Below are 57,243 nucleotides of genomic sequence, written 5' to 3'. Positions count from 1 at the left end.
CTAAAGAATTAGGAACTAGACATCGTGCTGCAATGGGAGTTAGTGAAGTTACTGATAGTATTACAGTAGTTGTGTCTGAAGAAACTGGTCAAATTTCTTTAACGAAAAATGGTAAGTTGCATCGTGATTTGAAGACAGAACAGCTGAAAGATATGTTATTAGCTGAATTTAGTGGAAACGAAAAAACGACTTCTTCGTCTTTATGGAATTGGAGGAGAAAGCGTCATGGATAAGTTAATGGAGAATCATTGGTTTTTAAAAGGGATCTCATTACTATTGGCGTGTATGCTTTTTATGTCAGCGACGTTAACTGAAAAAAATACGACATCAGGTATATTACCTTTTGCAAATGATACGAAAGAAACATTAACTAATTATGCTATTAATCTTAAGTATGATGAGGAGAAATATATTGTAAGTGGTATTCCGGCAGAGGGCGTTAAAGTAAAATTAGAAGGCCCAAAAGCATCAGTTGCTACAGCAAAAGCAAAAAAACAATTTGACATACCGGTTGATTTGCGAGATAGTCCAAAAGGAACTTATGAGATTTCTTTAAAAACGAACGGGCTTCCAGATGATGTGAAAGGAACAGTTCAGCCATCAACAATTAAAGTTACTCTTCATGAAAAGGCGAGAAAATATGTTCATGTAGATCTGAAATTATCAAATGAGGATCAGATGCCAGCGGGGGCTACTCTAGAAAAATCAAGCCTTAAACCGGATACTGTTGAGGTAGTTGGGACGAAAGAAGAAATTGAAAGCATTTCCTCTGCCAAAGCGTATGTTGATTTAAAAGGTGTTAATAAAACTGTTACAAAAACGCCCGAAGTTACATTATACAATAAAGAAGGAAAACGTTTAAATGTAAGAACAAGTCCATCTAAGATTAGTGTAACGTTGAATGTGGCAACGCAAACTACAGCCAATAATACTGAAAAAACTGTTCCTGTAACGTATACGAAGAAGGGGAGTTTAGCAGAAGGATTGGCGGTTACAAATATCAGTGTTGAACCGAGAGAAGTAACGATAGCTGGTCCAAAAGATATTTTGGATAATATACAATCGCTAGAGGGGGTCGAAGTAGATCTTAGTCAATTGACAGAGTCTACAACATTCGATGCCTCTGTTTTATTACCCAAGGGTGTAACAAGTGCCAAACCGAATCAAGTGAAGGTTTCGGTGGGAGTGCAAAAAACAAAACAAACGAAAACAAAAACGATTGATGGTATCCCAATCCAGAAAAATGGACTGTCTAAAGATGTTACTGCTCAGCTACTTTCGCCGCAAGATGGAAAGATAAGTGTTGATATTTCAGGAGAAGCAAGTATAGTAGATAAAATAACAGCTGATAAAATAACAGCGGTAATTAATCTGCAAAATGTATCCTCAGGGACGAAAGATATTTCCATTCAAGTGAGCGGTCCTGGTAATATTTCAATAGAGCCAAAACAAAAAAGTGCTAAAGTTACTATTGTGAAGAAAGAAAAACCAGATAAAGAAGTACAGGGTAACGGTCAACAACCGGATTCAAATACGGATCAAGAAAATCAAAATGAGAAACCAAAAAATCCTGAACCTGATTCAGAAAAAGAACAGGAAAAGAATCAAAACCAAAATGAAAATCAAGATAAAGATAAAGAAACGAGTCAAGAACCAACAGTAGATAATCAAAAAGAGCAAGAAAAAGGAGCGAATCATAATGGGTAAATATTTTGGTACAGATGGAGTACGCGGAGTTGCAAATAAGGAGTTAACACCTGAATTAGCTTTCAAAATTGGACGTTTTGGTGGTTATGTATTAACAAAAGATACAGATCGTCCAAAAGTAATTATCGGTCGTGATACACGTGTATCTGGTCATATGTTAGAAGGAGCTTTAGTAGCAGGTCTATTATCAACTGGAGCAGAAGTAATGCGCCTTGGCGTTATTTCTACACCGGGCGTTGCTTATTTAACAAAAGCACTAGATGCACAAGCGGGTGTTATGATTTCTGCATCTCATAATCCAGTACAAGATAACGGTATTAAATTCTTTGGTTCAGACGGCTTTAAATTAACAGATGAGCAAGAAGCTGAGATTGAAGCTTTATTAGACAAAGAAGTTGATGAACTACCACGTCCGACAGGTACTAATCTTGGACAAGTGAGCGATTACTTTGAAGGTGGACAAAAATATTTACAGTACATTAAACAAACTGTTGAAGAAGATTTCTCTGGCCTACATATCGCTTTAGATTGTGCACATGGTGCAACTTCTTCTCTAGCTCCATACTTATTTGCAGACCTAGAAGCTGATATTTCAACAATGGGAACTTCTCCAAACGGTATGAATATTAATGAGGGTGTAGGATCTACACATCCAGAAGGCTTAGCTGAATTGGTAAAAGAAAAAGGTGCGGATATCGGACTTGCTTTTGATGGCGATGGCGACCGTTTAATTGCTGTAGACGAAAAAGGAAACATCGTTGACGGTGATCAAATTATGTTCATTTGTGCGAAATATATGAAAGAAACTGGTCAATTAAAACATAATACAGTTGTTTCAACTGTTATGAGTAACTTAGGTTTCTACAAGGCACTTGAAGCAAATAATATTACAAGTGATAAAACAGCAGTTGGTGACCGCTACGTAATGGAAGAAATGAAGCGTGGAGGTTACAACCTAGGTGGAGAACAATCAGGCCATATTATCTTACTTGATTACATTACAACTGGTGATGGAATGTTAAGTGCACTTCAACTTGTAAACATCATGAAAATGACGAAAAAGCCATTATCTGAGCTTGCAGGAGAAATGACGAAATTCCCACAATTGTTAGTAAACGTTCGTGTAACAGATAAAAAATTAGCATTAGAAAATGAAAAAATTAAAGAAATTATTCGTGTTGTAGAGGAAGAAATGAACGGTGATGGCCGTATTCTTGTTCGTCCATCTGGAACAGAGCCACTTATTCGTGTAATGGCAGAAGCACCAACACAAGAAGTTTGTGATGCATATGTACATCGCATTGTAGAAGTTGTGAAAGCCGAAGTTGGCGCTGAATAATTAGCTGAATTTATATGAAAAAGGAGCACAAAAAGTGCTCCTTTTTCATATGTTTTATAGACGATGAAAAAAATTTCATTGACGGTTTATCCATGTTTGTTATAAGATGGTCTTGTTCTTTTTCTCAAAGGAAATATTGTAAATTATAAAAGCGCCAGAACTACAAATAGTGTAGTTGACGAGGTGGGGTTTATCGAGATTTCGGCGGATGACTCCCGGTTGTTCATCACAACCGCAAGCTTTTACTTAAATCATTAAGGTGACTTAGTGGACAAAGGTGAAAGTGTGATGAGAGAAGAGGAACGGATGAAAACTAGCTGTATAAGTATATACGGACTTAAACCCAATCGAGAGGAAGGTGAAAGCCGTTACAAGCTTACAGGGCTAGCAATATGTAATCCGTTTTTTAGTATAAATAAAAATGGTATCGGACTATGTCGTTACATGTTCGCAGAGCAGTGTAAGCATTTGTAACGGCGACTAAACATGTGTGGAATCGTAGGATTTATTGGAGAGCAAGATGCAAAGGAAATTTTATTAAAAGGTTTAGAAAAGTTAGAATATCGTGGATATGATTCAGCAGGTATTGCAGTACAAGCAGAGAACGGTGTTGTTGTATACAAAGAAAAAGGCCGTATCGCAAAACTTCGTGAAATCGTAGATGAGAACGTAGCAGCAAGCGTGGGTATCGGACACACACGCTGGGCTACACACGGTGTTCCAAGTAAAGTAAACGCGCATCCGCATCAAAGTACATCAAAACGCTTTACATTAGTTCATAACGGTGTAATTGAAAACTATGAATTAGTGAAAAAGGAATATTTACAAGATGTAACGTTCGTAAGTGAAACAGATACAGAGGTTATCGTACAGCTTATGGAACAACAAGTGAGCACAGGATTAAGTGTAGAAGAAGCGTTCCGTAATACGCTATCTCTTTTACATGGCTCTTATGCAATCGGATTACTTGATGCTGAAAATCCAAACATGATTTATGTTGCTAAAAACAAAAGCCCGCTATTAGTAGGTGTTGGTGACAACTTTAATGTTGTGGCAAGCGACGCTATGGCGATGTTACAAGTTACAGATCAATTTATTGAGTTAATGGATAAAGAAATCGTAATCGTAACGAAAGAAAGTATTACAATTAAAAACTTACAAGGTGAAACGATTGAACGTGCACCGTTTACAGCGGAATTAGACGCAAGTGATATTGAAAAGGGAACATATCCTCATTTCATGCTTAAAGAAATCGATGAGCAACCACTTGTAATCCGTAATATAATTCAAAAGTATCAAGATGAAAATGGCGAAATTGAATTAAATCAAGACATCCGCAATGCGATCTTAGATAGCGATCGTATTTACATCATTGCATGTGGAACGAGTTATCATGCAGGTCTTGTTGGAAAACAATTTATCGAGAAGTTTGCAAAAATGCCAGTTGAAGTACACGTGGCAAGTGAATTCTCTTACAACATGCCATTATTAACAGAAAGACCATTCTTCATTTACATTTCACAAAGTGGTGAAACAGCTGATAGCCGTGCAGTACTTGTGCAAACAAATGAAATGGGCCATAAAGCATTAACAATTACAAACGTGCCTGGTTCTACGCTTTCTCGTGAAGCTGATTATACACTTCCGTTATACGCTGGACCAGAAATTGCAGTTGCATCAACGAAAGCTTACACAGCACAGCTTGCAGTACTTTCAATTTTAGCGGCTGATATTGCTAAAGCAAAAGGTGAAGTTCTTGATTTCGATTTAACACACGAACTAGGACTTGTAGCAAATGCAATGATAGAACTTTGTGATCAAAAAGAAGAAATGGACGCATTAGCAAAACAATTTTTAGCGACAACGCGTAACTGTTTCTTCATCGGACGTAGCGTAGACTTCTACGTAGGATTAGAAGGTGCGTTAAAACTAAAAGAAATCTCTTACATCCAAGCAGAAGGATTCGCTGGAGGAGAGTTAAAACACGGTACAATCGCTTTAATCGAAAATGGTACACCAGTTATCGCACTTGCTACACAAGAGCACGTAAACCTTGGAATTCGCGGCAACGTGAAAGAGGTAGTAGCACGCGGAGCTAACCCATGTATCATCTCAATGAAAGGCTTAGAAATGGAAGGAGACAGCTTCGTATTACCAGCTGTACACGAAGCGCTAGCACCGCTAGTAGCAGTTATTCCATTACAACTTATCTCATACTACGCAGCACTTCACCGCGAGTGTGACGTTGATAAGCCACGTAACTTAGCTAAGTCTGTTACTGTTGAGTAGGAGATTGGTAGGTTAATAAGTATAGTTATACGTTTGAAATAAATTAAAACTAAGAAAAAACTCTGTAAAAATCATTTTACAGAGTTTTTTTAGTTATTTATTGTTTTACATAACAAATTGTTACTTGTTCGTCTATGTGGAAAATCTGTAACGCTTTACCATCTAAATTTTTAACCTCATATGATGAATAAATAGGTCTTTCCAATTTCACTTCTTGACCATTTTGAGTTCCTTTTTCCACCATTAGCGTTAACTGATGGGAAGAAACGTCTGCTTGGTATGTTCCTGTTAAGTAATTATCTTTATTTGGATAAGAACCATTTGCATATGTTTCAAATGTCTTATCTGCTTTTAGGACTAACGTAGTTTTGACTCCGTCTCCGTAATCAATACCCCAATTACCTACAAGCTCTGTACCGTCTTTATAATTGTTCTGTACATTCTTAAACTTAGCGGAATCCTCGTCTGGTGTATCAATTTTTCCTTTGAATATACCAGTTTTATCTTGGGTACTGTATGTTTTAACTGTATTACCACTAGATAAACTCGGTGAGTTAGAAGAACTAGTACCACTTGTTGTAGAAGTAGTTGTTGAACCACCCTTAGCTTCCGCTTTTAACTTATTAAATACAGGTTTCCAAATGCGTTTTGCTTCATCTAATTTATTGTTTGCTTTATCTATGATTGCATCATCCGTATCTTTAAGTGTTTTAGAGTAATCAAATAACTTCGATACTTCTTTGAAAGATTCTTTTAACTTTTGAACAGCTTTTACAATTTCCTTATGATCTTCCTTGTATTTTCCTGGTGCATCTATACGCTCTATTTTATTAAATACTTTATCTAAGTCTTTAATACTATCTCGTACCTCTTCATTTGACTTACTTCCCTTTTTATTATCCCTCACAGAAGCATCATAGTAATCTAGACGTCTTAATAAGTCTTCTTCAATGTCTACCATAAGTTGTGGGTAATCCTCAGGCAAAACCATAATCATCTTAACATCTTTACTTTCTTCTTTTGAGTTAGTTGATTTTTCCTTTGTTTCAGATGATTTACCTTCTGTCTTAGTTTCTTTACTTTCTTGTTTACCAGATTCAGCATTTGTTTTTTCTTTTTCTCCAAATAAATTTGTTACACTACAAGCTGACATAGAAACTACTAATCCAGATGCTAGTAAAATTTTACCTGTACTCTTTTTGAAATTCTTCATATGATTTTTCAATTCTCCCTTTAAAAACATAAAATAGATGTGCTTTAGCCCCTTTAAAACTAAAAAACATACCCCTTCTATATTTATTTTATAATACCTTTCTACGTATAATATTTTACAATTAATTACAGATACGGTCAAAATTTATCTTAGTTTAACGATGTTCACAAAAAAGATGCGAAGCTTTATTCCTTCAAGTAAAGATTCTAAGTGAGTTTTGATTAAAATTTTTTTATGAAAATCTCATACTTAGTTAAAAAGAGTGATTCTATTTTGATCAATCGTTTTTTCAAAATGAATTTTTTTGTTGTTAAATAAAGATTTGTGACTTCATTTTTATCAAATTTTATTCCAAACCAACATATAGTTATAGCTTTAAAATAAATTTACAAATTTGTATCTAAAAGGGGTGTTTTTGTGTCGAAAAAGAACATCTAGAATTGGTAAGTGGATAGAACTCCATAAATTAAAGTTTTACTTTATCGACTTCACTTTTATTTATCTGAATTTTCCGTTATCATTTTAAGTATTCGTGAACAATTTCCTTTATTACGGCAAAAAGAGACGAGAGATTTATGGACATTTCAAGGGGGTATATTGATGAAAGTGAATGAAAAAACATATTTAAGTATAGAAGAGATTATTTCATTACCAACCGTATCAAGTACAAACATAAGTGATGATGGTAAAAACGTAGCATTTGTTAAGAAGACGGCTGATTGGAAAGACAATATATATAGGAATCATGTATGGATATATGAAAAAGATAAGAAGCAGAGTTACCCATTATCAAATGGGGATATAGATAGTACACACCCATTATGGTCTCCAGATGCTAGGTGCCTCGCATATCTTAGTCCAGTTGGTGATGGGGAAAATCAGATATTTGTTAAGTCACTAGATGGTTATAGAGAGGTTCAAATTACTGATGAGAAAGAAGGAGTCAGTACATTCAAATGGGGGCCTACTGGCAAGGGTCTTTATTATGTTACGCAGTCAAAACAATGTGAGGAGATAAAGAAACGTAAGGACCTATATGGAGATTTTCAACATATAGGTAAGGAACACCAGAATAATTGTTTATATTACATTGAAATAGAAAAGGTGATACAAAGTGATACAGATGAACACGAGAACAGAGTTGTTTATCAATTAACGGATGGTAAGGATTTTCATATCCATGAATTTGATATTTCAAATGATGGTAAAAAGGTTGTATTTATGGTGACACCAAGCTCAAATATGGCAGATTATATAAATGGAGATCTATACATACTCCATATTAAAGCTGGAGAGCTACAAAAGCTGAATGTAGATAAGTTGTTGGGAGGGAGTGTTTGCTTTTCTCCTGACGGGAGTAAAATATGTTACACAGCAAGCATAAGAGAGAAGGATTACTATAGAAACCATATACAAGATAGTACGTTAGAGATATATGATATAAATACCGGAGAGGTAATTCAACCTTTAACAGATTTTGATAGTACGGTTATGCCATTACAGTGGACAGCTAAAGGGGTTTTAATTAGGTGGCAGAATAAAACGAATTATCTTATTGGATTGCTAGCCGAAGATGGCACTGTGGAAATATTAAGCGAAAAAGTAGATGGCTTTATAATGGATGCTTCTATAACAAAGGATGGCAAACATATATCCTACAATAAGGCAATAACAAATGAAACCTTTGAAATCTATTTAGACGATAAAAAAATAACGGATGAAAATAGCTTTTTCAAAGAGAAACTTAGAAGTAACAGGGAAATCATCTCATGGAAAAGTAGCGATGGTCTTGAAATAGAAGGGGTTTTATCAAAGCCAGTAGAGTTTGACACTAATAAAAAATATCCTTTATTAGTAGTAATTCACGGTGGTCCGGCTTGGGCATCTTTTCCGATATTTTCAGACTGCTTCAATGAGAAATATCCGATTGAACAGTTTGTTGAAAAAGGCTTTATCGTTTTAGAACCAAATTACAGAGGAAGTTCAGGTTATGGTAATGAATTTTTAAAAGCTAACTATAGAAAACAGGGGATTGCTGATTACGACGATGTTATATCAGGAGTTGATAAACTAGTTGATCAAGGGATAGTAGATAAAGATAGAGTAGGAGTTATGGGATGGAGCAACGGAGGATATATATCAGCTTTCTGTTCTACATTTAGTAGTAGGTTTAAAGCTATTTCAGTTGGAGGTGGAATAACTAACTGGAATACTCATTATGTAAATACAGATATACCTTACTTTATTAGAATGTATTTAGGAAATACTCCATGGAATGATCCGGAGATCTATACGAAGACATCACCAATGACGTATATTAAATCAGCTTGTACGCCTACCTTAATCCAACATGGCGAAAAGGATGCAAGAATTCCAATTACAAATGCATATGATCTATATCAAGGATTAATGGATATGGAAGTTGATACAGAATTAATTATATTTAAAGGAATGGCATATAGTTCTGACCAACCAGGAGTTCATGTGGCTATTATGAAGCAGAACTTGATGTGGTTTTCACACTATATTCTTGGAGAGAGTATGGAGGGTTTTAGGACTTTGTAATGGATGTTTGTACAAGACATAAGGTTGAAACTGTCTTTATATTGAGATGATTTATTATAAAATATATACTTAAACTACTATCAGTACATACATTAGGGAGGACTAATATGACAGGGAATAAAAATGACTTACTAGTAGAAAAACGTGAAGAGTTATTGAAAGTATTGCAAGTTCGTTTTGAGAAAAACATGAACCGCCATGAAGGTCTTGAATGGGCTAAAGTTGAAGCGAAGATAGAAGCTAATGCTGAAAAATTATGGTCACTTAACGAAATGGAAGTAACTGGCGGTGAGCCGGATGTTGTCGGTTATGATGAAGAAAAGGACGAATATACTTTCTATGATTGTTCAAAGGAGAGTCCTAAAGGCCGCAGAAGTCTTTGTTATGATCTTGAAGCGTTAGAATCAAGAAAAAAACATAAACCAGAAAATAACGTTATTGATGTTGCCAATGCTATGGGCATTGAACTATTAACGGAAGAACAATATCGGGAATTGCAACAACTTGGCGATTTTGACATGAAATCATCAAGTTGGGTACAAACACCTTCAGATATTAGAGAACTCGGTGGTGCTCTATTTTGCGATTATCGCTTTGGACATGTTTTCGTGTACCACAATGGAGCAGACTCTTACTATGCTGCCAGAGGTTTTCGTGGCTCGTTAAAAGTTTAAATTAGGATAAATAAGAAAAAGAGCCTATATTCAGGCTCTTTTTCTTATTTATATTTTAAAAGTAAACTGTTACTACGCAGTTTTACTTAATTTATATGTTCCGTGGTTGTTTTTACGGAAAAGTTTAGGGAAAACAGAGCCATCTAATCCAATACGTCCAGCGTTCTGCCCTGCAACTAAAATGAACATAGTCAAAATAAGCAGGTTTGGGTTTACACTAACAGTTCCACTTAATAAAAATGAAAGATTCATTATGATTCCGAAAAATGCAGCTGTTTTTGTTAATCCGCCTAAAATTAAGCCTAGACCTACTAAAATTTCTCCCCATTGAACTAAAAAGCTAAATAGGTCTGCGTTTGGAAGGACAAAATGTTGAAGAAAATCTGCCCACCAACTTTGTACTGCAGGGTGGTCACCTGATGCTTGAGCAATAGCACCCTTTAGAAAGCCACTTGCGTCAAAAGATTGTCCGAAGACTTTGCCTATCCCAGCAGCGAGCCATGTATATCCTATGTAAAGCCGTAAAAGTAATAATATGAAAGTAGCACGTTTATCAGTTCTAAAAAAATTGATAACCATTGAAATCCCTCCAATATTGTATTTACAAGTTTATTATATATCCATTGTGAAAAGATTCACAATGGATATAATGTGAACAAGGATAGGCTGTGAGTAATTGTTTTATTTTTTGTAACATTTTATCTGTTTTGGTAAACTAAGAATAGAGATATATGGAGAGGAGACAAAGACTCAATATGTGGATGAACTTGTAATGATTAGAAACTACTAGATAGATGAATTTTTCTCTCGTAAGCGAGGGTTTATTTAGTTATCTGTAAATCATTCAAGGAATGCATATTTGGCTTGTACATCCCTTTTATAAGGATAGGTGCCTATTTTATGTATCTGTCTTTTTTGTGGGAAAGTTTATATCTCTTATATAAAATATGCGTCCTTTAAACTTGGAGGAGTATATGATGAACCAATTAAAAAATAAAGTAGCAGTTATTACAGGGGTAAGTCGTCTAGACGGTATAGGCGCAGCAATTTGCAAAGAATTGGCTGAATCAGGATACGATATATTTTTTACGTATTGGACGGATTATGATAAAGAGATGCCATGGGGCGTTGAGAAAAATGAACAAATACAATTAGAAGAAGAGCTATTACAAAACGGTGTTAGAGTATCAAGCATGGAGTTAGATTTAACTCGGAATGATGCACCGAAAGAGCTTATAAATAAAGTTAATGAACAATTAGGGTACCCTCATATATTAATTAATAATGCAGCATATTCTACGAATAATGATTTCTCTATGTTGACTGCTGAAGAATTAGATAAGCATTATATGGTGAATATTCGTGCGACTACATTGCTCAGTAGTCAATTTGCCCGTGGATTTGATAAAAAATCTGGTGGTAGAATTGTGAATATGACTTCGGGGCAATTTCAAGGTCCTATGGTAGGAGAACTAGCGTATGCAACAACGAAGGGAGCTATTGATGCTCTTACTAGTACGTTGTCAGCAGAGGTAGCTCATTTAGGAATAACAGTGAATGCAATTAATCCAGGACCAACTGATACAGGATGGATGACTGAAGAGATAAAACAAGGGTTAAAGCCGATGTTTCCTTTTGGCAGAATTGGTGAGCCAAAGGATGCAGCTAGACTCATTAAATTTCTAGTAAGTGAAGAAGCTGAGTGGATTAATGGGCAAGTTATTCATTCAGAAGGTGGATTTAAAAGATAAAAAGAAGGTATCTCACCTTGGTGAGATACCTTCTTTTTTAATCTTTCTTCAATCTTCGTGCAACACCATTCCCTAAAGACTGTAATCCTTGAACGAGGATAATTAAAATAAAGACAGTTGCATACATTACTTCAGGCTCGTAGCGTAAATGTCCGAAGCGGTATGCTAAGTCCCCTAGCCCACCAGCGCCTACAAGACCAGCCATTGCTGTTGCGCCGATTAAGCCAATCGTTGCAATTGTTAATCCAAGTACAAGGGAGGGACGAGCTTCTTTCACCATAACGTGCCAAATAATTTTTATAGTAGAGACGCCCATCGCTTGATAGGCTTCAATAACGCCGCGATCGACTTCTAGTAAAGCTGTCTCCATTAAACGTGCGATATAAGGGGCTGTGAAGACGACAAGCGGTACGATAACACCTTGCACGCCAATGGATGTTCCCATTAGAAACTTTGTAAAAGGCAAGATAAAGAATAATAGAATGATAAATGGAAGAGAGCGAATAACATTAATAACCGTATTAAGAATAGGATAGATGATTTTATTTTCATGCTGTCCACCAGGTCTCGTTAAAACAAGTGTGACGCCAAGTGGCAGTGCAATAAGGATAGAGATGAGTAATGAAATAGATGTCATTTGAAAGGTTTGGATTGTGGCTTCCCATATGACTTTACCCCATTCATCCAAAAAGGACTTGTTTCCCATAATCTGTTCTACCTCCTTCTACGATGATTCCTTGCTCTTGTAAAAATGATAAAGCACGGTGGATTTCATTTTGTTCCCCTTGCATATGAACGACTAGTTTCCCATATGCTTCATGTTTTAACTGCGTAATATTACCGGATAAAATATTCGGATACACTTGGAAACGTTTTGTGGCAACGGCTAAGGCAGGTTCCCCTGAAGTAGTGCCAATAAATGAAAGTGTTACAATTTCTCCAGTACGTTGTAGTTCTTTCTGTACCTCTTCTGAAATTTTCGCTGCAAATGCGCTATTTACAAATTTTTTCGTGGTTACATGTTGTGGGTTTGTGAAAATATCTTTTACAGTCCCACTTTCGACTACAGATCCATGTTCCATAACAGCAACGCGGTCACATATACGCTGGATGACATTCATTTCATGTGTAATGAGTAAAATCGTAATTCCGATTTCTTCGTTAATCTTTAATAGCAAATCAAGGATAGAATCGGTTGTTTCTGGATCTAATGCGCTCGTTGCTTCATCACTTAATAACACTTCAGGTTCATGTGATAGCGCACGAGCAATTGCAACACGCTGTTTTTGACCACCAGAAAGTTCGCTTGGATACGCATCTTTTCTATTAAAAAGATCGACAATGCGTAAATACTTTTCTACTCTTTTTTCAATTTCTGCTTTTGGAATGCCAGCAAGCCGTAACGGTAATGCGATATTTTCATAAACGGTAACAGTTTTAAGTAAATTGAATCCTTGAAAGATCATTCCGATTTTTTGTCTCGCTTTTGCTAGTTCTTTTGTCGATAACGTTGTTAAGTCTTGTTCGTTTACAATGATATTTCCTGTCGTTGGTTTTTCTAATAAATTTACACATCGAATCAATGTACTTTTACCAGCGCCACTATACCCAATGATTCCAAATACTTCGCCTTTTTCTACTTTAAGGGAAGTAGACTTAAGAGCCTCAACATTCCCTTTTTTTGTTGTAAATACTTTGGATATGTTTTTTAATTCAATCATTATCGTCAGCTCCTACCAAGATGGTAAAACTGAACCATCAAATTTTTTCTCGATAAACTCTTTTACTTCTTTAGATTGATAAGCTTTCTTTAATTTGTTTACAACGGCATCATCTTTATTTTCAGTACGAACAACGACCCAGTTCACATATGGTGAATCTTTTCCTTCGCGGAAAATAGAATCTTTCGCCGGACTTAATTTCGCACCTAATGCAAAGTTTGTGTTAATTGCAGCTGCTTTCACTTCACTTAGTTGCGTTGGTAATTGAGATGCCTCTAATTCGACAATCTTTAATTTTTTTGGATTTTCAATTACATCTTTTGCAGTCGCTTTTTCTGTAGCCTTTGGATCAACTTTTAAAACCCCTGCTTTTTCAAATAATTTTAAAGCTCGGAGTTCATTCGTTGGGTCATTTGGTACAGCAATTGCGTCGCCCTCTTTTAAGTCTTTTACATCTTTTATGTCTTTAGAATAGACGCCCATAGGGAATGTTACTGTTGAAAATACTTCGGTTAATTTCATATTACGTTCAGCTTTAAATACGTCTAAATATGATTTCGTTTGATAGCTATTTACATCAAGGCTTTTTTCATCGAGGGATACGTTTGGTGCTACATAATCATTAAATACTTTTATATCAATTTCGAGGCCATCTTTCGTTGCCACTTCTTTTACCTTTTCAAAAATCTGCTCATGCGGCCCGCCTGTTACACCGACAGTAATCTTTTTCTCATCTAACGCTTTTACTTGTTTATCTGAACCTGCGCTACATGCGCCTAATAATAGTACCGCTCCGCTTACAATGCTTAATAATACTTTCTTCATCTATGATTCCCCCTTCATATACGTTCCAAAATAAAAAGCACCTCTCAAAATAAGAGAGGTGCCGAATAGACGAAATAGGTTCCTCTCTTATCTTCCAAAACGAAAACTCGTTTTGCAGGAATTAGCACCTTAGCTTATACGTCATAAGCTCGGTTGCCGGGCATCATCGGGCCAGTCCCTCCGCCACTCTTGATAAGAGTATGTGTATGTAGTTTTTTAGTATGGTACTAATAGTAAATCTTACAAAAAGAATTTTCAATTATATTTTCAGAATATATTTTATTTTAAGGTAATCGAAACGTTCCCCTTTTTATGTCCTTTTTCTACATATATATGAGCTTCAGCAATTTCTTCTAATCGGTAAGTTCTATCAATAACAGGTTTTAGCTTTTCTGTTTCAGCTAGTTGTTTTAGTAGGTTCATATCTTCTTTACTGACTTTTGCCATCATTCCGTTCACAGATACATAATTTCCATTAGGCATTAATGCATCTGTACAAAGAGACTTATTATATTTTCCAACTGCATCAAATATAATGTCATAGTGCTCGCCCCGCTTAGTAAAATCTTCTTTCATATAATCAATTACGTTGTCTGCCCCTAAAGCTGTTACTAAATCGAAATTCGAACTACTACAAATGGCTGTGACAGTCGCCCCGAAGTATTTCGCAAGTTGTACGGCAGCTGTCCCTACTGACCCAGAGGCGCCGTATATAAGTACTCGTTGCCCTTTTTTTATCTGTCCTTTTCTAAGGAAGTGCAATGCTGAAGTTCCGCCAAAAGGAATAACGGCAGCTTCTTCATATGTCACATTGGTAGGTTTTAATGCTATTAATCCACTTTCATGCACGCATGTGTATTCGGCATAACCACCAAGGTTTAGTTCTGTTAATGCAAAAACTTGATCTCCTTTTTTAAATTGTGTTACATCTGTTCCAATGTCTTCGATTTCACCGGATAACTCTACGCCAAGTATAGGTTTTCTCGGTTTTCTGAAACCTAATATGATCCGCATAGGAATCCAAAATAAGAGGGGGCTATTAAAGCCACGTATTCTACAATCTCCAGTCGATACACTTGTTGCGTGAATTTTAACTAATACTTCATTTTTTTTAGGTTTAGGCTTTTCTATATTTTGAAGTTGGAGAACATTAGGTGGTCCATACTTTGTGCAAATAATAGCTTTCATAATGACCTCCTGAAATGAGTTGTTATTATTTACATCATATTTAAACTTTTTCTCAAACATGTTGCTATATAGGAAATAAATTTAAAGAAGAATATTACGAATTATATAGATTTCATAGGAAAAGAGGTGATATTATTTTGGGAAAGGGGGCAACAGTATGAAAAAAATTATTTTTGTTTCAAGTTTAGTACTTGCAATCAGTCTAGGGGTAGGGTGTAGTAATGAGAAAACAGCAAAGACGGATGAGCCGAAAAAAGAATCCGTTCAAAAAGAAAAGGAATTAACGGCGAAAGATGTTTTCAAGAAAACGAATGAAGCTTTTAAAAATGAAGAACATGTAACGATGACATATGGTGTAGGGGTAAAAGCTGAGGGAACAGAGATGGATATATTAAAGGCTAAGATGCAATTAGAGCCAAAGACAAAGAATTCTCGTTCTGAAATGAATATTTCCGGTACAGATGTTGTAGTGTATACTGTGGATGGTAAAGTTGCTGGTGAGGTAAAAAACCCTAATACAGGAGAAGTTGTAACCGTACCAGAGGAGCAATTAAACGCTGGTGGAATGAAAGCGACTCAAGATATTATAGATAAATTAGAAGTACCGGAAGTAGTTTTAGATAAAATGAAGCTGGAGAAAAGCGGAGATAAATATAAACTGAAATTTACATTAAAAGGGCAAGAAACAGAAAGTATGTTAACTAGCATGGATGAAACGCAGAAGAAAATGTTACAAGCACAAAATGCGAAGATAGAAGAAGTGGATGCAGAATATATCATTACAAAAGATTTTAAATATGAATCAGCAAAGATAGACATGATTATGAGTAGCAATGGCAAGGATAAAGCACACATTATTACGAACGCAAAATATACGTCGTATGAAAAGTTTGACCCAATACAATTGCCAGCAGCAAAGTAACAGTTTTGATAAGGAGGAACCTAAAATAAGGTCCCTCTTTTTTGTATTCTTTCTTCATAGGAAAATAGGTACAATATAAAGAGGAAAAGATGTAGAAGAGGAGAGTGTCATTTGAAAAAAGGAAAGATAGCGGCGGTCATTGTAGCATATACAGTGTTGCTTGCAACGTCTGTACATACGTATAAAAAACAAATTGATCATCCTATTATGAGTGATGTAGGTAAATTGCTTCCGACAAAAATAAAACGTGTTGAAAGTGCTACGGAAGAGCGCTCGTTAATAAAATTAGTGCGAGATGCAAAAGTTTCAGGAGAGAAAATTTCCATTGCAGGCATGCAACATAGCCAAGGAGGACAGACATATTATCCAAATGGCACGATGCTCGATATGAAAGGATATAATAAAATATTAGAATTTGATCCAGAGAAGAAGCAGATTACAGTTCAAAGTGGTGTCACGTGGAATGATATTCAGAAGAAAATAAATCCATATGGCCTTGCGGTACAGGTCATGCAGTCTCAAAATATTTTTACTGTTGGTGGTTCATTAAGTGTAAATGTACACGGGCGTGATATTCGTCATGAGGCACTAATTGATACAGTAGATTCATTTAGATTGTTAATGGCAGATGGTACGGTACGTAATGTAAGTAGAGAAGAAAATGCAGAGTTATTTCCATATGTCATTGGGGGTTACGGTTTATTTGGAGTTATTTTAGATGTGACGCTGAAGTTAACAGATGATGAATTATATGAAATGCACACGAGAATGATAGATTATAAAGAATACGTATCTTATTTCAAAGAGAAAGTGAAAAGAGATGAAAATGTTCGTATGCACTTAGCGCGTATTTCTGTTGCTCCAAATTCATTTTTAAAAGAGATGTATGTGACAGATTATACTTTGGCACAAAATCAAAATATGAGAGAAGAGTACAGTGAATTAAAGGAAGAAAATATTATAGCGGTACCGAAATTTTTACTTGGGTTATCACGTTATAGTGATTGGGGAAAGAATACATTTTGGGATATACAAAGAGGTTATTTTGAACGTACAGATGGAAAGTATGAGACGCGTAATAATGTTATGAGATCAGATAGTGCTTTTATGGAATATGAAAATTCAAATAGGACCGAAGTGTTACAAGAATACTTTGTGCCTATAGATGCTTTCACGGAGTATATAGATGATTTACGTAACGTATTAAATGAAGAAGAGTTTAATTTACTCAACATTACGATTCGTTACGTGGAAAAGAATGAAAATGCAGTTTTGTCCTATGCGAAAGATGATATGTTTGCGCTGGTTCTTTTGATTAACCAGGGACGCTCAGAGAGTGAGATAAAGAAAACAGAGGATGTCATTCGGAAGATGATTGATGTTACTTTAAAGCATAACGGTAGTTACTATTTGCCGTACTATTCTTATCCAACGAAAGAGCAGTTAAAGAGGGCATATCCTCGTATTGAAGAATTTCTCAAGAAAAAGAAGGAAGTAGATTCAGAAGAGAGATTTGTGAATTTATTTTATAGGGAGTATACGAAATGACATATAGAAGATTTGTGGCTTCGCAAAGTATCATCATGATGGCAGGAAGTATGGTATTTCCTTTTTATATATTATTGCTTCGAAACGTTGGAAATAGCTTCTCGCAATTTGGCTGGGCGTATGGCTTATTTGCTTTAACATCAGCACTTGTATATCCACTAGTGGGAAAGATATCTGATCAAGTAGGTGATAAAAAATTATTAATCATATACGCTTGGTCCATGGCAATCTTAATGCTTTGCTTTCCGATTGCCACGGAAGTATGGCATGTATATATTCTTCAAATTGTAATGGGCATTTTAGGTGCTGTGCAGCGTAATACTGAGAAGACTTCGTTAGCACGAAAGGTTGCGCAGGAAAAGGCTGGTTATGAGATTGGAAAATACCATGTGTGGACATCCATTGGCGGAGCAGTAGCGGTTATTGCCACGGGATATTTAGTAGATTTCTTTACGATTGGTACAATTTTTTATATTGCATCTATTCTATATGTAGTGAGCGGGATTGTATTAAGTAGTAAAAAAATATAACTATTCCTATTTTCACCTTAATACCCTTTATTTGTTATACTAAAAGGGAATACAAAAGAAAAGGGGACAGTGCCTTTGATGAAATTTGTAGTTTTAGCTATTCTTACTTTGTTTTTGATTCCATGGACAAGAAGTAGTAGTAAGCTTCGAGCAGTGGATAAGAAGGGAGATAAGAAGGTTGTAAAGGGTAAGAAATCATCTATTTTAGTTATTCCTGTTTTATTTTGGATAGGTATTGCAATCTATGAATACTTTTGGCTAATTGATGATCGGGTAGACTCGATTCTTACTCATTATTCTGTTGCAGTAGCAATTTTAATTGGGCTTGTTTTATTTTCACAAGATCAAATAGGGAAATTAGAAGGTACATTAAAAGGACTTCTAATGTTTATTTTACTCGCAAGTTACGGCTACTTTGGTTATTTGCACGATATAGTAATCTCGCAAAAGAAATATGATTCTGTTGTTAAGATAGAGAAAGATATTTCAGAGCCATTTACTGAAAATGACCAGCCGTTTACAGTGCCGCCAAAGACAGCGGAGAATAAGATGAAAAAAGTATTTGGTGATATTCCGAAAGTAGCTTATTTTGAGCTAGGAGAATTAACGCCACAAATGGTAAACGGCGAAGCTTTATATGTAGCGCCGATTGAAGTTTCAGGATTTTTTAAAGCGCGTAAAGCTGAGACAATTCCAGGGTATGTAACGATGTCAGGTACGAATCCTGATGCGGAAGCGAAACTGCACCTCGGTTATAAAATGAAATATGTGCCAAGCATGTTTTTTGGTAATAATTTAGAGCGTGTGGTAAGGCAAGCAGAACCAAATTTAATCTTTAAAGGAAAACCTAAATTTGAGGTTGATGATAAAGGAAAACCATATTATACAATGACGTATGGTGAATTTATTTCAGGAAGATCTGGATTTGAGGTAGAAGGTGTTGTCGTAGTAGATGCACAAACAGGTGAAGTGAAAAGATATGATAAAGGAAAGGCACCTAAATTTGTTGATGGTGTATTAAATCATGAGACTGCATCTACGTTAAATACGTACTTTGGTAAATATATTCACGGATTTTGGAATACGAAATTCTCACAAACAGATATGAAAATTCCGACTGAGTGGGGAACGAAAGAAGGCGTGACCCCGATCTTTGGTAAAGATGGAACACTGTATTATTTTACAGACTTTACTTCTCCAAAGGAAGGAGTAGATTCAGCCCTAGGCTATTCATTAGTAGATGCACGCACAGGCAAGCTATATTACTATAATGGAAAAGAAGTAAAGGGGATTATGGATGGTTCAGCAGCTACAGAAGTAGTAGATAATTCCTTTAAGAGAGAGAAATGGCATGGGACAATGCCTGTCATTTATAACGTATACGGTAAACCAGCTTGGATTATTCCGGTTGTTGATGACGGAGGCCTAGTACGTGCACATACAGTTGTATATGCTGCTAATGCAAAAATATTTGCGACAGGTTCTTCGCAGAAAGAAGCGCTTGAGAATTATAAAAACGTAATGAGCGGTAATGGTGATACATTTAGACCAACCTCAACAGGAAAAGAAGCGCAAAAAGAAGGTATTGTACAACGGGTATATAAAGAAAAAACAGGTGAAAATACAATCGTGTACGTACTTTTAGAGAATGAACAAAAGGTATTTATGATACCGGTGAAGAAATTCCCATATGCTATGTTTACAGAAGTAGGAGACCCAATTCAAATTACATATTTAGATACGGGAGAGATGATGTCCTCAGTATCTAAATTTACGAATAGCAATGTGAAAAAGTAAAGCGATAGAATTTCTATCGCTTTTTTTACATTATGAAAGAGGAAAATGCGCTGTACTTGACGTATGTTTATGATGTAACTATAATTGTTACGATTCAGTTTGTATAGGAAAGGGTGAATTGAAAAAGTGAATGAAGTTAATCACGAAATATATAAACCTGTAAAGGCAAACAGGTTATGGATGATTCTTGTATTAGGAACACTTACGGCGATTGGACCATTATCTATTGATATGTATTTGCCTTCATTACCGAAGTTAACGGATGATTTGCAAACAGGTGCATCCCTCGCGCAGCTTACATTAACAGCTTGTTTGCTTGGGCTGTCAGTAGGACAATTATTTGTTGGCTCAATTAGTGATATTTACGGAAGACGCAAACCTCTTATTATTGCTCTTATTATTTATGTTGCTTCTTCTTTACTTTGTGCTGTTGCGCCATCTATTTGGACATTAGTGTTATTACGCTTCCTACAAGGAGCTTCAGGATCAGCCGGGATTGTTATATCACGTGCGATGGTACGTGATATGTATTCAGGTTCTGAAATGACGAAGTTTTTCTCACTGCTTATGTTAGTAAACGGAGCAGCACCTATTTTGGCACCGATTATTGGGGGGCAATTATTACAGTTTACAACGTGGCGCGGTGTTTTCATCGTTCTTGGAGCAATTAGCGTATTCATGTTAATATCAGCTACTTTTGTATTGCGTGAAACATTACCTCCTGAAGAAAGAGAAACGGGTGGTTTGTCAGGGACTTTGGCGACGTACGGAAAATTGTTAAAGGACCGTCTGTTTATGGGATATGCATTGTCACAAGGATTAGTAACAGCGGCAATGTTTGCATACATTTCGGGCTCACCATTTGTGTTGCAGAACATATACGGAGCATCACCACAGCAATTTAGTTTATTCTTTGCGATTAACGGCATCGGTATTATTATTGCTAGTCAGGTAACGGGTCGTTTAGCGGGGAAAGTGAATGAGAAGACATTATTTGTTGCTGGTATTATTATCGCAGCTGTTGGTGGCCTATCTTTACTACTGACAATCGTACTAGGAATAGGTTTAATCGGTGTTTTATGTTCGTTATTCCTTGTTGTATCAAGTGTCGGGGTTGTATCAACAACTGGGTTCTCATTAGCGATGAGAAATCAGAAGCAAGCTGCAGGAACAGCGTCAGCTTTATTAGGCTTATTACAGTTCATTTCAGGAGCGCTTGTCGCTCCGCTAGTAGGTATTGGTGGAAGTAATACAGCATTACCGATGGGTGTTGTTATTGCGCTTTGTGAAGTAGGAGCAGTGTTATGTTATCTATTTATGGCCAGAAGAAGTGAGAAGCAGTTTGAACTGCAGCAAAAACAAAATTTAGAGGCTTAACAAAAAAGAACTGATTCAAAGGGAATGTTTGAATCAGTTCTTTTTTCATTTCTTTGAAATACCTCATACAGTTTTTTAAGGTGATGTAGTAAAGCATTGCAAAAGTTATTTGTATAAAGTGACGATACTGTGACAAACATGTTGGTATATATATTACGATGTCGTCTTAAGTGTAAAAAGTAGGATGTTCTCGGTATAATAACAAGTGGAGATAAAAGAAACTATAATGAGTAGTAGCTGTAGATAAAAGGAGAAGAAGAGATGAAGAAGGTTTTGGGTATTGCTGTAATGGGAAGTATGATCCTTCTAGCAGGATGTAATGGAAATAAGGATACGAAAGAACCGAAAGAAAAGGTAGAGCAATCTACAGAACAAACAGAAGAAATGAAAGAATACCTTGCAGTACATGAAAAATACGATTTGAAAATGAATAAAGAAATTAATAACGCACTGCAGTTATTTGAAGTGGCAAAAGAAAAGGGCGGTAAGGAAATAACGACTGCTACATATAAAGAAGATGTGCAAAAGGTAACAACGAGCATGTTAGAAGATATTGATCATATACGAAAAGAAATTCGTGTTCCGAAGTCGAAAGAGCAAGAACATGAGGTATATGTCGGTTTCTTGAATGAATCGGAACAAGCAATGAAAAAATTACAGAAGTTAGCTAAAGAAGAAGATTCATCGTTGATTCGTGATATAGAAATTAATTTTGCAACAGCATCGACATACTATAAACGTTTTCAAGCAGAAACGAAAAAATAACCTTGCCTGTGCAAGGTTATTTTTTCTTCTTACTACGGCCTACTTCTTTATTTTATTTCTCTTTTATATTCTTTTTTCGTTCCATCAGAGAAGACAACTTCTAAATCGAATTTTTGATAGTCTTTATCAAGTTTGAACACGTTTACTACTTGATCAATTACTTCTTGGTCAGGAGTATCTTTATCAAATTTTAATTCTTGTAGAAGTGGGCTTAATTTTGTGATAGCTTCGTCTCCTGTTAAATTTACATCTGCTTTATGATCTTCAATTTTTGCTTCCATTTTCTTATCAGCCGCTACATTTTTATAATCTGCTTCGTAGTCTTTCTTTGTATCCTGATAGTCTGTATCTAAACTAAATTCATTAAAATTAAGTTTTAAATCTGCAGGGGCCTCATTTTTTGCTTCTTCAGTCGTCTTTTTATTAGAAGTTGTGTCTTCTTTGGCAGGAGCTTTACATCCTGTTAATGCAGGTACTAGCATAAGAGCTAATAAAACTGATAGTAGAATTCTCATTATAAATTCCTCCTTATGTAAATTCGTTCTATACAAGTTTTTCCAAAAAACATGTAATTATGTATGTGTTGAAAATAAATTATTATCCTGCAGTCACAAGGACTAATCCGCAATTTAAATCAAAAACGATTTGTATGTATATGGTAAATTGAAGTTGTGAGGGAGGGGCTAAAATGCATGAAGAATATAAAGAGATAATAAAAAAATCAATTGAATATATAGAGAATCACTTACATGAGGAGCTTACAACAGAAAGAGTGGCATCTCACAGTGCAGTATCGATGTACCATTTTCATCGCATCTTTCAAAGATATGTTGGGATGAGTGTAACAGATTATATTCGAAAGAGAAGGTTAACTCATGCTGCGCAAGTTTTAGTGTCAACGGAGAGAGCTGTTATTGATATTGCAGTGCAATACGGTTTTTCCTCACAAGAGGCATTTACGAGAGCTTTTAAAAGAATGTTTCAATTGCCACCAAAGAAATATCGAAAGTACTTTCAGTCATTTTATATAGAAAGAGAGGGTGTTTCAATGCAAAAAGGTATACCGAAAGGATGGATCTTAAGTGGAAGTCATCCTGCTGAATATGAGATGGGTTTAGATTATGAAGTTGTCCATCAAGGAAAAGTATCTGCATACATAAAAGCAAAAGAGAATGTTACGCATGGAGGATTTTCAACATTAATGCAAATGTTCCGAGCGGATAAATATGTAGGGAAGAGATTACGTTTTACAGCATTTATTAAGAGTGAAAATGTAAGAGATTGGGCAGGATTGTGGATGCGAGTAGATGGAAAAGATACAGAACCGCTCGCTATGGATAATATGCAAAATCGCCCCATTAAAAATACGAATAACTGGCAATCGTACTCGGTTGTATTAGATATAAAAGAAGAAGCACTTGGTATTGCATTTGGTGTTTTATTATCAGGAGAAGGTTGTGTGTGGCTAGATAGTATTCGATTTGATGAAGTAGATGAAAAAATCCCTTCAACAGATTTGGCAGAGAACTTTTATGAAACACTTTTAGAAGATCCGGTGAATCTACAGTTTGAAGAAGTAGAAAAATAAAAACAAGGAGAAAAGATATGCTCAAATATGTAAAACTAATAAGTATTAGTTTAGTAATATCGTCTTGTATTATGGGAATTAATTATTTAGTTAGCTATCTTTGGTCAGGGCATATACCTTCTTTGACGTGGAGAACATATTTGATGTTTGTGTTTATATTTATGATGAGTTTTGGTTCAATGCAAAAAGAAGGAAAAGAGGATTATTGACAATAGTCTTTTTCGCCTTTCTTTCATTAACACAAATGGTTGTAACTGTGCCACATGAAATGCTTGCTAAAACATATCAAACAATTAGTGAATTATTTCCTGCAACATATGCAGCGAATGGCTATTATACAATAATATTTGGAGGAGTTAGTTTAGAGAGAAATATTATTTCATTATTAGTTATTGTATTGGTTACACAATCAGTAGCAGTGATGACTTTAGCTATAAAAGGAATGGTAAAGGGAAGAAGAAGCTCTGTAGTTAAAGAAGTATAAAATAAAAAGGTATCCTCGGTGGGATACCTTTTTATTAGCACTTATTATTTTGTAACTTCTGTCCACTTGTAGTTAAACTCACCACCGAAGTCAGTTGTTACAAGTCCTTTAATGAAAGAGCGTTGTAAGTAAGAACGGCCTTGTTGGTATAAAGGAGCGACAGCGCCGTCTTGTAATAGAATTTTTTCAGCTTGCTTCATTGCTTCAAAGCGTGCTTTTTCATCGCCAGCTAAATCTGTTTTCACTTTATGAATTAGCTCATCGTACTCTTTGTTAGAGTATTTATCGAAGTTATAAGCACTATCTGTTGTAAATAAATCTAAGAATGTAATTGGATCAGCGAAGTCAGGGCCCCAGCCGTCAATACCAATTTCATAGTCACCACTTAATAGTAGTTTTAGCTGTTGTTTACGTGGTTGTGGTTTTAAATTCACTGTTAATCCATCTAGGTTCTTTTCTAATTCACCTTTTAAATATTCACCAGTCTTTTTAGCTAAAGCATTGTCACTTGTTAATAGTTCGATTGTTACTTTGTCAGTACCAAGTTCTTGTTTTGCTTTTTTCCAGTTTTCTTTCGCTGTTTTCACATCATCCTTGACTAGATTTCCATTTTCTTTACGGAAGTCATTGCCTTCTGGGCTCTTTGCAAATTTCGCAGGAACCATTCCTTCAGCTGGAACAGCGCCGTTATTTAAGATTGTTTCTACGTAAGCTTTTTTATTCATTGCGCCGTTAATAGCAAGGCGTGCATGTTGATTTTTTAATGTTTCATTTTTCTGATTTAATCGTAAGAATTGAATACCGACTTCAGCGCGTTCTTTGAAGTTTGGATCGCTCTTATATTTATCAACAAACTCTGCAGTTAAAGCAACACGATCAATTTGTCCTGAATCATATAAGTTTACTTCTGTAGACTTATCTTTAACGACATTGAAGTTGATTTCTTCTAATTTTACAGTTTTAGCATCCCAATAGTTAGGATTTTTCTTCAATTGGAAGCTTTGTTCATGTTTCCAGTTATCTAATGTGAAAGCACCGTTATAAATTAAATGATTTGTTTCTAAACCATATTTATCGCCTTGAGACTTTAAGTACTCTTCATTAATTGGTAAGAATGTTGAGAATGTAGTTAAGCTTAAGAAGTAGGGAACAGGACGGTCTAGTTGTACTTCTAACGTTTTATCATCAACAGCTTTGACCCCTAGTTGATCAATTGGCAATTGTTTTTGGTTTATTTGTTTCGCATTCTTTATATCGAAGAATAAGAATGCGTATTCAGCTGCTGTATCAGGATTTACGGCACGTTGCCAAGCGAAGGCAAAGTCCTTTGCTGTAACAGGAGTACCGTTTGACCATTTTGAATCACGGAGATGGAATGTATATTTTGTTTTATCGGGACTAATGTCAACCGACTCAGCGACACCAGGAACCGGTTTATTATCTTCTCCCATTGCATATAGCCCTTCAAAAACATTACGCATTACGTTCATGGATTCCCCATCCGTTGCTTTTGCAACATCCATTGTTGGAATTTCTGAAGCGAATGATAAGTTAATTGCCTGTTTATCAGGTGCTTTATCTTTTGCTTTCGCTCCGCTTGCATTATCTTTATTTCCCCCGCAAGCAGTTAGTAATAGACTTGCCCCTAAAACAGATGCAACAACAGGTACAACTTTTTTCTTCATTGTTCGTTCCTCCCTAAATGTGTTGTTCGTAACGTCATAATGTCCGTGTCTTGAAGTAGCTATAGAAGGAGATAAAACCTATTATAAATATTTGTTTATAGGTAATCAGGTGTTCTATATGTATATACATGTCGAACTATAATCTATCGTTATATGTTTCAACGTAGTAGACATTATATTTTGATGGTGAAATATTTTGTTTCTTTGATTATTTAGAATATTAACACTGAAAAGAACTATATGTCAATAATAAAAATAGATTGTTAATTTCTCGGAATAATATATTAAAAAAGCAGATTCTCATGTGTGAGAGAACCTATTTTTAATATATTTTGCTAAAAAAACAATTGGTGTGGGCTAATAATAAGTGGGGATGAAGAAACCCCCCACTTATTAAAGTTTCACTTTATTTTTCAATTTTTGTCCACTTGAAGTTTAATTGACCTGCAAAGTCTACTTGCACAATTCCTTTCACATAAGAACGTTCTAAATAAGATTCGCCTTTTTGGTAAAGAGGAGCGATAACAGAGTCTTTAAATAATATTTTCTCGGATGCTAGTAATGCTTCCCAGCGAGCTTTTTCATCACCAGCTAAAGTTGTTTTCACTTTTGCTATTGTTTCATCGAATTCCTTATTAGAGTAATGATCTAAGTTATAAGGGTTATTCGTTGTAAATAGCTCAAGGAATGTAATTGGATCCGCAAAGTCAGGGCTCCAGCCATCAATTCCGATTTCGTAGTCACCTTTTAATAAAAGCGAAACTTGTTGCTTACGCGGCTGAGGTTTTATATTTACTGTTAATCCATCTAGATTCTTTTCTAGTTGTCCTTTTAAGAATTCACCAGTTTTCTTATCAAGGTCAGCATCACTCGTTAATAATTCTAATGTTATCTTTTCAGAACCAAGCTCTTGTTTAGCTTTTTTCCATAACTCTTGTGCAGATTTTGTATCAACTTTTGTTAAATCGCCGTTTGCAGTACGGAAGTCTTTTCCTTCAGGTCCTTTTGCAAAGTTTTTTGGAACGAGACCAAATGTTGGTGTAGAGCCATCATTTAATAACGTATTTACAAAGGATTTTCTATCAATTGTTTGATCAATTGCTTGGCGTGCAGAAACGTTTTGAAGTACTTTGTTTTGTTGATTCATACGTAAAAATTGTACGCCTACGTTTGGACGTTCTTTAAAGTTAGCATCCTTTTTATATTTATCGACGAAGTCAGATGTTAGTTTTATACGATCTAATTGTTTTGACTCGAATAAATTTACTTCTGTTGATTTTTCTTTTACGACATTAAAATTGATTTCTTCTAGTTTGACAGTATCTTTATCCCAATAGGTAGGGTTCTTCTTAAATTTAAAGCTTTGTTCGTGCTTCCAATCGCTTAGTGTAAAAGCTCCATTGTACAAGATTGTATTATCTTCTAAAGCGTACTTATCACCTTGTACTTTAAAGAATTCCTCATTAATTGGTAGAAATGTTGGGAACGCTGTTAAGCTAATAAAATAAGGAACAGGACGCTCTAATTCTACCTCAAACGTATGGTCATCAACTGCTTTTACACCAAGTTGGTCGGCTGGAAGTTCTTTGTTGTTAATTTTTGTTGCGTTTTTAATATCAAAGAATAAAAATGCATATTCAGAGGCTGTTGCTGGATCTACGGCACGTTGCCAAGCGAACACAAAATCTTTAGCTGTAACAGGAGTGCCGTTTGACCATTTTGAATCTCGCAAATGGAATGTGTATTTCGTTTTATCGCCACTTACTTCATGAGATTTTGCAACACCAGGAACAGGTTTGTTACCTTCACCAAGATTATACAAACCTTCAAATACGTTTCTCATTACTTGACCAGAATCAGTATCTGTAGCACGAGCCGTATCCATTGTTCGTATTTCAGTAGGTGAAGATAAGTTTAAAACCTGTTTACTAGGTGCCTCGTCTTTTGCATTTGCTCCGCTTGCTTCGTTTTTATAACTACCGCAACCAGTTAATAAAATACTTACTCCTACAACTGATGCAATACCGGGTACAAACTTCTTTTTCATTTGATTTTCCTCCTAAATAATTAAGTTTGGATGATGATGAGGGAAATGAAAAATAAAAAATCCCTCTTTTCATATTGAGAAAGAGGGATTTTTACGTACAAGTTATGCACCCGTATATAAACGAAGTCCCTCATTCTATCTTTCAAGCATAAAGCTTGCAGGAAGTGGCACAGTATTCAAAATGAACCTGTTGCCGAGGTTTCAAAGGGCCAGTCCCTCCACCTCTCTTGATACAATGAGTAAACGAATAAATTTTATTAATTTTTGTGTTTCTTTGATAATTCAAAATCTTACACCTTGAATAATGAAGTGTCAACTAAATGAAATATAGTTTAAATTTTCAGTTTTCTTAAAAGAAAAAACCACTGCATATGGCAGTGGTTTTTCTACTAGAAGTTAAAGTTATCTGGATCTGGACCAACGCGACGATCTTCATTTAAAGCTTGAATTGCTTTCATATCATCAGCACTTAATTCAAAGTCGAAGATGTTTGCATTTTCAATAATGCGATGTTCTTTAATTGATTTGGGAATTGTTACAACTTCGTTTTGTAAATCCCAACGTAAAATAATTTGCGCAGTTGATTTATTATATTTTGTCGCAATTTCTTGTAACGTTGGATTATCTAGTAGTTGTCCTTGCATTAATGGTGACCAAGCTTCAAGCTGGATATTATGTTCTTTACAGAATGCATGTAACTCTTCTTGTGCTAAACGTGGGTGGTATTCCACTTGGTTGACCATTGGCTTAATTTCAGCAATTTCAAATACGTCTTGTAAGTGGTGAATGTGGAAATTACTCACACCGATAGCGCGAACACGGCCATCTTTATAAAGTGTTTCTAATGCTTTCCATGATTCAGTATATTTCCCTTTTACAGGCCAATGTACTAAATATAAATCTAAATATTCTAGACCTAATTTCTCTAATGTAGTTTCAAATGCTTGAAGCGTTGTTTCATATCCTTGATCGCTATTCCATACTTTTGAGGTAATAAATAATTCTTCACGTGAAACACCGGATTCACGAATCGCTTGCCCAACGCCTTCTTCATTTTGATAGATTGCTGCAGTATCGATGCTGCGGTAGCCATTTTTAATTGCTGCTTTTACAGAATCAATTACTTCTGAACCATCTTCTACTTTAAAAACACCTAAACCAAACCAAGGCATTTTTACACCGTTATGTAATGTTGTATAGTCTTTTAAACTTGTTAAAATCATATTATTTCCCCCTAGCTTTTTTGTTTGTTGCTTCTACTGCTTTTTGAATTGCCTCTGAAAAATTATATTCGTATAAAGTTTTGAGACCTTCAGCTGTGGAACCACCTGGCGTTGTTACTTGTTCGCGAAGGTTAGCTGGATTTTGCGTTTGTTCAAGCATAGAAGCAGAGCCAGAAATCATTTGAATGACAAGATGTTTTGCGGTTTCTTCATCAACTCCATAACTTTTTGTTGCTTCAATTAAGCTTTCAGCAAAGTAATAAAGGAAGGCTGGTGCACTTCCAGTAACTGCAGTAAGCTGATGAACTTCTTCCTCATTACAAAGTTGCGAAGTACCAATACCTTTTAAAAGTAGTTGCAGGGTTTCTTGATGTATCTCGTTTACTGATTGTCCCATTGTATATAAGGAGATAGACTTTCCAATTTCAGCAGCTGTATTAGGCATAATCCAAGCAACAGGCGTGCCTTTTGGGAGTCTAGCTTCTAAATAAGATGGTCCAATGCCAGCTGCTACTGTTACGACTAGTTGATTTGATATTAACGGAGATAGCTCAGCTAATAACTCTTCATGAGCCGAAGGTGGCATTGCTAAAACAACCGTATCAACAGATGTAACATGCTGTTTCCAATCTGTTGTAGTAGACACATTATATTGATGTTGTAACTGTTTTAGCTTTTCTATGTTGCTTCGGTTAGAGACGATAATTTCTTCGATGTACTCTTTGCTTGTTTTAAGTAATCCGGAAAATATAGCTTCTGCCATACGACCGGCACCAATAAATAAAATTCGATGTTTAGTTAGCATATCCTTTATTCCTTTCTAGTAGAGATATGTTATAAAAACGATATCATCTTTAAGAGAATTTTGTAAAAAGAAAAGACTTATCGTAGATGGAATGGATAATGAGAAGGAGGAAATTCATGCTAATATTAGCTATTATTAATCTCTTTATATGTGTAGCTGGTTTGCTAGAGTGGAAGAGCAATTATAAGGGGCAAGAACATACAAATAATTATATCTAGAAAATAATTAGAATTAAAAAACCCCTGAAGTACATATGCTTCAGGGGTTTACTAATAGAATATAAGATTATGCTTTTGTCATACCAAGTAATACAGCGCCGCCAATAATTAAAACACTACCTAGTGCAATAAAGATCAATTGACGTTTTGTTTTCTTTTCACCTAAGAATACAATCGCACCGAATGTTGAGATAACGATTCCAGTTTGAGATAATGGGAAGCTTGTTGCTACTCCAACACGTGGTAATGAAAGAAGTAAGAATAAGTTTCCAGTTCCCCATAGTAAACCAGACAAAGCATTACGGATTGCATATTTGTTAAATGGTTTATGTTTAGACGTCAGTACAACCGCACCAACAAACATACCAACTGCTTGTGGTAAAATAGCAGACCAACCATCGATATTATACCAACGAATAATAATTACATATACAAGATAGCCGAAAGTAGAAACAATTAAAGTAAGAAGTCCTTTTTTCAATTGTCCAGGTGGCTGAGCATTTTCTTTATCATCTAATGATGTGAATACAACACCAACTACGATTAATAGGATTGCAATCGTTCCCAGAATGATCGTTGTAGTAGTAGTCCACTCACGGAAAGCGATAACCCCAAAGATAGAAGTTGCAACAAGTTGCATACCAGTAGAAATCGTTACAGTAGTTGAAACACCTAGTTTTTCAACTGTTTTTAATTGGTTTACTTGTCCTAAAGCCCAGAATAAACCTGAAATAAAACCAACAATTAAGATTGTCATTGTTAAAGCTGGTTGAGTAAATACATACATAATTGTTGCGAAGAATAGAGCACCGATTGTCATACCTACCGTTTGGCTATATGCACCACCGCCCATTTTTACGCTTACTAATAAGATGTTTCCCCATGCAATTGCAGGAAGAAGCGCTAATAAAATGTCCATTACAAGACTCCCTTCGGTTTGCTATACCAATATAGTTACATATCGTTCTAACGATCGGTAATGCCCCACTAATAGAGTAGAAGATTACCGATCGCTAAAACAGGATGAAGAATTCACGATATAAATGCGTTTTCATTTCTTCATTTTTTGAAACACCTCCATATAATAACAGGAAATTGCCTATTTTAGAAAGTGAATTCAAATAAAATGTATATTTTAATAAGAGGTAAAATTCAGTTATTTCCCGGTGGTATATTTTATTTCCTAAGAAATAAAGAAGCAGCTTCGAAAAAAGCTGCTTTAAGAGCTAGTAATTCTTTTATTAATAAGTTGAATACATAGTAGAAATACGAGTGACATACCGATAGTAATAACTACAAGTGTCCATGCGAGTTGCATATTACTTGCATCAATAGCCATGTAAATTGCAGTTGGGATTGTCTGTGTTTTACCAGGAATGTTCCCGGCAAACATAAGTGTAGCACCAAATTCACCGAGCGCGCGGACAAAGCTCAAAATCATCCCGCTTAGTAAGGCAGGAAATGCGAGCGGAAGTGTAACGTGCAGAAAAACTTGATATTCACTTGCGCCAAGGTCACGAGCACTTTCTTCAATTTGTACATTTGCGATAGAAAATCCCGTTTTCGCTGATTGGTACATAAGCGGAAATGCAACAACTGTAGAAGCAATGATCGCAGCAGTAGATGTGAACATGATAGACTGCTGAAATAATGATTCAACCCACTTTCCGATCGGGCTGTTGTTTCCAAAGATGATAATGAGAAAGAAGCCGATAACAGTTGGTGGAAGTACCATTGGTAATAAAAATATGGTTTCTAATAGTACTTTATATCGCCATGAGGAGCGAGCTAGTGCTCGCCCGACAATTGTCCCTAAAATTGTAACGAGAATAGTGGCGCATGCAGCTACTCTTAAAGATAGAAAGACAGGCGATAAAATAGCATCAATGCTCATAGTAATTAAGACAGGACTGTAAATCCATATTTTTTAAAGATAGATTGTGCATCTTTTGACTGCAAATACTCATAAAATGAAGTCGCCTCTTTCTTATGTTTAGATTCCTTTATAACACCTAAAGGATAGTGGATTGGCTCATGAGAAGTAGCTGCTGCTGTCTCACCAATCTTTACTTTATCCGAAATGAGAGCATCTGTTTTGTATACGATACCAGCATCGACATTCCCTGTTTCTACATATGTTAACACTTGGCGAACATCTTTTGTAAATATGACTTTATTTTGAACATCATTCCAAAGGTTTTCGTGTGTTAGAGAAGCCTTTGCATATTTGCCAGCAGGTACAGATTCAGGTGTACCAAGTGCAATTTTTTTTATTTTTTCATCTTTTAAATCTTGAATTTTTGTAAGAGAACTATCTTTTGGGACAACTAGAACGAGTTCGTTTTCAAGGAGATTTTTCCCCTCTTTTTCATTAATGAATCCTTTTTTTACAAGGGTTTGGAATTTATCTTCTGCTGCTGAGAAGAATAAATCAGCAGGTGCACCTTGTTCAATTTGTTGTTGAAGTGCTCCAGAAGCACCGAAGTTAAAAGAAAGTTTGATATTTGGCTCTTTTTCTTTATATTGTTTTTCGATTTCTTTTAATGCATCTTGTAAGCTTGCAGCAGCTGAGATAGTCAGTTCAACTGTTTTATCCTCTTTAGCAGCTGACTTTGTATGCTTTTCCCCACTTGTACAAGCAGCGCTAAATATAAGGAGGAAAGAAAGTATAAGTGCCCCGATGGAACGTAATATAAATTTATTCATAAAAAAATCCCCTTTCATTTTGACACATCTAATTATAACTAAATATAACTAAATATAACTAGTTATAATTGAATATAATTTGAACATATGTCTATTTTTAAAAAATAGGAGAAATATTCTTTTCTTTGTTACAATGAAAGGAGAAAGTGAGGAATCGTCTATGGATCATCATTCCTACACAACGGAAGAAGTAGCAAAGCGATTAAAAGTATCAAAATTAACTGTATACGACTTAATTAAAAAAGGAGAACTTCCTTCTTATAGAGTTGGTAGACAGATGCGCATTGATGCAGCAGATTTAGATCAATATATAAAGCAAATGAAAACAGGGAAAGTACAAGTTAATCCTGTAAAAAACGATGGTAGTAGTATCTTGAACACGTGTATTATTAGTGGTCAAGAACTAACGTTAGATATGTTAGCTAAACGTATAGAAAATCGTTTGCCAAGTTCTAATGTTTTAAGAGCGTATCAAGGTAGCTTAACGAGTTTAGTGAAAATGTATCAAGGAGAAGGAAGTATCGTTAGTTTGCATTTGTTTGATGGTGAAACGGGTACATATAATATTCCTTACGTAAAACGTATTTTAGTAGGACAGCCATGTCTTATGATTAATTTATTGTCCAGAAATGTAGGGTTTTATGTTCAAAAAGGAAATCCGAAGAAAATAAAGACATGGGCTGACATATCCGGGTCCACTATAAAGTTTGTGAATCGAGAAAAGGGTTCTGGTATTAGAGTGTTAGTGGATGAACAATTACGAATCCGAAAATTAAATAAAGCTGATATTAGTGGATATGAATGGGAAGAATCGAATCATCTTGGTGTTGCCACGCAAGTTGCAAATGGAAAAGCTGATGTAGGAGTAGGTTCAGAAAAGTTTTCGCAAATTGTAAATGTGGACTTTATTCCAATCATGAAAGAACAGTATGATTTAGTAATTTTGAAGAATAAAGAAAATGAAGAGCTGATTGAAGTTGTGAAAGACATTCTGCAATCGGAAGAATTTCATAATGAATTAAATGCGATTGGCGGATATGATATTACGAAAACAGGTCAAATTGTATATGAAATAAAGTGAAACTTTAATCAGTGTGGGGGTTCTTCATCCCCCACTGATTATTAGCCTTCACCAATCGGACTTTTATGGGCAGCCCGACCCCCACCTAACTTCTTTGCTTTCGCTGAATTTTGAGGAGGGGGTCTTACTGCCCATTAAAGCGGGACAAACTAAAAAGCTGCTTGTCTATAAGACGAGCAGCTTTTTCTATATATAAAGGGGTTTGGGGAAACAAAGTGTTAAATAAGACCTTGAGCAAGTGTATAAATGAAAGCCGTAAGAAGAGTAGCTCCACTTGCAAGTCCGATAAAGTCTGATTTGTTGAAAGTAATGTTGTTCATTATAATCTCTCCTTATTTGTTTAATGTAGTTGCAACAGCTTTTGCATCGACAAGTGCGGATAGCACCATGCCCATTGTATTTAAAAATTTATTTGATTTCATATTGTTCATCATGCGTATCCGCTCCTTTTCGAATAGTTGTTGCCCTGCTTATGTCTTAATTATAGGGAATATGGATACTTCCAACTATCGAATTAGCTTACGAAAGACTTACACTTTTGTAAGAAAAAAAGACATTCATGTAAGAATGTCTTTCACAGCATATTGATATGATGATGGTCTTCAATTGTTTTTAAAAAACTACGCATTGAATTCGTCATATAGCTATCTTTACGGCGTATGAAAACCGTTGAAATACTGCCGTATTTTTCAGGGATTGCATGACAATGTACCTTACCTGCTTTAGAAAGATGATGGACAGCAGACTGTGGTACGAGTGTAATTCCGAGACCGAGTGCAACACTGTTTAATATTGTCTCTAATATATTGAATTCCATAATTCTTTTTGGTAGCAAACCTTCGTCTTTAAGCCAACGTTCTAGTTTGGAGCGGTATCCACATCCTTGGTTAAAAACGAGTAGAGGCGTTGTTGTAAATTCTTCTATATGAAAGGCTTTATTTTGTGTTATAAGCATTAATTTCTCTGTACTAACATCGTATTGTTCGATTAGTGGATGTTTAATAGGACCTGATATAAAGGCGCCATCTAATTGATGATCAAGTACTTCTCTAATTAATTCTTCTGTTAGACCCGCTTGTAATGATAAATCGACATTCGGATAGCTTTTATAGTAAGAAGATAAAATGGTAGGCAGTGTACTTACTGTTTCGACTGTACCGATTTTTAATATACCAGAAGGTGTTTCGCTATCTAAAAATACTTGTTTTAGTTCGTCGACATCTTGCAAAATTTTACTAACATAAACGAGCATTTTTCTTCCTTCAGCTGTTAAAGTCATTCCTCGTTTATGGCGGTAAAAGAGTGGGGTTTTTAATTCGTTTTCTAGTTGTTTAATACGTGCAGTTACATTTGATTGTACATAATTTAATTCCTTTGCTGCGCTACTTACACTACCCTGATCGGCAACGCTTTTAAAGATTTGTAAGTCTCTTAATTCCATTTTGTAATCCCCCTTGATGTTAACTATCATTATAAATGATAGTTAACATCATTTTGAATCATTTTACGTGATATATTTTTTCTTTTACAATTCTCTTTGTGCAAATAGAAAGAAACGGGGGATTGCGGTGAGAAGAGGTCAAATGATAATAGGGGCTTTGGCGTGTTTAATTGCGAGTATGTCATGGGGAGCGATGTTTCCAGTTGCTGATCATGCGCTAGAATACATAGATCCATTTTATTTTTCGCTTATTCGCTATGGAGCAGTGGCGATAATGCTGATTGTATTGTTGTTAGTGAAAGAAGGAAAACAGGCATTTTGTTTAGAGGGAAGAGGAAAGTTACTCGTCTTTTTTGGAACGATGGCATTTACAGTATATAATGTCCTCATATTTTTAGGGCAAATGTTAATGGGTAAGTCGGGTGTAATGGTAGCTTCCATTATGGAAGCACTTATGCCGATGATTTCTATTTGTATTTTATGGGGATATAAGCATATAAAACCGAAGAAGTATATGATAACGAGTATGGTTATTGCTTTTGTAGGAGCTGTGTTTGTTATTACAAAAGGTGACATGAGTTTCTTTGTAACATTGAAAGATAATATGTTCCCATTAGCATTTATATTTATTGGTGTTGTAGGGTGGGTTATTTATACGATGGGTGGTCAAACTTGTAGTGATTGGTCAACATTACGTTATTCTACGTTGACGTGTGTATTCGGTACGACTGTTACAGCGATTATAACGGTAATTATTACGTCGCTTGGATATATTTCAGTTCCAAGTATGGGAACGATTTCTATTGTGAAATATGATTTGTTATTCATGATGACATTGCCAGGTATTGTAGCGCTACTTGCTTGGAACTATGGTGTGAAAATTTTATCATCCATTAATGGGATTTTATTTATTAATTTTGTACCAATTACGACTTTAGCTATTATGATGATTCAAGGGTATCAAATCACAATGTTTGATATTATAGGGACTGTACTTGTTATTGCAGCGCTTATTCGTAATAACGTTTGCCAGAGAAAAGAAGAAAATATAAATAAGAGAGTTTTACAAGAAGAACAATTACGTCAAGCTGTTTAATAGGCAAATGGAGGATTTCACATGTTAGAAAGTTTATTGTTTTTCTTCGCCGTCGGAGTTGCCTGTGAGCTTGCAGCAATTAATCGAAATGGTCGTAAAAAGATAAAACAACAAGCTGAGCTAATACAGCTTTTAAAAGAATTGAAAGAAAGAAAAAATTAAAAAGACGACCGGGCATAGACGGTCGTCTTTTTCTATATAAAGGGGAAAGGGGACACAAAGTTATACAAGCATAGCGGCGTAAATAAAAGCAGTAAGAAGAAGAGAGCCGCTAGCTAATCCTAAAAAGTCTAATTTGTTAAAAGTGATGTTATTCATAATGAGTTCTCCTTACTTGTTTAATGTAGAAGCAACAGATTTTGCGTCGAAAAGAGCTGATAATATCATGCCTATTGTATGTAAGAAATTGTTCATTTTCATATTGTTCATCATATCAATCGACTCCTTTTCGAATAGTTGTTGCCCTGTTTCTGACTTAATTGTATGAAATATAGTGAGAAGTAACTATCGAATTAGCTTACAAGAAAATTACACTTTTGTAAGAATTGAAATTTAACAATTCATACTTAATTTTATTACCAACTCCTAAAACTTAGTGTTATAATCGTTATAAGAATATGATTATATTTCGGATGTTTAGAAAGGAACGAAACCAATGTATAAACCAATTACATTTTTGTTGAAATATATATTTAAAACAGCTGGGAAAGTAGAAGTGCAAGGAAGAGAAAAGTTACCGGAAGGTGGTCCGTATGTTGTTGCGTGTACACATACAAGTTTTATGGATGTATTAATGTTAGCTACAGGGATGTACCCAACTCAAATTCATTACATGGCAAAAAAAGAATTATTTGAAGGGAAATTCAAAAATTGGTTCTTTAAAAATGTAAATGCATTCCCTGTAGATCGTGCGAATCCGGGACCAAGTACACTTAAAATTCCCTCACGTTTATTAAAAGAAGGAAAGGTAGTAGGAATTTTTCCGAGTGGAACGAGATCAGCAGAAGATGTTTCATTAAAAGCGGGTGCTGTGACAATTGCGATGCGTTCTAATGTACCTTTAGTGCCGGCAGCTTATGTTGGTCCATCAAGTGTAAAAGAATTAATAAGGGGGAAAAAGGCACAATTAATTTTTGGAGATCCGATTCAAATTGAGGCTGGAGAACAAATAGATCGAAAAACCGCTATGAAAATGATGACGGATCAATTAAATGAGAAGTTTGAGGAGTTAAAAGAAGCTTTGCAATCAAATCAAAAATAAGAAAAGACGACCGGGCATAGACGGTCGTCTTTTCTATTACTATTTATAATAAAGGGGAAAGGGGGACACAAAGTTATACAAGCGTAGCGGCGTAAATAAAAGCAGTAAGAAGAATCGAGCCACTAGCTAGTCCTAAAAAATCTAATTTGTTAAAAGTGATGTTATTCATAATACATTCTCCTTACTTGTTTAATGTAGAAGCAACAGCTTTTGCGTCGATAAGAGCGGAAAATACCATGCCCATTGTATGTAAGAAATTGTTCGTTTTCATTTTGTTTATCATATTAATCCGCTCCTTTTCGAATAGTTGTTACCTTGTTTCTGACTTAATTGTATGAAATGTTGCGGAAAGTCACTATCGAATTAGCTTACAGAAAAATTACACTTTTGTAAGAGAAACGAATGAAGGTGTAATGATAAGAAGATTTGACATATGTTCATGGGATTCATTAAGTTAAAGATAGAGGTGAGTGTATGGCTAATATTAAAGATATCGCAAAGATGGCGGGAGTTTCAGTTACGACTGTTTCGAGAGTGTTGAATGATCACCCATATGTAAGTGAAGAAAAAAGAAAAGCGGTTATAGAGATAGTTGAGAAATTGAATTACTCGCAAAACGCAAATGCTGTTCATTTATCAAAAGGAAAAACGAATATTGTTGGTGTGATTTTACCGTATATTAATCATCCGTGTTTTGATGCGATGGTGAGCGGAATGATGGAGACTGCGTTAGCGCATAATTACAGGGTGCTACTTTGCCAAACGAATTATAATAAAAAAGAAGAAATGAAAAGTTTACATATGTTAAAAACAAAACAATTGGATGGTCTTATTATTTGTTCACGTGCAAATGATTGGGAAACGATAGAACCGTATGCTTCTTACGGCGCAATAATTGCTTGTGAAGACAATGATATTTCAAACATCTCAAGTGTATATACGAATCATTCAGCGGCCTTTCAATTAGGAATGGATTATTTGATTGAGAAAGGTTATAAAAAAATTGGTTATTGTACGGGAAGAAAATTAGGGCCGAGTAGTCAAAAGCGTTTTGATGTTTATAAACATCAATTGCAATCTATAGACGAAGAGGTTAATGAAGAATGGATTTTTACAGAATGTTTTACACTAGAAGATGGTGTAAAAGTGGCTCATAAGTTAAAAGAGATGCAGGATCTTCCTGAAGCATTAATAGTAGCAGGTGATGAAGTTGCGATTGGGGTTATGACAGAGGTTGAAAAATTAGGGATTCAAGTTCCTGAGGATTTAGCGATTATTGGCTTTGATAATCAACCTATCTCGCAAGTGTTACAATTGACAACTATTGATCAAAATTTAAAGGAGATAGGGAAAACTGCTTTTGAAATGTTGCATAGAAAAGTGAATGACGAGAGTTCTGAACAAGAAAAGCTGGAAATTCCATACGAACTTGTGGAACGCTCTACAGTTTAATCGTAATCCGTTATGTGTATAATCGCATAACGGATTATTTTTTTGAAATATCTTTGACAGGAAACGCGTTTCATACTTTATAAAGGAGTTAAACCGGTCTGTAATAATCCATGGATTCTTTTCAAGTGTTAATGCAGTGAATAGAATTTGGAGGAATATGCATGAATGAACTTTTATCGAGTATGAAAAAGTATGTAGATGATGATGAAAAGATTCTGGCTTTTGTGGTAGGGATATTTGAGAAGGATAATTTTATATTATCGTATCAACATGGGGTTTTTGTTGCCACTACTAGACGTCTCCTTTTTTACGGGAAATTTCCGTACTATTCTTCAACATTTAAAGAGTATTCATATTTGTATATAGATAGCATAGATTTTCATCCGTATTTTGAATTTACTTGTAGTCATGAAACCATTCGCGCTAAGTATATTCAGAAAGGGAATGTGGAGCGATTTGTCCGTGCAGTTAGAGCAAATATGAATAATTAATCAACCCTCTGTTTAAACATAATATTTCAATTTTTAAGAGGGAAAATGCGGAATAAAAACCACTTCTAAACCTCTAGGAGATAGTGATACAATGTCAAATGGGGGGAGGGTATGAACTATGGTTAATCAACGTATAAAGGAAATAACACTAATTACAATTGGTTCATTATTATTCGCAATTGGTATTAATTACTTTGCAATTCCAAACCGTTTATCGGAAGGTGGAATTATTGGTTTAACGGTTGTTACGTACTACTTATTTGATTGGTCACCAGGAATTGTGAACTTTGCTATAAATGCAATTTTACTAGCTGTTGGTTATAAATTTTTTGATAAGAAAACAATGATTTATACAATTTTAGGGATTGTAGAAACATCTTTGTTTTTATACGTTACAGAACATATTGAGTATCATGTAAATAGTGATACATTATTAGCAGCTTTATTTGCTGGTTTATTTGTGGGAATTGGATTAGGTTGTATGTTCAAAGCCGGAGGTACATCGGGAGGATCAGCAATCTTAGCTCAGTTAGCAAATCAATATTTAGGTTGGAGTGTAGGTAAAGGCGTACTAATTATTGATATTGTTGTAATTGCTGGTTCTGTATTTATAATAGGGCAAGAAAAGGCGATGTATACACTTGTGGCTGTGTTCATTGGAGCGAAGGTGATTGATTTCATTGTAGAAGGAATGGACACAAAAACGGCTGTTACAATTATTTCGAATCAACCAGATTTAATTCGTGAAGCTATTACGAAAAATATGACACGCGGTGTTACTGTATTAGAAGGGCGCGGCGGATATACTGGTAAAAATAAAGAAGTTTTATATGTTGTTATTAATAAACAAGAGCTTGTTAAGTTAAAACAAGTTATTAGCCGGGTAGATGAAGATGCTTTCGTTGTTATACATGATGTACGTGATGTACTTGGCGGTGGCTTTAAAGCAAGCTAAAAGGTGAACGAGTAAATTCGTTCACCTTTTTTAATTCTTACAAAAATGTAAGTGTAATGTAATGAGATTCAATAGTAGATTTTATTCCCCCTTTTTAAAATGGATGTATATATATCCTGCAGAGGAGGAATGTTTATTATGAAGAAAAAAATGATCACTACTATAATAGCGATGATAGTGATAGTAGTAATGTTACTGCCTACGAAACTTGGACCAGTTATCGATAAATATAATCCATTTTATAAGACGAAAGAATACTATACGGTTGTGAATACAATTGGTCAGCATATTGGTGATGAGTGGTATGAATATGAATTTATTGCATTCGATGAACGTGGTAGAGAGCAGAAAATAAAGAAAACGGTTAAGCATATGTTAAAGAGAGATGAAGCATTAAAGGTTTTTGCAAAAGGACGTTACGGTGAATCGATTGAAGAGATTGAGGTTGCAAATATTCCTATAAATGCGAAGAGCAAACTTTTAACGATGAGATAGTGAAATATACCCCCGGCTATTTTTTGTCGAAAATAAAAATACTGGGTAAGGGTATTTTTGAGATTAACAAAAAAGCCTTAGTCCATATAGACTAAGGCTTTTTTATTATATAAAGGGGAAGGGGGTACATTGTAGTAGCATGGGTGAAAGGTATAAGAAGAGTAGCTACTAGCAATGTAATTTGGTTATGTGAGTGTTCTTCTTATTTGGCTTACTTGCTAACTTTATTGTACGAAATATAAGTAAGGGGAACTATCGAATTACATTACACATAACTTACAAACATGTAAGCCTTCTGTAATGTAATTCGATAGTTAAAAGATAGTAATTTTCATATAGTGTAACTAGAAAGTCTCAATGTATTACTTTCTGTTTGTAATGAAGAATGAAAAACCAACTAATTTTTAATAATCCTCATCTGAATAAAGATGGGGATCCTTTTTTAAACCTTACAACATTGTAAGGTTTACGTAAGTTAATTCGATAGTAAATTTGTCATATTTTTTGCATAATAGATACAGATAGAAAAATAATTAGGGATCTAGTAAGAAGGGAGAAGAATGGGATGCGTAAAGAAGAAGTAGTGAAGTTACCAATTAAAGATTTCTGTAGCTACTTTACTGTTGCCGTAGTGTGTATTGGATTATTTGATATCATAACAAACTTAATTGTTAAATAATATAGATGCTAAAACAAGAAAGGAAGTCCTTTCTTGTTTTTTTTATGGGGGCATAAAGATGAAATGGATTGATAGTCATATACATGTTGATCAATATAAGGATGAAGAGAAGAGCAGATTACTAAAAGAGGTGGAAAATAGTAAGGAAATAAAGGGGCTTATTGCGGTATCTATGAATTATCAATCTTGTAAGGAAACGTTATCTTTAGCGAAGAAGTATCCCTTTATATATCCAGCGATAGGGTTTCATCCAGAGCAACAGATTCATAAAGAAGAGTGTGAACAGATTTATCAACTTATTGAACAGAACGCAGAGGAAATTGTTGCGATTGGTGAAGTAGGTTTGCCCTATTATTTGAGAAAAGAAGATGAAAGAATTGCTGCAGATCCATACATAGCTGTATTGAAAAAATTTATAGAACTAGCTAGTAAGTATAATTTGCCGATTGTATTACACGCAGTTTATGAAGATGCTGACATTGTATGTGATTTGCTAGAGAAATATAAAGTTTCACGTGCACACTTCCATTGGTTTAAAGGAAGCGATGAAACAATGAAACGGATGATGAGAAATGGTTATTATATTTCGATTACACCGGATGTTTTACATAAGGAGAAGATTAGAAAAATCGTTTCGTATTATCCGCTTGAATATATGATGGTAGAAACAGATGGTCCGTGGGAATTTCAAGAAGATGTTATAACGCACCCAAGAATGATTCGAGAGGTATTAAAGGAAATTAGTTCTATAAAAAACATATCCATTGATAAGGTCGCAGAAACAATATATGAAAATACAAGTCGATTTTATTTGAAAGGATAGGAGAATTATAGTTTTAATCATGTAACGGAAAAAGTAAAAGTTGAATTTATTTAATAAAATGCCACGGTTTGATATAGGACAAAAAACCACCAAGCGTTCCGCTCGGTGGTTTTGTATTAGGATTCTAATTTTTTCGCACGTTTTAATAATAAAAGAAAGACAATGATAACGAACCCTAGCATAAGGAAGAAGCCATATTGCTTTATATAATCAATTATGTCATTCGCACTGGTTGGTTTTTCAACGTGAATGCCGTCTTTATTCGTCGTAATGTGAATATCTTTCATTTTTACTTCATTCTTTTCCTTTTGTAAATCAATCCATTCTATATTTGGAATACTTTCTAGATCCTTTAACACTTCTTTTAATGGTTTCGCACCTAAGTAAGGATGATAGAATGCACCAATAACTCCATCGGATAATTTAGAAACAGATAGAGCACGCTCTTTCATTTTAGCAGTAGTTTGTGGCGTATCTTCTTCAATAAATCCGACTGTTTCAGGCAATAGTTTCATTCCATGTAAAAATGATGGAGTACTTGTATAATATGGTGAGTGCATGGATTTCCAAGTTGTATCATTTAACTGTAGTTGTCCTACATAAGTTGAAAAGTACCTTGATAATATTTCATATCCTTTTTGAGACATCGTGTAATGAGGTGCTTCAAAGGCAACAGGATATAGTTTAGCATCTACAAGTTCTTGAATTCCTTTTTCGATATGATCTTTCGTATATTTTTCCTCGAATTCTTCCCCTTTTTTTACATATTGGTTATATGCCTCTATATTTGGAAAGTCATCTTTTGTCTTCGGTTTTTCATGCTTCGGTTGGCGAATTGGTTGATCTGTTTTTACATCCCAAAATTCAAAGCCTTCACCTGTTTCACTGTCATAAAATTGGTGAGTATAACCATGCATAATAATTGCTGCACCATCATCTTGCATAGAGCGTAAAAGATCAACTAGTTCTGGTTTATCTTTTAAATGTATTATCTTTCCTGTATCTGGATCTTTATATACCGGAATAACAGTAATCATGTAAGGCATCTTTTTCTCTTTTAGTAATTCAGCAATTTCTTTCAATTGATTTATATCTGCTGCGGGGTGAACATCCTCAAGGCGTAAATAAGCTTCAACTTTATTTTTCGTTGGTTTTTGGCTGAAATAAGAAAATAACATTTCACCGACGTAATGAGACATCCAGTCAAAGAGGTTAGGTGTTGCAACATAATAAGATGTTTCATGCTGAACGATTAGTGGGTTAGTGTTATTTGAGCTTAAGGCGTTAGCAAGCACAGTTCCATTCGTATCAAATGATTGAATTAATCGTTCCTCCTCTAAGGTATTTTTTAGCTTCTTGTCTGGATATTCAATTTTATTAACTCGTATATCATCACTATTCAAAGTAATGAAAGAAAAACGCTTAGATAATTGTTCAACATTTTGTCCTAATACTAATACAGGGCCGGAGAAGTTTTCTAGAAATTGTTTCGTTTCATCAGAAAACGCTTCTTTTGTTTCACCGATATAAACAATATGTGTATAGGAGGATACGTTATTAATTGAAGTTGCTTCTTTTAAGTTTTTTACGTTTATATCATTTGTAAAATGTCCTAATTGAGTATTAAGGATTTGGACATTATTTGAAAATTTATCGTCTTGTGTACTATACAAAACAAGTACTCTTGGTTTTGATGATGTTTGTGCAGAGGTGTAGGTAGGGATGAGTAGTAAAATGCTGAACAAGAGTGTTAGGCATTTTTTCATTTTGTATGCTCCTATTCTATATATAGAGTTCAGTTTACAATTATATACAATAAATGCGTTATAGTCTATGAAAGTTACATTTTTGTACGTATTTACCAGCTGTTTTTTCACAAAATCGGTCTAAAGCATGATGATAATATGTATAGTTATTTGCTATGATAAAAGAGTAGTAGAATGTAGGTAATTGTAAAGGGAAGGCTGAAAGGGGACAAATTTCAGCGGAGAAAGAGGTAGAGGTAGTGAAGAAATTCTTTGTAGGATTTTTAGTTGTTCTTGGAGTATATTTATATTTCCAAGGAAAGTCTGAAGGAATGGATAAGCTAGTGAATGGAACAAGCTATGTTGATTCAGAAGAAGCAAAACAGATGAAACAAATCATTATAGAGGAAGCGAAGAAAGTAAATCTTCCAGAATGGATACCTCTTGCAATTGCCGAGCATGAAAGTCGATTAAATCCAAGAAGTGTTGGAGATAATGGAACTTCATTCGGATTGTTTCAACTACACCGCGGCGGCGGGCTTGCACCAGAGCATTTAACTGATGATGAGCTGAAAGATCCACGTACAAATGCGCAAATTGCAATGCCGCATTTAATGAAAGGATATAAGCGTGGGGTGCAAAAAGGTTTGACTGATTTTGCATTACTGAAATATATAGCGAATACATCTGGATGGCCAGGGAATTTAGGGCCAGAGTGGACGGATAATAACATGAAGTATAACATCGGATTAGAAGATGTGTACTATCGAAATAAAGGTGTAATAAAAGAGTAGGTTTTGATACCTACTCTATTTTTTTTGATAATCGTGTCATTTTGTGAAATACTCCGCTAGTTGTATTTTTACGTCTTCTAGTTTTGTAGAAACTTGCGGTATTTTATATCCTACATACAGCGGTGAAACGACAAACCTAGGAACAACTTTACAAATAATTTTTCCATTTAAGTAATAGAAGAATAAGTTATAACTACTGCATCCTTTATGAAAATCTATCAGTATGTAACGTACAGTTTGCTGAATGTAATTTGCCATTTCATCTATATATGAAATATTATCAATGATTATATTGAATTCAGTGAAGCCAATAATGGGACGCTCTGAAATATTAAGCTCAATGCGTTCATTTTTTTGAACAATTACTCCTTGGAAATTTTCCTCTTTAATATTTTCAAGATAATCTACATATTTCATTCCGATAATTTGCATGTGTGCATGATGCAAACTTCCACCTGAAAATGGACCGTGATTTTTATATAAAATCACAGATGCGAACTCTTCGTTCTTCTGTACGTGTAACCAATGTTGAATAGAAAATTGCATTAATTTTCTCATATGTTCTTCTGTATATGTTGCGATATGATCTTCGCAATTATCGGTTTCGATTAACACTGTTTGAAATGTATCTTGTAATGTAGGAAATTTATTTTTTAACCAAATAATAGAACCATCAGTTGCTAAAATATCCGTTAATTGTTCTTTATCGCAAAATGGACATGCAGCGCTTCTATTCCGAATACTTTCTGGTTTTTGTTTACCGATATCGTTTAAAAAATATAGTTGTTGTGTATCCATTTGTATATATGCCCCTTTAAAATATGTGTAAAAATCCCGCTTAATACATTCGGGAAAAGGAGAAGGAAATCCTCTAAAGGAATAGGGGAAAAATAAAAGACAAGATATCCTCATTACGATAGGGTACCTTGTCTTTTATTTTTTCTCTAATAGTGTGTATGGATAATATAGAACATTTTCATTATTTTTCTTTTTTCTCTTTTTTATTGTGTATAAGGTAATTGCTGTGCTTGCAATTATAATAATGGCTTTCTTCATATTCATATACCCCTTTTTATTGTTGGTTTAATTCTTGGCTAACTGCTTTTGCATCGACTAAAGCGTGTAAAATCATTTTCACCATGTTCATCATATTTCTTCACTCCTTTTTATAGTTCATTTAGTTCTTTTACAACTGCTTGTCCGTTCACTAATACCTCAAAGATTGCTTTTACGATTTCTTTCATCATGTTTGTTTCCTCCTTTTGTTTGTCTCGCTTGTTTACATCTTTATTGTATAGGGAGGCATCTTTTCGTACTATCGCTTTCCATTACGTGAACATAACAGTTTTGTAAGATTTGATGTCACTTATTGAAATGTTTAGTCTATCTTCATTATTTTCAGAAAAATGACTATTCAAACATGAAATTGGAAAGTATAATAAAGAAGTAAGTATTAAATTCCGTACGAAAGGGGTGAATGAGATGAAACGTTCTTTAGCTGCACGTGCCAAATTTTTAGATTTTATCTATTTTTGTCGTGCGATTTTTCATGATGTAGTTGTTAACGGGATACGTATGCCCTTTTTTAACAATTGCATAGTGACTATTGAACGATAGAAATCTCTTCACCCATTTTTAATAAACGTGTGAAAAGGGAGCTATTTGGCTTCCTTTTTCTATGCCGAAAAACCATGGGGAATGTTTCTTTCTCATGGTTTTTTATATTGAAAGGAGTACGGAAAATGACTATTTGTAGTGTAAATAATGTAACGAAATCTTTTGGTGGAAACACCATATTTGAAAATATATCGCTTGAAATAAAGAATGGTGAACGTGTTGGATTAGTTGGTCGTAACGGTAGTGGGAAGACAACAATCTTTGGGCTTCTAACTGGAATGGAGAGTTTGGATGCAGGAGCCATTCATATGAAGAAAGGTACACGTATTGGTCATGTCGCACAAATTCCGAAGTTTGATGAGGTTATGACTGTATATGATGTATTGAGTTCTGCTTTTAAAGTAGAAAAGGAATTAGAAAAAGAAATGCATGCTTTAGAAAAAAATATGGCGGTGGAACAGGAACAATCTGCTTTGGAAAAGCTAATGGAGAGGTACGGAGTCATTCAAGAAAAATTTGCATTTCTCGGTGGTTATGAAATCGAGGCAAATATAATGAAGGTAGCAAATGGCTTACAAGTGACAGACTTATTTTCAAGAGTATTTACGGAATTAAGTGGAGGAGAACAGACGAAAGTAAGCCTTGCATATATGCTATTGCAGAAACCAGATTTACTTCTATTAGATGAACCAACAAATCATTTAGATTTATTTGCAGTTGAATGGTTAGAGCAATTTTTAAAAGAATACACTGGAACAGTTATAGTTATTTCACATGATCGCTATTTCCTTGATGAAGTTGTAACGAAAATTTTTGATTTGGAAGATGGAGAGATTCACGTGTACCATACGAATTATTCTCAGTTCGTTGAGGAGAAGGAAGAAAGATTACTTCAAGAGTTTCAAGCTTATCAGGAGCAGCAAAAGAAAATAAAGAAAATGAAAGAAGCAATTAAGCGTCTACGTGAATGGGCAAATCAAGCGAACCCTCCGAATGAAGGATTGCATAAAAGAGCGAGAAATATGGAACGTGCGTTAGAACGTATAGAGAAATTAAAGAGGCCAATTTTAGAACGAAAACAGATGGGTCTTCAGTTTGAAGGGCAAGAGAGAAGCGGGAAAGATGTTGTTGTAATGAAAGAAGTGAGTAAAGGTTTTGCTGGACGACCTTTATTTGAACAAGCGAATTTACATGTTCGTTTTCAAGAGCGTGCGGCTATCGTTGGTCGTAATGGTACAGGAAAGACTACATTATTAAAACTACTATTAGAAGAAATAAATCCAGACGTTGGTGAAATTCGAATTGGTAGTAGTGTCAAAATTGGTTATTTATCACAGCATACGTATGGAAATGTGAAGAGTAATGTATTGGAAGCGTTTAGAGAGTATGTAGCTGTAACAGAAGGAGAAGCAAGACATATATTGGCTAAGTTTTTATTTTATGGTCCAGCAGTATTTAAGAAAGTAACGCAACTGAGCGGTGGAGAAAAAATGAGGTTAAGACTTGCGCAACTTATGTATCAAGACATCAATTTTCTAATTCTAGATGAGCCGACAAACCATCTTGATATTGAATCAAGGGAAGTTTTAGAGGAAGCCCTTGAGCAATATAATGGAACAATCCTAGCTGTTTCACATGATCGTTATTTTTTAAATAAGTTATTTGAAAAGACGTACTGGATTGATGAATGTAAATTATTTGAGTTTGCAGGAAACTATGCATGGGCTCGTCAAAAATGGGAAGAAAAGCTTGGGAAGCAAGTAATAAAGCAAAAACGCCAAGGGAGAAAGAGTGTTGAAATGGTTCCAGTAAAAGAGAAAAAAGCTAGGAATCTTGAAGAGATTGAAAATGAGTTAATGCATGTAGAAGAAGATATATATGCAATAGAATGTGAAATGGAACATGTAGCTGATGTTGAAAGACTTAAAAAATTATATGAGGAAAAAACGATGAAAGAGTTGTTACGAGCGAAGTTATATAGTGAGTTAGAGAATATTGTGGAGTAAAGAGTAGAAAGCCACTTCCTTTCAGTTTTGTTGGAGGAAGTGGCTTTTTTCATAATGATATTTTGCTTTAAAGATTAAATGAAGCGGTGTGTTTCACGTGAAACAGTAACTTAGATAAATCCGTGTTCCTCAATTTGCATAGTTTGTGAAACATATGAAAATGATAAGGTGAAAAAGAAATGTCATTAGTGGCTTTTCGATAGGAGTAATTACAAAAACAAAGGCTAATTATTTCCCGAGAGATAAAGTGAGGGCTTTTACGGGCAGCCCGAACCCGACCTAACTTTTTTTGCTTTCGCTGAATTTTGAGGTGGGGTTCTTACTGCCCGGCAAATAGCGGGATAAATATGTATAAAAGAGACTAGTGAATGAAAACGAAAAGAGAGCAAAGTTACAGCTTTACCCGCTGAACTCTGCTCTCTTTTTGCGTGGCATCTTCTCTCGTTGAAATTATAATAGCGATTCCGAGCATGATAAAAAAAGCTAAAAAGAGGACGAACTTTGGGAAGAACGGGAATAGTAATAGCGCTCCGACTATCATAATTGTTAATAATACGTAGTGCAGGACGTATTGGAATAGGTTGTCCATATTTTCGCCCCCTTTTTGGTAATTGGTTATTAGTATTCTATGTTTCATGTTGAAGGAATAGAAGTAGATTTTTAAGTTTTTTAATACGAATTATAGCTGAGTTTTCTTAAAGTATAAATGTAGAGTGATAATTTTGGAAAAATTCTAAAAATATTTATTTAGAAAGAATTGACAAAACATAATGAACGATATAAGCTAATAACCATAAAGTCTACCGGAAAGGTCGGAATAAGATTGTTACCCCTCAAAAACATCTATTTTTTTACAATTAAAACCGACTTTTCCGATTGGCTATAAATGTTGCTGTGGGAGGCATACATAAGGTAATTCGTTCAGAGGGTATAATCATAAAAAGTTAGGGTGGGGACAATGAAGAAAAAGACAAAAAAATGGGCTGGTGTATTTTCGGTATTAATGAGTAGTTCGCTTGTGTTGTCTGCTTGTGGGGGACAGGAGGACGCGGCTTCTACAGAGCCGGTTAAACAGCAGGATTTAAAAAATGTGAAAATTGAAAAGATCGCTGCGACAGATAAAACGAAAGTGCCAGACAAAGCGAAGAATAGAAAAGATACGTTAGTAGTTGGTATTAGTAAGCCAGGCGGCGTATTTTTGCCATACTTCCAACAAAATGGTTGGGATGGAAACGTAACTTCAGTTATTTTTGCATCTCTCGTATCAACCGATAAACAAGGGAAACCAATTCCAGAATTAGCTGAGAAGTGGGACGTTTCTTCTGATCAGTTAACATATACATTCCATTTACGTAAAGATTTGAAATTTAGTGATGGATCGCCATTAACGGCGGATGATGTAGCTTTCACATTGACGCTTTTACATGATAAGGCATATGAAGGTGAAGTAGATATCTCTCAATATGCGGTTAAAGGTGGTAAAGAATATAAGGAAGGAAAAGCAACTTCAATTGAAGGTATTCAAGTTGTTGATCCACAAACAATTAAAATTACAACTGAAAAAGTGAATTCACAAGCTATATTTGTTTTAGGAGGTACAGTACTATCAAAAGCTTATTATGGAAAAGATTATAAGCAAAATACAAGCTTAGATTACTTAAAAGATTTATATGGAAAGCCATTAGCTGCGGGTCCATATAAATTTGAAAAGTATATTCCAGGTCAAGAAGTTCGTTTTGTAGCAAACGAAAATTATTATGCGGGTAAACCAAAAATTCAAAACTTCATTTATAAAATTACTTCTGGTGATACGAAGCTTCAGTTATTCCAAACAGGAGAAGTTGACCATACTGGCTTAGGTACTGGTGATGAGGTTCTTGAACAGGCTAAGGCTTTAGAATTCGCCAATATCCAAATCGAAACAGCACCGTCATTTAGTTATATTTATATGAATAATAATAAGCCTTACTTAAAGGATAAAAAGGTTCGCCAAGCACTTATTTACGGATTAGACCGCAAAAAATATGTTGATACAGCGTTAAAAGGATACGGTACAGTAGCCAATGTACCAATTCATCCAACTTCTTGGGCTTATACGGAAGAAGGAGTTAATAAATACGAATACGATAAAGAAAAAGCGAAAAAATTATTAGATGAAGCAGGGTGGAAAGTTGGTTCGGATGGAATTCGTGAAAAAGATGGTCAAAAATTAAAACTTTCTTATTTCGGTCCAAGTTCGGCTAAAGATAGTGATTTATTAATTCCGATTGCGAAAGAGAATTATAAAGAAATAGGTGTAGAGTTTAATCCTGAATTTATGGACTTTAATACGATGCTTTCTAAGGTAAACAAAGGGGATTATGATTTAGCTTCTGTTTCGACACCGATTACAAGTGATCCGAGTGAAACAGCTGGTGAATATTTGTCTACTGCAAATGAAACTAGTCTTGGTTATAAGAATGCAAAAGTAGATGAGCTAATTCAAAAAGGTATTGAAACTGTAGATATCGAAAAGCGTAAACCTATTTATAAAGAATTGTATAAAGAATTAAGTGATGATCCACCAGTAATTCTATTAAACTACCGTAGAACAATTACTGGTTATAACGGGAATATAAAAGGAATTGATCCTGAAAAGTACAACAGTATTAGTGCAAACTTACCAGTATTATCATTTGAAAAATAACGATAAGAATGTATAAGTAGAAGACATTTTTTCATTCGGTTAGTAATGTGCCGCTTTGAAAAAATGTTCTTCTATTTTAAGCATAAGATTGGAGAGAAAAAGGGTGAAAACATATATTGTTCGTAGGTTGTTACAAATGATTCCTACACTGCTTGGTACATCAATTATTATCTTCGTCCTGTTCGCACTTCTTCCTGGGGATTATATTGATTCAAACCCGAAAATTACACCGGAAAGAGCAGCTGAACTGAGGGAGTTATATGGGTTGAACAAACCAATTGTTGAGCGTTATTTTCATTGGTTAGGTAATGCATTGCAAGGGGACTTTGGCTTCTCGCTTCAATATCAAGAGCCTGTAACGTCATTATTAAATAAATTTATTTGGAATTCTTTTAGTGTAGCAATTATTGCATTGTTTTTTATTTGGCTAATTGCACTTATTATCGGTGTATTCTCGGCGACGAAGCAACATTCTTTATTCGATAAACTTGTAACAATCGGTGTTTTTGCAGCAATGTCATTCCCTTCATTCTTTATCGGTTTGTTTTTAATTAAGGTGTTTGCGGTTGACTTTAAGTTATTACCGATAGGTGGAATGATTGATGTTGGCAGTAATTCAACAGGATTTGCTTACGTGATAGAAGTTGCAAAACATATGATTTTACCAGTATTTATTTTGACACTTCTTGGGGTCGGCTCGCTAACTCGTTATTTTAGAACAAGTATGTTAGAGGTTGTAAGACAAGATTACATACGAACAGCAAGAGCGAAAGGTTTGAAGGAGAAGACGGTTATTTATAAGCATGCATTAAAAAATGCAATTTTACCGGCAATTACGTTATTAGCATTTGAATTACCTGGATTGTTTTCTGGGGCAATTATTATTGAACAAATTTTTAACTGGCCAGGGATTGGTAATATTCAATTAGAAGCATTAAATTTCCGTGACTATACAGTATTGATGGCATTTACGATGTTTCTTTCTTGTTTAACAATCGTTTCAAACTTTTTAGCAGATATCGTATATGCAGTTGTTGATCCAAGAATTCGGTTGAAGTAAGGGGGGGAAGAAATGGAGCCTGTTACAGTAATTACAGAAAAAAAAGAAAAAAAGAGAAGAAATGAATCATCACCATGGCGACAAGCTTTTAAAAAGATAAAGAAAAATAAGATGGCACTTGTAGGGTTTTATGCATTAATTTTTATGTTTTTATTTTGTTTTATCGGTCCGTTCTTTTCTCCATATGCATCAGGAAAAATACAAGTTGCGCTCATTAACAAACCACCTAGTTATTCTCATTGGCTTGGTACAGATCAATTAGGAAGAGATATTTTAACAAGGCTTATGCAAGCGGGACGTATTTCATTAACCATTGGTTTAGCTTCAATGGTTTTATCGGTTATACTTGGAGCTTTATTAGGAGCGATTGCAGGTTTTTATCGTGGTATTGTGGACAATATTATTATGCGACTTGCAGATATTTTAATGTCGATGCCAGGATTACCGTTACTTATTATAATGGGTGCGATTTTATCAGAGTGGAAAGTACCGTCTGATTATCGTTTGTATGTCATTATGATTATTTTAAGTTTAGTAGGTTGGCCAGGGCTTGCACGCCTTGTAAGAGGGCAAATTTTATCACTTAGGGAGCAAGCATTTATGCAAGCTGCGGATGTGTTAGGAATAAAAGATTACCGGAAAATTATATATCACTTAATACCTAATGTTTTACCCATTTTAATTGTCGTATCTACATTAGGTGTTGCAGGTTCTATTTTGGGAGAATCCGCACTAAGTTACTTAGGTCTCGGAGTCGTTCCACCTACACCATCATGGGGGAACATGATTAGCGCAGCTAACTCATTAATCGATTTCCAAAAGCGTCCATGGTTATGGATTCCGCCTGGTTTTGCAATCTTTATAACGGTTGTATCAATTAATTTACTTGGTGATGCACTTCGTGATGCATTAGATCCAAAGATGAGACGGTAGGTGAGGAGATATGAGTAAAGCGGTAGTAGAGCTGAAAGATTTACAAACATACTTTCAGACAGAAGAAGGGACAGTAAAAGCTGTGAATCATGTTAGTTTTTCTGTTCGAGAAGGTGAAACTGTTTGTGTTGTAGGTGAATCTGGTTGCGGAAAAAGTGTAACGGCGTTATCTATTATGGGACTTATTGCTGAATCAGGCAGTGTAGTAGGTGGAGATATTTTATATGAAGGAAAAAGTCTTTTAGGAATGAAAGAGAAAGAGCTTCGTAGTTTACGAGGGAATGATATTGCGATGATTTTCCAAGAACCGATGACATCGCTAAACCCCGTCTTCACTGTAGGAGAGCAAATTGTAGAAACGTTAAGGGAGCATGAATTACTTAGTAAAAATGAAGCATATAAGAAGGCAATTGAGTTAATTCGTAAAGTTGGCATAGCCCGCGCTGATGAAATCGTCCATTCTTATCCGCATGAACTGAGCGGTGGGATGTTACAACGTATTATGATTGCTGTTGCACTTAGTTGTAATCCTAAGTTATTAATTGCGGATGAACCAACAACAGCTCTTGATGTTACCATTCAGGCTCAAATATTGGATCTACTAAGACAAGTGAAAGAAGAATTTAAAACGTCGATTTTATTAATTACACATGACTTAGGTGTCGTAGCGGAAATGGCTGATTATGTTGTCGTTATGTATGGCGGGAAAGTTATTGAAGAAGCCCCAGTACTAGAGATATTCCAAAATCCAAAACATCCTTATACGAAAGGATTATTGAAATCAAAACCAGTAATGGGAAAACGAATAGATAAACTATATTCTATTCCAGGGCAAGTTCCGAATTTAGTTGGTTTAGGTGAGTTTTGCTACTTTAGTGGGCGTTGTGAGCATTGTATGGAAATATGTGAAAAAGAAGCCCCAAATCTAAATGTAAATGATGAAAATCATAAAGTAGCTTGCTGGCTATATGAGGAGCGTGCGGAACAATGAGTGAACCATTATTAGAGGTGAAAAATCTAAAGACATATTTTCCAATTAAGGGTGGCGTATTTAGTAGAACAATTGGGCATGTAAAAGCGGTTGATGGAGTAAGTTTTACTATTAATAAAGGTGAAGTGTTTGGTCTCGTTGGCGAATCAGGGAGCGGAAAAACAACAATAGGAAAAACAATTTTACGCCTCGTTCAAAAAACGGAGGGAGAAGTGAAGTTTAAAGGGAAAGATGTTCATTCTTTATCCAAGGATGAATTAAGAAAACATCGCCCTAATATGCAGCTCGTTTTCCAAGATCCATTTAGCTCATTAAATCCGAGAATGAGAATTGGAGAAGCGCTTGGAGAGCCAATGTTGGCCCACGGATTAGCGACGAAAGAAAATGTTCGTGAAAAGGTAATTGAAGTATTGGAGTTATGTGGGTTAGCTCCTTATCATATTGACCGGTATCCCCATGAGTTTTCTGGTGGACAACGTCAGCGTATCGTAATCGCAAGAGCTATGGTATTAAATCCGGAATTTATTGTAGCTGATGAACCTGTGGCGGCACTAGATGTATCTATCCAAGCACAAATTATTAATTTATTTAGTGAGTTACAAGAGAAAAAGGGATTATCTTATTTATTCATTTCGCATGATTTAAGTGTAGTAGAACATTTATGTACGAAAATCGGAATTATGTATTTAGGTACGATTGTGGAGACAGCACCGCGTGATGAGTTATTTACCAATCCGCTACATCCTTATACGAAAGCATTGTTATCAGCTGTTCCAATACCAGATCCAACAGTAAAGCGAGAGCGAATTATACTAGAAGGGGATATTCCAAGTCCAGCAAATCCACCTTCGGGCTGTCGTTTTCATACACGTTGCCCATTTGCAACGGATGTTTGTAAAAAAATAGTACCAGAATTCCGTAATGTTGGTGCAGAGCATTTTGTTGCTTGTCATCACGTATAAAAAAGGACTCTTTCAAATTGAAAGAGTCCTTTTTTTATTTACTAGATGAAGTTTGTTTCAATACAAATTGCTCGATTGCGTGAGCAACACCATGTTCATTGTTTGTTAGTGTTACAACATCACATAGCTTTTTTACATCTTCTTCAGCGTTGCCCATTGCAACAGATAAGCCTGCTACTTCTAACATCGGTACATCATTAAAATTATCACCAATAGCAACTGTATCTTCAATAGGGATATTAAAATGAGCTGCCATCTGCTGTATCCCGTTTCCTTTATGTCCATTCTTATCCATAATTTCTAAGTTAGTAGGAGCCGATGCTGTAACCATAATATCAGCATCTTCTTGTAATATACTTAATAGTTGTGCGCGATGCGCTGCATTAAATGTTAAAATGAAGAATTTAGATATTTCTAGTTCTTGGTTATTTACAACATCTTCTATTTTTTTGAAATCAGTAATTAGGTTCGATTTCTTTTGTTTTTCTGTAATTCGTTCAAGTTCCTCTAATGTAACATCAAGCGCATGCTTATTTTCTTCGAATGCTTGCATCACTTGATCTTGCCATGTATATGGAGAATAAACTCCTTTATTCGTATATAGCTTATATGGGAAACCTTCAGATTCTAGTAATTTTGCAAGTTTGTACACTTTGTCGTTTTGTATACAACGCGAGTTAATTACTTTTCCATCCACATAAACAATAGCCCCATTGCTTGCTCCGACTGGAAGAGATAATTTATATTCTTCCAATAGCTTTAAAGCATCCTCTTTCGCACGACCAGAACAGATCATTACAATATGACCAGCTTCTTGTGCAGTTTGGATTGCTTGTAGGTTTTCTTTGGAGATTTCAAGATTAGATGATAGTAGTGTACCATCCATATCTAATGCGATTAATTTCAAAATGACCACCTCTTTGTTTTTATTATACATAGTTATATAGAGGAAACATATAAACTTATCTTGGAAAGACGGTATTTTATCTCATATTAAAAGTAAGTAAAGATTAGATAGGTTTAGTGTCACTAAATAAACGATTTGTAACAAAAATAGAGAGGAATATGACTACATTTCACTTTATGACTGTAATGTTACACGAATGTTACAAACGTGAACTTAGTGAAAAACGCATTAAATAAAGGCTTTTGAGGATTATTATAAAAAAACGTAAAAAAGTGTAATAAATTTTACGTAATTATATTGCAACGTAATAATAGTTATGTTACATTAATGTTACAAACGTTACGTTATCAAATTTAATGTAACGTTAACATAAAAACTATGAAATAAACATTTCTTAGAAATTACATATAGATAACTTATAAAAAGGGAGGATAAATGATATGAAAGAGCAAGTATTACAAGTAACAAAAGGTGATTTCGTAGGATCAGCAAGTGGAGCGGTAGTATTAACAGCATTAATCGTATTTTTATCAAGCGTATTAGTATAATAGAAGCTTTGTAACAAAAGAAAAAGAAGGGAGAATGAAAGATATGAAAGAGCAAGTATTACAAGTAACAAAAGGTGATTTTGTAGGATCAGCAAGTGGAGCAGTAGTATTAACAGCGTTAATCGTATTTTTATCAAGCGTATTAGTATAATAGAAGCTTTGTAACAAAAGAAAAGGAAGGGAGAATGAAAGATATGAAAGAGCAAGTATTACAAGTAACAAAAGGTGATTTTGTAGGATCAGCAAGTGGAGC

General features: G+C 35.0%; 60 protein-coding genes and 2 riboswitches (1 of these 62 only partly in view). Of the genes, 37 read left to right on the top strand and 23 right to left on the bottom strand.

What is annotated here, in order from left to right; translation table 11 throughout:
* The 5 genes from cdaA to glmS form a co-directional block, all read left to right on the top strand.
* Nucleotides 1–233, top strand: the final stretch of a protein-coding gene (gene cdaA / locus ACS2QP_RS24585) for a diadenylate cyclase CdaA (protein WP_001115697.1). 589 nt of this gene lie to the left of the window's left edge; only the last 233 of its 822 coding nucleotides appear in the window; its start codon lies off the left edge, out of view; the stop codon is at nt 231–233.
* On the top strand, nt 226–1,707 hold the full coding sequence (locus ACS2QP_RS24580) for a CdaR family protein (RefSeq protein WP_332285380.1): 1,482 nt from the start codon (nt 226–228) through the stop codon (nt 1,705–1,707). Before cdaA ends, ACS2QP_RS24580 begins: the two co-directional genes overlap by 8 nt.
* Nucleotides 1,700–3,046, top strand: coding sequence for a phosphoglucosamine mutase (gene glmM / locus ACS2QP_RS24575; RefSeq protein WP_000521476.1), 1,347 nt, complete (start codon nt 1,700–1,702; stop codon nt 3,044–3,046). The genes ACS2QP_RS24580 and glmM overlap by 8 nt, the downstream gene beginning before the upstream one ends.
* Before the next feature lie 288 nt (nt 3,047–3,334).
* Complete coding sequence (locus ACS2QP_RS24570; RefSeq protein ID WP_001206405.1) at nt 3,335–3,520, top strand: hypothetical protein; 186 nt, start codon at nt 3,335–3,337, stop codon at nt 3,518–3,520.
* A 12-nt stretch (nt 3,521–3,532) separates the two neighbouring features.
* Nucleotides 3,533–5,335: a glutamine--fructose-6-phosphate transaminase (isomerizing) gene (gene glmS / locus ACS2QP_RS24565; protein WP_000334163.1), complete on the top strand. Its 1,803-nt coding sequence runs from the start codon at nt 3,533–3,535 to the stop codon at nt 5,333–5,335.
* Nucleotides 5,336–5,432: 97 nt separating this feature from the next.
* Here glmS and ACS2QP_RS24560 read toward each other — a convergent pair whose 3' ends face one another.
* Entirely contained in the window at nt 5,433–6,560 is a 1,128-nt protein-coding gene (locus ACS2QP_RS24560) for a DUF3994 domain-containing protein (RefSeq protein WP_011109777.1), read from the bottom strand.
* Between the two features lie 588 nt (nt 6,561–7,148).
* Here ACS2QP_RS24560 and ACS2QP_RS24555 point away from each other — a divergent pair.
* Both ACS2QP_RS24555 and ACS2QP_RS24550 read left to right on the top strand, forming a co-directional pair.
* The gene (locus ACS2QP_RS24555) at nt 7,149–9,113 is read left to right on the top strand and encodes a S9 family peptidase (RefSeq protein WP_332285378.1); all 1,965 of its coding nucleotides are present in this window, start codon (nt 7,149–7,151) and stop codon (nt 9,111–9,113) included.
* 107 nt (nt 9,114–9,220) lie between these two features.
* Nucleotides 9,221–9,787 (top strand): DUF4256 domain-containing protein, encoded by a 567-nt coding sequence (locus ACS2QP_RS24550; RefSeq protein WP_000147398.1) that lies wholly within the window; start codon nt 9,221–9,223, stop codon nt 9,785–9,787.
* A gap of 72 nt (nt 9,788–9,859) precedes the next feature.
* On the opposite strand, the gene ACS2QP_RS24545 is transcribed toward ACS2QP_RS24550, so the two are convergent.
* Nucleotides 9,860–10,366, bottom strand: coding sequence for a DoxX family membrane protein (locus ACS2QP_RS24545; RefSeq protein WP_000236334.1), 507 nt, complete (start codon nt 10,364–10,366; stop codon nt 9,860–9,862).
* 395 nt (nt 10,367–10,761) lie between these two features.
* On the opposite strand from ACS2QP_RS24545, the gene ACS2QP_RS24540 reads away from it, so the two are divergent.
* Complete coding sequence (locus ACS2QP_RS24540) at nt 10,762–11,538, top strand: SDR family oxidoreductase (protein ID WP_332285376.1); 777 nt, start codon at nt 10,762–10,764, stop codon at nt 11,536–11,538.
* Between the two features lie 37 nt (nt 11,539–11,575).
* On the opposite strand, the gene ACS2QP_RS24535 is transcribed toward ACS2QP_RS24540, so the two are convergent.
* The 4 genes from ACS2QP_RS24535 to ACS2QP_RS24520 all read right to left on the bottom strand — a co-directional run bounded on the left by ACS2QP_RS24535 (nt 11,576) and on the right by ACS2QP_RS24520 (nt 15,272).
* A complete protein-coding gene (locus ACS2QP_RS24535; protein WP_048534860.1) occupies nt 11,576–12,244 on the bottom strand; it encodes a methionine ABC transporter permease in 669 nt (222 codons plus the stop codon).
* Nucleotides 12,219–13,259 carry a methionine ABC transporter ATP-binding protein gene (locus ACS2QP_RS24530; protein WP_061456702.1) on the bottom strand — a complete coding sequence of 347 codons (1,041 nt, stop codon included), beginning with the start codon at nt 13,257–13,259 and terminating at the stop codon, nt 12,219–12,221. Before ACS2QP_RS24530 ends, ACS2QP_RS24535 begins: the two co-directional genes overlap by 26 nt.
* A 12-nt stretch (nt 13,260–13,271) precedes the next feature.
* Complete coding sequence (locus ACS2QP_RS24525) at nt 13,272–14,084, bottom strand: MetQ/NlpA family ABC transporter substrate-binding protein (protein ID WP_332285374.1); 813 nt, start codon at nt 14,082–14,084, stop codon at nt 13,272–13,274.
* A gap of 84 nt (nt 14,085–14,168) precedes the next feature.
* Nucleotides 14,169–14,283, bottom strand: a riboswitch (SAM riboswitch).
* A gap of 80 nt (nt 14,284–14,363) precedes the next feature.
* Nucleotides 14,364–15,272 carry an NAD(P)-dependent alcohol dehydrogenase gene (locus ACS2QP_RS24520; RefSeq protein ID WP_061456701.1) on the bottom strand — a complete coding sequence of 303 codons (909 nt, stop codon included), beginning with the start codon at nt 15,270–15,272 and terminating at the stop codon, nt 14,364–14,366.
* Between the two features lie 157 nt (nt 15,273–15,429).
* On the opposite strand from ACS2QP_RS24520, the gene ACS2QP_RS24515 reads away from it, so the two are divergent.
* The 6 genes from ACS2QP_RS24515 (at nt 15,430) to ACS2QP_RS24490 (ending at nt 22,211) form a co-directional block, all read left to right on the top strand.
* Complete coding sequence (locus tag ACS2QP_RS24515; RefSeq protein WP_000720094.1) at nt 15,430–16,194, top strand: DUF6612 family protein; 765 nt, start codon at nt 15,430–15,432, stop codon at nt 16,192–16,194.
* Between the two features lie 111 nt (nt 16,195–16,305).
* Nucleotides 16,306–17,742: an FAD-binding oxidoreductase gene (locus ACS2QP_RS24510; protein WP_061456700.1), complete on the top strand. Its 1,437-nt coding sequence runs from the start codon at nt 16,306–16,308 to the stop codon at nt 17,740–17,742.
* The gene (locus ACS2QP_RS24505) at nt 17,739–18,272 is read left to right on the top strand and encodes an MFS transporter (protein WP_000222361.1); all 534 of its coding nucleotides are present in this window, start codon (nt 17,739–17,741) and stop codon (nt 18,270–18,272) included. The genes ACS2QP_RS24510 and ACS2QP_RS24505 overlap by 4 nt, the downstream gene beginning before the upstream one ends.
* A gap of 78 nt (nt 18,273–18,350) precedes the next feature.
* The gene (locus ACS2QP_RS24500; protein ID WP_061456699.1) at nt 18,351–20,069 is read left to right on the top strand and encodes a DUF3981 domain-containing protein; all 1,719 of its coding nucleotides are present in this window, start codon (nt 18,351–18,353) and stop codon (nt 20,067–20,069) included.
* 117 nt (nt 20,070–20,186) lie between these two features.
* Nucleotides 20,187–21,446: a multidrug effflux MFS transporter gene (locus ACS2QP_RS24495; protein ID WP_224200803.1), complete on the top strand. Its 1,260-nt coding sequence runs from the start codon at nt 20,187–20,189 to the stop codon at nt 21,444–21,446.
* A gap of 261 nt (nt 21,447–21,707) precedes the next feature.
* Nucleotides 21,708–22,211 carry a hypothetical protein gene (locus ACS2QP_RS24490; protein ID WP_000756525.1) on the top strand — a complete coding sequence of 168 codons (504 nt, stop codon included), beginning with the start codon at nt 21,708–21,710 and terminating at the stop codon, nt 22,209–22,211.
* Between the two features lie 47 nt (nt 22,212–22,258).
* Here ACS2QP_RS24490 and ACS2QP_RS24485 read toward each other — a convergent pair whose 3' ends face one another.
* Nucleotides 22,259–22,726: a YusW family protein gene (locus ACS2QP_RS24485; RefSeq protein ID WP_061456698.1), complete on the bottom strand. Its 468-nt coding sequence runs from the start codon at nt 22,724–22,726 to the stop codon at nt 22,259–22,261.
* 173 nt (nt 22,727–22,899) lie between these two features.
* Here ACS2QP_RS24485 and ACS2QP_RS24480 point away from each other — a divergent pair, with 173 nt between their 5' ends.
* Genes ACS2QP_RS24480 through ACS2QP_RS24470 form a run of 3 tightly spaced genes read left to right on the top strand, consistent with a single transcriptional unit; the run spans nt 22,900 to nt 24,283 of the window.
* Nucleotides 22,900–23,799, top strand: a complete 900-nt coding sequence (locus tag ACS2QP_RS24480) for a helix-turn-helix transcriptional regulator (RefSeq protein WP_000544202.1) — start codon at nt 22,900–22,902, stop codon at nt 23,797–23,799.
* A 17-nt stretch (nt 23,800–23,816) separates the two neighbouring features.
* Nucleotides 23,817–24,008: a hypothetical protein gene (locus ACS2QP_RS24475; protein WP_000922547.1), complete on the top strand. Its 192-nt coding sequence runs from the start codon at nt 23,817–23,819 to the stop codon at nt 24,006–24,008.
* Nucleotides 24,005–24,283: a hypothetical protein gene (locus ACS2QP_RS24470; protein ID WP_326235284.1), complete on the top strand. Its 279-nt coding sequence runs from the start codon at nt 24,005–24,007 to the stop codon at nt 24,281–24,283. Before ACS2QP_RS24475 ends, ACS2QP_RS24470 begins: the two co-directional genes overlap by 4 nt.
* A 44-nt stretch (nt 24,284–24,327) precedes the next feature.
* Here ACS2QP_RS24470 and ACS2QP_RS24465 read toward each other — a convergent pair whose 3' ends face one another.
* The 7 genes from ACS2QP_RS24465 to modA form a co-directional block, all read right to left on the bottom strand.
* Entirely contained in the window at nt 24,328–25,968 is a 1,641-nt protein-coding gene (locus ACS2QP_RS24465) for a peptide ABC transporter substrate-binding protein (RefSeq protein WP_326235285.1), read from the bottom strand.
* A gap of 406 nt (nt 25,969–26,374) precedes the next feature.
* Nucleotides 26,375–28,015: a peptide ABC transporter substrate-binding protein gene (locus ACS2QP_RS24460; RefSeq protein WP_326235286.1), complete on the bottom strand. Its 1,641-nt coding sequence runs from the start codon at nt 28,013–28,015 to the stop codon at nt 26,375–26,377.
* A 132-nt stretch (nt 28,016–28,147) separates the two neighbouring features.
* A riboswitch (SAM riboswitch) is annotated at nt 28,148–28,252 on the bottom strand.
* A gap of 152 nt (nt 28,253–28,404) precedes the next feature.
* The gene (locus tag ACS2QP_RS24455) at nt 28,405–29,238 is read right to left on the bottom strand and encodes an aldo/keto reductase (protein WP_000604203.1); all 834 of its coding nucleotides are present in this window, start codon (nt 29,236–29,238) and stop codon (nt 28,405–28,407) included.
* A gap of 1 nt (nt 29,239) precedes the next feature.
* Entirely contained in the window at nt 29,240–30,043 is an 804-nt protein-coding gene (gene proC, locus ACS2QP_RS24450) for a pyrroline-5-carboxylate reductase (protein ID WP_017674453.1), read from the bottom strand.
* A 285-nt stretch (nt 30,044–30,328) separates the two neighbouring features.
* Nucleotides 30,329–31,180 (bottom strand): GRP family sugar transporter, encoded by an 852-nt coding sequence (locus tag ACS2QP_RS24445; RefSeq protein ID WP_000353544.1) that lies wholly within the window; start codon nt 31,178–31,180, stop codon nt 30,329–30,331.
* A 300-nt stretch (nt 31,181–31,480) separates the two neighbouring features.
* Complete coding sequence (gene modB, locus ACS2QP_RS24440) at nt 31,481–32,155, bottom strand: molybdate ABC transporter permease subunit (protein ID WP_061456695.1); 675 nt, start codon at nt 32,153–32,155, stop codon at nt 31,481–31,483.
* Between the two features lie 5 nt (nt 32,156–32,160).
* Nucleotides 32,161–32,967: a molybdate ABC transporter substrate-binding protein gene (modA, locus tag ACS2QP_RS24435; protein WP_078420870.1), complete on the bottom strand. Its 807-nt coding sequence runs from the start codon at nt 32,965–32,967 to the stop codon at nt 32,161–32,163.
* Nucleotides 32,968–33,127: 160 nt separating this feature from the next.
* Between modA and ACS2QP_RS24430 the strand changes: the two genes are divergently transcribed.
* Nucleotides 33,128–34,048 (top strand): substrate-binding domain-containing protein, encoded by a 921-nt coding sequence (locus ACS2QP_RS24430; RefSeq protein ID WP_002180310.1) that lies wholly within the window; start codon nt 33,128–33,130, stop codon nt 34,046–34,048.
* A 218-nt stretch (nt 34,049–34,266) separates the two neighbouring features.
* On the opposite strand, the gene ACS2QP_RS24425 is transcribed toward ACS2QP_RS24430, so the two are convergent.
* Nucleotides 34,267–34,368, bottom strand: coding sequence for a DUF3948 family protein (locus ACS2QP_RS24425; RefSeq protein ID WP_001060017.1), 102 nt, complete (start codon nt 34,366–34,368; stop codon nt 34,267–34,269).
* A gap of 254 nt (nt 34,369–34,622) precedes the next feature.
* Nucleotides 34,623–35,489, bottom strand: a complete 867-nt coding sequence (locus tag ACS2QP_RS24420; protein WP_000423031.1) for a LysR family transcriptional regulator — start codon at nt 35,487–35,489, stop codon at nt 34,623–34,625.
* Between the two features lie 127 nt (nt 35,490–35,616).
* On the opposite strand from ACS2QP_RS24420, the gene ACS2QP_RS24415 reads away from it, so the two are divergent.
* Both ACS2QP_RS24415 and ACS2QP_RS24410 read left to right on the top strand, forming a co-directional pair.
* Nucleotides 35,617–36,585 carry a DMT family transporter gene (locus tag ACS2QP_RS24415; protein WP_438882950.1) on the top strand — a complete coding sequence of 323 codons (969 nt, stop codon included), beginning with the start codon at nt 35,617–35,619 and terminating at the stop codon, nt 36,583–36,585.
* 21 nt (nt 36,586–36,606) lie between these two features.
* Nucleotides 36,607–36,747: a YrzO family protein gene (locus tag ACS2QP_RS24410; RefSeq protein WP_000894065.1), complete on the top strand. Its 141-nt coding sequence runs from the start codon at nt 36,607–36,609 to the stop codon at nt 36,745–36,747.
* A 60-nt stretch (nt 36,748–36,807) separates the two neighbouring features.
* Here the strand turns inward: ACS2QP_RS24410 and ACS2QP_RS24405 are convergent, their stop codons facing one another.
* Nucleotides 36,808–36,903: a DUF3948 family protein gene (locus tag ACS2QP_RS24405; protein WP_064774791.1), complete on the bottom strand. Its 96-nt coding sequence runs from the start codon at nt 36,901–36,903 to the stop codon at nt 36,808–36,810.
* Nucleotides 36,904–37,240: 337 nt separating this feature from the next.
* Between ACS2QP_RS24405 and ACS2QP_RS24400 the strand changes: the two genes are divergently transcribed.
* The gene (locus tag ACS2QP_RS24400) at nt 37,241–37,846 is read left to right on the top strand and encodes a lysophospholipid acyltransferase family protein (RefSeq protein WP_000277783.1); all 606 of its coding nucleotides are present in this window, start codon (nt 37,241–37,243) and stop codon (nt 37,844–37,846) included.
* 73 nt (nt 37,847–37,919) lie between these two features.
* On the opposite strand, the gene ACS2QP_RS24395 is transcribed toward ACS2QP_RS24400, so the two are convergent.
* Complete coding sequence (locus ACS2QP_RS24395) at nt 37,920–38,015, bottom strand: DUF3948 family protein (protein ID WP_001059999.1); 96 nt, start codon at nt 38,013–38,015, stop codon at nt 37,920–37,922.
* Nucleotides 38,016–38,320: 305 nt separating this feature from the next.
* Between ACS2QP_RS24395 and ACS2QP_RS24390 the strand changes: the two genes are divergently transcribed.
* The 5 genes from ACS2QP_RS24390 to ACS2QP_RS24370 all read left to right on the top strand — a co-directional run bounded on the left by ACS2QP_RS24390 (nt 38,321) and on the right by ACS2QP_RS24370 (nt 42,741).
* Nucleotides 38,321–39,298, top strand: coding sequence for a LacI family DNA-binding transcriptional regulator (locus tag ACS2QP_RS24390; RefSeq protein WP_428192488.1), 978 nt, complete (start codon nt 38,321–38,323; stop codon nt 39,296–39,298).
* A 161-nt stretch (nt 39,299–39,459) separates the two neighbouring features.
* Nucleotides 39,460–39,789: a PH domain-containing protein gene (locus ACS2QP_RS24385; protein ID WP_001004246.1), complete on the top strand. Its 330-nt coding sequence runs from the start codon at nt 39,460–39,462 to the stop codon at nt 39,787–39,789.
* Between the two features lie 118 nt (nt 39,790–39,907).
* Nucleotides 39,908–40,744: a YitT family protein gene (locus tag ACS2QP_RS24380; RefSeq protein ID WP_000248045.1), complete on the top strand. Its 837-nt coding sequence runs from the start codon at nt 39,908–39,910 to the stop codon at nt 40,742–40,744.
* Nucleotides 40,745–40,882: 138 nt separating this feature from the next.
* Nucleotides 40,883–41,239 carry a YxeA family protein gene (locus ACS2QP_RS24375; RefSeq protein WP_000728422.1) on the top strand — a complete coding sequence of 119 codons (357 nt, stop codon included), beginning with the start codon at nt 40,883–40,885 and terminating at the stop codon, nt 41,237–41,239.
* A gap of 737 nt (nt 41,240–41,976) precedes the next feature.
* Nucleotides 41,977–42,741, top strand: coding sequence for a TatD family hydrolase (locus ACS2QP_RS24370; RefSeq protein ID WP_000871102.1), 765 nt, complete (start codon nt 41,977–41,979; stop codon nt 42,739–42,741).
* Between the two features lie 116 nt (nt 42,742–42,857).
* On the opposite strand, the gene ACS2QP_RS24365 is transcribed toward ACS2QP_RS24370, so the two are convergent.
* Complete coding sequence (locus tag ACS2QP_RS24365) at nt 42,858–44,507, bottom strand: polysaccharide deacetylase family protein (RefSeq protein WP_332285367.1); 1,650 nt, start codon at nt 44,505–44,507, stop codon at nt 42,858–42,860.
* Nucleotides 44,508–44,746: 239 nt separating this feature from the next.
* Between ACS2QP_RS24365 and ACS2QP_RS24360 the strand changes: the two genes are divergently transcribed.
* Nucleotides 44,747–45,280 carry a transglycosylase SLT domain-containing protein gene (locus tag ACS2QP_RS24360; RefSeq protein WP_000713249.1) on the top strand — a complete coding sequence of 178 codons (534 nt, stop codon included), beginning with the start codon at nt 44,747–44,749 and terminating at the stop codon, nt 45,278–45,280.
* A gap of 36 nt (nt 45,281–45,316) precedes the next feature.
* On the opposite strand, the gene ACS2QP_RS24355 is transcribed toward ACS2QP_RS24360, so the two are convergent.
* Nucleotides 45,317–46,078, bottom strand: coding sequence for a DUF4931 domain-containing protein (locus ACS2QP_RS24355; protein WP_000381028.1), 762 nt, complete (start codon nt 46,076–46,078; stop codon nt 45,317–45,319).
* Between the two features lie 135 nt (nt 46,079–46,213).
* Nucleotides 46,214–46,342 carry a hypothetical protein gene (locus ACS2QP_RS24350; protein ID WP_002023099.1) on the bottom strand — a complete coding sequence of 43 codons (129 nt, stop codon included), beginning with the start codon at nt 46,340–46,342 and terminating at the stop codon, nt 46,214–46,216.
* Nucleotides 46,343–46,762: 420 nt separating this feature from the next.
* Between ACS2QP_RS24350 and ACS2QP_RS24345 the strand changes: the two genes are divergently transcribed.
* Entirely contained in the window at nt 46,763–46,897 is a 135-nt protein-coding gene (locus tag ACS2QP_RS24345; RefSeq protein WP_000830643.1) for an RAxF-45 family protein, read from the top strand.
* A gap of 74 nt (nt 46,898–46,971) precedes the next feature.
* Nucleotides 46,972–48,903, top strand: a complete 1,932-nt coding sequence (gene abc-f, locus ACS2QP_RS24340) for a ribosomal protection-like ABC-F family protein (RefSeq protein WP_438882949.1) — start codon at nt 46,972–46,974, stop codon at nt 48,901–48,903.
* A 391-nt stretch (nt 48,904–49,294) separates the two neighbouring features.
* Here the strand turns inward: abc-f and ACS2QP_RS24335 are convergent, their stop codons facing one another.
* Entirely contained in the window at nt 49,295–49,492 is a 198-nt protein-coding gene (locus tag ACS2QP_RS24335; protein WP_000369254.1) for a hypothetical protein, read from the bottom strand.
* Between the two features lie 369 nt (nt 49,493–49,861).
* On the opposite strand from ACS2QP_RS24335, the gene ACS2QP_RS24330 reads away from it, so the two are divergent.
* From ACS2QP_RS24330 to ACS2QP_RS24310, 5 genes are all read left to right on the top strand, one after another.
* On the top strand, nt 49,862–51,589 hold the full coding sequence (locus tag ACS2QP_RS24330) for an ABC transporter substrate-binding protein (protein WP_000730692.1): 1,728 nt from the start codon (nt 49,862–49,864) through the stop codon (nt 51,587–51,589).
* Nucleotides 51,590–51,692: 103 nt separating this feature from the next.
* Nucleotides 51,693–52,649, top strand: coding sequence for an ABC transporter permease (locus ACS2QP_RS24325; RefSeq protein ID WP_000860748.1), 957 nt, complete (start codon nt 51,693–51,695; stop codon nt 52,647–52,649).
* Between the two features lie 12 nt (nt 52,650–52,661).
* Nucleotides 52,662–53,582, top strand: coding sequence for an oligopeptide ABC transporter permease (gene opp4C / locus ACS2QP_RS24320; protein WP_326235289.1), 921 nt, complete (start codon nt 52,662–52,664; stop codon nt 53,580–53,582).
* Nucleotides 53,583–53,592: 10 nt separating this feature from the next.
* Complete coding sequence (locus ACS2QP_RS24315) at nt 53,593–54,573, top strand: ABC transporter ATP-binding protein (protein ID WP_000030800.1); 981 nt, start codon at nt 53,593–53,595, stop codon at nt 54,571–54,573.
* Nucleotides 54,570–55,535, top strand: a complete 966-nt coding sequence (locus ACS2QP_RS24310) for an ABC transporter ATP-binding protein (RefSeq protein ID WP_001294518.1) — start codon at nt 54,570–54,572, stop codon at nt 55,533–55,535. The genes ACS2QP_RS24315 and ACS2QP_RS24310 overlap by 4 nt, the downstream gene beginning before the upstream one ends.
* 34 nt (nt 55,536–55,569) lie before the next feature.
* Here ACS2QP_RS24310 and ACS2QP_RS24305 read toward each other — a convergent pair whose 3' ends face one another.
* Nucleotides 55,570–56,442 (bottom strand): Cof-type HAD-IIB family hydrolase, encoded by an 873-nt coding sequence (locus tag ACS2QP_RS24305; protein ID WP_000766421.1) that lies wholly within the window; start codon nt 56,440–56,442, stop codon nt 55,570–55,572.
* A 440-nt stretch (nt 56,443–56,882) separates the two neighbouring features.
* On the opposite strand from ACS2QP_RS24305, the gene ACS2QP_RS24300 reads away from it, so the two are divergent.
* The 3 genes from ACS2QP_RS24300 to ACS2QP_RS24290 form a co-directional block, all read left to right on the top strand.
* On the top strand, nt 56,883–56,990 hold the full coding sequence (locus ACS2QP_RS24300) for a DUF3948 family protein (RefSeq protein WP_000664237.1): 108 nt from the start codon (nt 56,883–56,885) through the stop codon (nt 56,988–56,990).
* A gap of 34 nt (nt 56,991–57,024) precedes the next feature.
* Nucleotides 57,025–57,141, top strand: a complete 117-nt coding sequence (locus ACS2QP_RS24295; protein WP_000654250.1) for a DUF3948 family protein — start codon at nt 57,025–57,027, stop codon at nt 57,139–57,141.
* Nucleotides 57,142–57,175: 34 nt separating this feature from the next.
* On the top strand, nt 57,176–57,243 hold a 68-nt coding region (locus tag ACS2QP_RS24290; RefSeq protein ID WP_002181819.1), incomplete at its 3' end, for a DUF3948 family protein.

Origin of the sequence: Bacillus cereus group sp. Bce019 (genome assembly GCF_051781745.1) — a bacterium.
GTDB classification, from domain to species: domain Bacteria; phylum Bacillota; class Bacilli; order Bacillales; family Bacillaceae_G; genus Bacillus_A; species Bacillus_A cereus.
The sequence above is the reverse complement of the archived record's forward strand: the minus strand, read 5'-3'. Positions and strand labels throughout refer to the sequence as shown.

Excerpts from the sequence above, each read along its gene's own strand:
- ACS2QP_RS24580 (WP_332285380.1), top strand. The coding sequence starts at position 226 with ATGGATAAGTTAATGGAGAATCATTGGTTTTTAAAAGGGATCTCATTA.
- glmM (WP_000521476.1), top strand. The coding sequence starts at position 1,700 with ATGGGTAAATATTTTGGTACAGATGGAGTACGCGGAGTTGCAAATAAG.
- ACS2QP_RS24570 (WP_001206405.1), top strand. The coding sequence starts at position 3,335 with ATGAGAGAAGAGGAACGGATGAAAACTAGCTGTATAAGTATATACGGA.
- glmS (WP_000334163.1), top strand. The coding sequence starts at position 3,533 with ATGTGTGGAATCGTAGGATTTATTGGAGAGCAAGATGCAAAGGAAATT.
- ACS2QP_RS24555 (WP_332285378.1), top strand. The coding sequence starts at position 7,149 with ATGAAAGTGAATGAAAAAACATATTTAAGTATAGAAGAGATTATTTCA.
- ACS2QP_RS24550 (WP_000147398.1), top strand. The coding sequence starts at position 9,221 with ATGACAGGGAATAAAAATGACTTACTAGTAGAAAAACGTGAAGAGTTA.
- ACS2QP_RS24545 (WP_000236334.1), bottom strand. The coding sequence starts at position 10,366 with ATGGTTATCAATTTTTTTAGAACTGATAAACGTGCTACTTTCATATTA.
- ACS2QP_RS24540 (WP_332285376.1), top strand. The coding sequence starts at position 10,762 with ATGATGAACCAATTAAAAAATAAAGTAGCAGTTATTACAGGGGTAAGT.
- ACS2QP_RS24535 (WP_048534860.1), bottom strand. The coding sequence starts at position 12,244 with ATGGGAAACAAGTCCTTTTTGGATGAATGGGGTAAAGTCATATGGGAA.
- ACS2QP_RS24530 (WP_061456702.1), bottom strand. The coding sequence starts at position 13,259 with ATGATTGAATTAAAAAACATATCCAAAGTATTTACAACAAAAAAAGGG.
- ACS2QP_RS24525 (WP_332285374.1), bottom strand. The coding sequence starts at position 14,084 with ATGAAGAAAGTATTATTAAGCATTGTAAGCGGAGCGGTACTATTATTA.
- ACS2QP_RS24520 (WP_061456701.1), bottom strand. The coding sequence starts at position 15,272 with ATGAAAGCTATTATTTGCACAAAGTATGGACCACCTAATGTTCTCCAA.
- ACS2QP_RS24515 (WP_000720094.1), top strand. The coding sequence starts at position 15,430 with ATGAAAAAAATTATTTTTGTTTCAAGTTTAGTACTTGCAATCAGTCTA.
- ACS2QP_RS24505 (WP_000222361.1), top strand. The coding sequence starts at position 17,739 with ATGACATATAGAAGATTTGTGGCTTCGCAAAGTATCATCATGATGGCA.
- ACS2QP_RS24500 (WP_061456699.1), top strand. The coding sequence starts at position 18,351 with ATGAAATTTGTAGTTTTAGCTATTCTTACTTTGTTTTTGATTCCATGG.
- ACS2QP_RS24490 (WP_000756525.1), top strand. The coding sequence starts at position 21,708 with ATGAAGAAGGTTTTGGGTATTGCTGTAATGGGAAGTATGATCCTTCTA.
- ACS2QP_RS24485 (WP_061456698.1), bottom strand. The coding sequence starts at position 22,726 with ATGAGAATTCTACTATCAGTTTTATTAGCTCTTATGCTAGTACCTGCA.
- ACS2QP_RS24480 (WP_000544202.1), top strand. The coding sequence starts at position 22,900 with ATGCATGAAGAATATAAAGAGATAATAAAAAAATCAATTGAATATATA.
- ACS2QP_RS24475 (WP_000922547.1), top strand. The coding sequence starts at position 23,817 with ATGCTCAAATATGTAAAACTAATAAGTATTAGTTTAGTAATATCGTCT.
- ACS2QP_RS24465 (WP_326235285.1), bottom strand. The coding sequence starts at position 25,968 with ATGAAGAAAAAAGTTGTACCTGTTGTTGCATCTGTTTTAGGGGCAAGT.
- ACS2QP_RS24460 (WP_326235286.1), bottom strand. The coding sequence starts at position 28,015 with ATGAAAAAGAAGTTTGTACCCGGTATTGCATCAGTTGTAGGAGTAAGT.
- ACS2QP_RS24455 (WP_000604203.1), bottom strand. The coding sequence starts at position 29,238 with ATGATTTTAACAAGTTTAAAAGACTATACAACATTACATAACGGTGTA.
- proC (WP_017674453.1), bottom strand. The coding sequence starts at position 30,043 with ATGCTAACTAAACATCGAATTTTATTTATTGGTGCCGGTCGTATGGCA.
- ACS2QP_RS24445 (WP_000353544.1), bottom strand. The coding sequence starts at position 31,180 with ATGGACATTTTATTAGCGCTTCTTCCTGCAATTGCATGGGGAAACATC.
- modB (WP_061456695.1), bottom strand. The coding sequence starts at position 32,155 with ATGAGCATTGATGCTATTTTATCGCCTGTCTTTCTATCTTTAAGAGTA.
- modA (WP_078420870.1), bottom strand. The coding sequence starts at position 32,967 with ATGAATAAATTTATATTACGTTCCATCGGGGCACTTATACTTTCTTTC.
- ACS2QP_RS24430 (WP_002180310.1), top strand. The coding sequence starts at position 33,128 with ATGGATCATCATTCCTACACAACGGAAGAAGTAGCAAAGCGATTAAAA.
- ACS2QP_RS24425 (WP_001060017.1), bottom strand. The coding sequence starts at position 34,368 with ATGAACAACATTACTTTCAACAAATCAGACTTTATCGGACTTGCAAGT.
- ACS2QP_RS24420 (WP_000423031.1), bottom strand. The coding sequence starts at position 35,489 with ATGGAATTAAGAGACTTACAAATCTTTAAAAGCGTTGCCGATCAGGGT.
- ACS2QP_RS24410 (WP_000894065.1), top strand. The coding sequence starts at position 36,607 with ATGTTAGAAAGTTTATTGTTTTTCTTCGCCGTCGGAGTTGCCTGTGAG.
- ACS2QP_RS24405 (WP_064774791.1), bottom strand. The coding sequence starts at position 36,903 with ATGAATAACATCACTTTTAACAAATTAGACTTTTTAGGATTAGCTAGC.
- ACS2QP_RS24400 (WP_000277783.1), top strand. The coding sequence starts at position 37,241 with ATGTATAAACCAATTACATTTTTGTTGAAATATATATTTAAAACAGCT.
- ACS2QP_RS24395 (WP_001059999.1), bottom strand. The coding sequence starts at position 38,015 with ATGAATAACATCACTTTTAACAAATTAGATTTTTTAGGACTAGCTAGT.
- ACS2QP_RS24390 (WP_428192488.1), top strand. The coding sequence starts at position 38,321 with ATGGCTAATATTAAAGATATCGCAAAGATGGCGGGAGTTTCAGTTACG.
- ACS2QP_RS24385 (WP_001004246.1), top strand. The coding sequence starts at position 39,460 with ATGAATGAACTTTTATCGAGTATGAAAAAGTATGTAGATGATGATGAA.
- ACS2QP_RS24380 (WP_000248045.1), top strand. The coding sequence starts at position 39,908 with ATGGTTAATCAACGTATAAAGGAAATAACACTAATTACAATTGGTTCA.
- ACS2QP_RS24375 (WP_000728422.1), top strand. The coding sequence starts at position 40,883 with ATGAAGAAAAAAATGATCACTACTATAATAGCGATGATAGTGATAGTA.
- ACS2QP_RS24370 (WP_000871102.1), top strand. The coding sequence starts at position 41,977 with ATGAAATGGATTGATAGTCATATACATGTTGATCAATATAAGGATGAA.
- ACS2QP_RS24365 (WP_332285367.1), bottom strand. The coding sequence starts at position 44,507 with ATGAAAAAATGCCTAACACTCTTGTTCAGCATTTTACTACTCATCCCT.
- ACS2QP_RS24355 (WP_000381028.1), bottom strand. The coding sequence starts at position 46,078 with ATGGATACACAACAACTATATTTTTTAAACGATATCGGTAAACAAAAA.
- ACS2QP_RS24350 (WP_002023099.1), bottom strand. The coding sequence starts at position 46,342 with ATGAATATGAAGAAAGCCATTATTATAATTGCAAGCACAGCAATTACC.
- ACS2QP_RS24345 (WP_000830643.1), top strand. The coding sequence starts at position 46,763 with ATGAAACGTTCTTTAGCTGCACGTGCCAAATTTTTAGATTTTATCTAT.
- abc-f (WP_438882949.1), top strand. The coding sequence starts at position 46,972 with ATGGGGAATGTTTCTTTCTCATGGTTTTTTATATTGAAAGGAGTACGG.
- ACS2QP_RS24335 (WP_000369254.1), bottom strand. The coding sequence starts at position 49,492 with ATGGACAACCTATTCCAATACGTCCTGCACTACGTATTATTAACAATT.
- ACS2QP_RS24330 (WP_000730692.1), top strand. The coding sequence starts at position 49,862 with ATGAAGAAAAAGACAAAAAAATGGGCTGGTGTATTTTCGGTATTAATG.
- opp4C (WP_326235289.1), top strand. The coding sequence starts at position 52,662 with ATGGAGCCTGTTACAGTAATTACAGAAAAAAAAGAAAAAAAGAGAAGA.
- ACS2QP_RS24315 (WP_000030800.1), top strand. The coding sequence starts at position 53,593 with ATGAGTAAAGCGGTAGTAGAGCTGAAAGATTTACAAACATACTTTCAG.
- ACS2QP_RS24310 (WP_001294518.1), top strand. The coding sequence starts at position 54,570 with ATGAGTGAACCATTATTAGAGGTGAAAAATCTAAAGACATATTTTCCA.
- ACS2QP_RS24300 (WP_000664237.1), top strand. The coding sequence starts at position 56,883 with ATGAAAGAGCAAGTATTACAAGTAACAAAAGGTGATTTCGTAGGATCA.
- ACS2QP_RS24295 (WP_000654250.1), top strand. The coding sequence starts at position 57,025 with ATGAAAGATATGAAAGAGCAAGTATTACAAGTAACAAAAGGTGATTTT.